General features: G+C 61.8%; 48 protein-coding genes and 6 pseudogenes. 25 read left to right on the top strand and 29 right to left on the bottom strand.

Going from position 1 to position 53371, the window contains the following annotated elements:
* Positions 1-242: 242 nt before the first annotated feature.
* Positions 243-365 (bottom strand): annotated as a pseudogene (locus EV686_RS19150) (transposase); the annotation flags it as partial.
* A 179-nt stretch (positions 366-544) separates the two neighbouring features.
* Between EV686_RS19150 and EV686_RS14900 the strand changes: the two are divergent.
* Entirely contained in the window at positions 545-1300 is a 756-nt protein-coding gene (locus EV686_RS14900; protein ID WP_132477737.1) for a type IV toxin-antitoxin system AbiEi family antitoxin domain-containing protein, read from the top strand.
* Positions 1293-1592: pseudogene (locus EV686_RS14895) on the top strand (nucleotidyl transferase AbiEii/AbiGii toxin family protein); the annotation flags it as partial. The gene EV686_RS14900 and the pseudogene EV686_RS14895, both read left to right, overlap by 8 nt.
* Positions 1593-1594: 2 nt before the next feature.
* On the opposite strand, the gene EV686_RS18645 reads toward EV686_RS14895, so the two are convergent.
* Positions 1595-2137, bottom strand: coding sequence for a hypothetical protein (locus EV686_RS18645; RefSeq protein WP_165972626.1), 543 nt, complete (start codon positions 2135-2137; stop codon positions 1595-1597).
* Positions 2138-2576: 439 nt separating this feature from the next.
* Between EV686_RS18645 and EV686_RS14890 the strand changes: the two genes are divergently transcribed.
* From EV686_RS14890 to EV686_RS18730, 10 genes are all read left to right on the top strand, one after another.
* The gene (locus tag EV686_RS14890; RefSeq protein ID WP_207901802.1) at positions 2577-4133 is read left to right on the top strand and encodes a VWA domain-containing protein; all 1557 of its coding nucleotides are present in this window, start codon (positions 2577-2579) and stop codon (positions 4131-4133) included.
* Between the two features lie 23 nt (positions 4134-4156).
* Positions 4157-4708: a putative pterin-binding protein gene (locus EV686_RS14885; RefSeq protein ID WP_207901800.1), complete on the top strand. Its 552-nt coding sequence runs from the start codon at positions 4157-4159 to the stop codon at positions 4706-4708.
* A gap of 69 nt (positions 4709-4777) precedes the next feature.
* A complete protein-coding gene (locus EV686_RS14880; RefSeq protein ID WP_165972632.1) occupies positions 4778-6136 on the top strand; it encodes a sensor histidine kinase in 1359 nt (452 codons plus the stop codon).
* Positions 6133-7206, top strand: coding sequence for a response regulator (locus tag EV686_RS14875; RefSeq protein WP_132477735.1), 1074 nt, complete (start codon positions 6133-6135; stop codon positions 7204-7206). Before EV686_RS14880 ends, EV686_RS14875 begins: the two co-directional genes overlap by 4 nt.
* 141 nt (positions 7207-7347) lie before the next feature.
* Entirely contained in the window at positions 7348-8319 is a 972-nt protein-coding gene (locus EV686_RS14870; protein ID WP_207901798.1) for a hypothetical protein, read from the top strand.
* Entirely contained in the window at positions 8316-9266 is a 951-nt protein-coding gene (locus tag EV686_RS14865; protein WP_132477733.1) for a hypothetical protein, read from the top strand. Before EV686_RS14870 ends, EV686_RS14865 begins: the two co-directional genes overlap by 4 nt.
* A gap of 49 nt (positions 9267-9315) precedes the next feature.
* On the top strand, positions 9316-9909 hold the full coding sequence (locus EV686_RS14860) for a hypothetical protein (RefSeq protein ID WP_132477732.1): 594 nt from the start codon (positions 9316-9318) through the stop codon (positions 9907-9909).
* Complete coding sequence (locus EV686_RS14855; RefSeq protein ID WP_132477731.1) at positions 9872-10492, top strand: DUF2799 domain-containing protein; 621 nt, start codon at positions 9872-9874, stop codon at positions 10490-10492. The genes EV686_RS14860 and EV686_RS14855 overlap by 38 nt, the downstream gene beginning before the upstream one ends.
* A gap of 15 nt (positions 10493-10507) precedes the next feature.
* Positions 10508-12844 carry a hypothetical protein gene (locus tag EV686_RS14850; RefSeq protein ID WP_132477730.1) on the top strand — a complete coding sequence of 779 codons (2337 nt, stop codon included), beginning with the start codon at positions 10508-10510 and terminating at the stop codon, positions 12842-12844.
* A gap of 93 nt (positions 12845-12937) precedes the next feature.
* On the top strand, positions 12938-13216 hold the full coding sequence (locus tag EV686_RS18730) for a hypothetical protein (protein ID WP_207901811.1): 279 nt from the start codon (positions 12938-12940) through the stop codon (positions 13214-13216).
* Here the strand turns inward: EV686_RS18730 and EV686_RS18905 are convergent.
* Positions 13209-13775, bottom strand: a complete 567-nt coding sequence (locus EV686_RS18905; RefSeq protein ID WP_341539339.1) for an NAD(P)/FAD-dependent oxidoreductase — start codon at positions 13773-13775, stop codon at positions 13209-13211. The two genes, EV686_RS18730 and EV686_RS18905, sit on opposite strands and share 8 nt — an antisense overlap.
* Positions 13772-13957 (bottom strand): hypothetical protein, encoded by a 186-nt coding sequence (locus EV686_RS18900; RefSeq protein WP_243650908.1) that lies wholly within the window; start codon positions 13955-13957, stop codon positions 13772-13774. Before EV686_RS18900 ends, EV686_RS18905 begins: the two co-directional genes overlap by 4 nt.
* Before the next feature lie 212 nt (positions 13958-14169).
* Between EV686_RS18900 and EV686_RS14835 the strand changes: the two genes are divergently transcribed.
* From EV686_RS14835 to EV686_RS19140, 5 genes and pseudogenes are all read left to right on the top strand, one after another.
* On the top strand, positions 14170-14535 hold the full coding sequence (locus EV686_RS14835; RefSeq protein ID WP_243650905.1) for an Arm DNA-binding domain-containing protein: 366 nt from the start codon (positions 14170-14172) through the stop codon (positions 14533-14535).
* Positions 14496-14954 carry a YaiI/YqxD family protein gene (locus EV686_RS14830; RefSeq protein WP_132477727.1) on the top strand — a complete coding sequence of 153 codons (459 nt, stop codon included), beginning with the start codon at positions 14496-14498 and terminating at the stop codon, positions 14952-14954. The genes EV686_RS14835 and EV686_RS14830 overlap by 40 nt, the downstream gene beginning before the upstream one ends.
* Before the next feature lie 122 nt (positions 14955-15076).
* The gene (locus EV686_RS14825) at positions 15077-15361 is read left to right on the top strand and encodes a hypothetical protein (protein ID WP_132477726.1); all 285 of its coding nucleotides are present in this window, start codon (positions 15077-15079) and stop codon (positions 15359-15361) included.
* Between the two features lie 286 nt (positions 15362-15647).
* Positions 15648-15938 (top strand): annotated as a pseudogene (locus tag EV686_RS19145) (GTP-binding protein); the annotation flags it as partial.
* 70 nt (positions 15939-16008) lie between these two features.
* Positions 16009-16161, top strand: coding sequence for a hypothetical protein (locus tag EV686_RS19140; protein WP_243650907.1), 153 nt, complete (start codon positions 16009-16011; stop codon positions 16159-16161).
* On the opposite strand, the gene EV686_RS14810 is transcribed toward EV686_RS19140, so the two are convergent.
* The 6 genes and pseudogenes from EV686_RS14810 to EV686_RS18895 form a co-directional block, all read right to left on the bottom strand.
* Positions 16153-17385, bottom strand: a complete 1233-nt coding sequence (locus tag EV686_RS14810; RefSeq protein WP_132477724.1) for a glycosyltransferase — start codon at positions 17383-17385, stop codon at positions 16153-16155. The two genes, EV686_RS19140 and EV686_RS14810, sit on opposite strands and share 9 nt — an antisense overlap.
* A 647-nt stretch (positions 17386-18032) precedes the next feature.
* Positions 18033-18251 (bottom strand): dodecin, encoded by a 219-nt coding sequence (locus EV686_RS14805; RefSeq protein ID WP_132477723.1) that lies wholly within the window; start codon positions 18249-18251, stop codon positions 18033-18035.
* Between the two features lie 251 nt (positions 18252-18502).
* Positions 18503-19414: a spermidine synthase gene (locus EV686_RS14800; protein ID WP_132477722.1), complete on the bottom strand. Its 912-nt coding sequence runs from the start codon at positions 19412-19414 to the stop codon at positions 18503-18505.
* 74 nt (positions 19415-19488) lie between these two features.
* On the bottom strand, positions 19489-20829 hold the full coding sequence (locus tag EV686_RS14795; RefSeq protein WP_132477721.1) for a Glu/Leu/Phe/Val family dehydrogenase: 1341 nt from the start codon (positions 20827-20829) through the stop codon (positions 19489-19491).
* Positions 20830-20974: 145 nt separating this feature from the next.
* Positions 20975-21415 (bottom strand): MarR family winged helix-turn-helix transcriptional regulator, encoded by a 441-nt coding sequence (locus tag EV686_RS14790; protein ID WP_132477720.1) that lies wholly within the window; start codon positions 21413-21415, stop codon positions 20975-20977.
* A gap of 161 nt (positions 21416-21576) precedes the next feature.
* A pseudogene (locus EV686_RS18895) lies at positions 21577-21708 on the bottom strand (MarR family transcriptional regulator); the annotation flags it as partial.
* A 118-nt stretch (positions 21709-21826) separates the two neighbouring features.
* Between EV686_RS18895 and EV686_RS14780 the strand changes: the two are divergent.
* From EV686_RS14780 to chrA, 3 genes are read left to right on the top strand one after another with little or no spacing between them, the layout of a single operon-like run.
* Positions 21827-22180: a DUF1428 domain-containing protein gene (locus EV686_RS14780; RefSeq protein ID WP_132477750.1), complete on the top strand. Its 354-nt coding sequence runs from the start codon at positions 21827-21829 to the stop codon at positions 22178-22180.
* Positions 22181-22190: 10 nt separating this feature from the next.
* Positions 22191-22460, top strand: a complete 270-nt coding sequence (locus tag EV686_RS19015) for a hypothetical protein (protein WP_207901796.1) — start codon at positions 22191-22193, stop codon at positions 22458-22460.
* A gap of 41 nt (positions 22461-22501) precedes the next feature.
* Complete coding sequence (gene chrA, locus EV686_RS14770; RefSeq protein ID WP_132477719.1) at positions 22502-23731, top strand: chromate efflux transporter; 1230 nt, start codon at positions 22502-22504, stop codon at positions 23729-23731.
* Between the two features lie 73 nt (positions 23732-23804).
* Here chrA and EV686_RS14765 read toward each other — a convergent pair whose 3' ends face one another.
* The 5 genes from EV686_RS14765 to EV686_RS14745 form a co-directional block, all read right to left on the bottom strand.
* Positions 23805-24227, bottom strand: coding sequence for an Hsp20/alpha crystallin family protein (locus EV686_RS14765; RefSeq protein WP_207901794.1), 423 nt, complete (start codon positions 24225-24227; stop codon positions 23805-23807).
* 240 nt (positions 24228-24467) lie between these two features.
* The gene (locus EV686_RS14760) at positions 24468-25229 is read right to left on the bottom strand and encodes an enoyl-CoA hydratase (RefSeq protein ID WP_132477718.1); all 762 of its coding nucleotides are present in this window, start codon (positions 25227-25229) and stop codon (positions 24468-24470) included.
* Positions 25222-26397, bottom strand: a complete 1176-nt coding sequence (locus EV686_RS14755) for a CaiB/BaiF CoA transferase family protein (RefSeq protein WP_132477717.1) — start codon at positions 26395-26397, stop codon at positions 25222-25224. Before EV686_RS14755 ends, EV686_RS14760 begins: the two co-directional genes overlap by 8 nt.
* 4 nt (positions 26398-26401) lie before the next feature.
* Positions 26402-27385 (bottom strand): Bug family tripartite tricarboxylate transporter substrate binding protein, encoded by a 984-nt coding sequence (locus EV686_RS14750; RefSeq protein ID WP_132477748.1) that lies wholly within the window; start codon positions 27383-27385, stop codon positions 26402-26404.
* 151 nt (positions 27386-27536) lie between these two features.
* On the bottom strand, positions 27537-28421 hold the full coding sequence (locus EV686_RS14745) for a LysR family transcriptional regulator (RefSeq protein WP_132477716.1): 885 nt from the start codon (positions 28419-28421) through the stop codon (positions 27537-27539).
* Positions 28422-28566: 145 nt separating this feature from the next.
* On the opposite strand from EV686_RS14745, the gene EV686_RS19135 reads away from it, so the two are divergent.
* Positions 28567-28911: a helix-turn-helix domain-containing protein gene (locus EV686_RS19135; protein WP_377747901.1), complete on the top strand. Its 345-nt coding sequence runs from the start codon at positions 28567-28569 to the stop codon at positions 28909-28911.
* Complete coding sequence (locus tag EV686_RS14740) at positions 28817-29665, top strand: RNA-guided endonuclease InsQ/TnpB family protein (RefSeq protein WP_377747900.1); 849 nt, start codon at positions 28817-28819, stop codon at positions 29663-29665. The genes EV686_RS19135 and EV686_RS14740 overlap by 95 nt, the downstream gene beginning before the upstream one ends.
* A gap of 150 nt (positions 29666-29815) precedes the next feature.
* On the opposite strand, the gene EV686_RS14735 is transcribed toward EV686_RS14740, so the two are convergent.
* The 10 genes from EV686_RS14735 to apbC form a co-directional block, all read right to left on the bottom strand.
* A complete protein-coding gene (locus tag EV686_RS14735; protein ID WP_165972631.1) occupies positions 29816-30796 on the bottom strand; it encodes a Bug family tripartite tricarboxylate transporter substrate binding protein in 981 nt (326 codons plus the stop codon).
* Positions 30797-31020: 224 nt separating this feature from the next.
* Positions 31021-31485, bottom strand: a complete 465-nt coding sequence (gene queF, locus EV686_RS14730; protein ID WP_132477714.1) for a preQ(1) synthase — start codon at positions 31483-31485, stop codon at positions 31021-31023.
* A gap of 32 nt (positions 31486-31517) precedes the next feature.
* Complete coding sequence (locus tag EV686_RS14725) at positions 31518-32087, bottom strand: VUT family protein (protein ID WP_132477713.1); 570 nt, start codon at positions 32085-32087, stop codon at positions 31518-31520.
* Positions 32088-32315: 228 nt separating this feature from the next.
* A complete protein-coding gene (gene dosP / locus EV686_RS14720) occupies positions 32316-34865 on the bottom strand; it encodes an oxygen-sensing cyclic-di-GMP phosphodiesterase DosP (RefSeq protein WP_132477712.1) in 2550 nt (849 codons plus the stop codon).
* Between the two features lie 296 nt (positions 34866-35161).
* Positions 35162-36325 (bottom strand): BaiN/RdsA family NAD(P)/FAD-dependent oxidoreductase, encoded by a 1164-nt coding sequence (locus EV686_RS14715; protein WP_132477747.1) that lies wholly within the window; start codon positions 36323-36325, stop codon positions 35162-35164.
* A gap of 53 nt (positions 36326-36378) precedes the next feature.
* Positions 36379-38640 carry an arginine/lysine/ornithine decarboxylase gene (locus EV686_RS14710; protein WP_132477711.1) on the bottom strand — a complete coding sequence of 754 codons (2262 nt, stop codon included), beginning with the start codon at positions 38638-38640 and terminating at the stop codon, positions 36379-36381.
* A 150-nt stretch (positions 38641-38790) separates the two neighbouring features.
* Complete coding sequence (gene dcd, locus EV686_RS14705; protein ID WP_132477710.1) at positions 38791-39354, bottom strand: dCTP deaminase; 564 nt, start codon at positions 39352-39354, stop codon at positions 38791-38793.
* A gap of 79 nt (positions 39355-39433) precedes the next feature.
* The gene (locus tag EV686_RS14700) at positions 39434-43177 is read right to left on the bottom strand and encodes a translocation/assembly module TamB domain-containing protein (protein ID WP_132477709.1); all 3744 of its coding nucleotides are present in this window, start codon (positions 43175-43177) and stop codon (positions 39434-39436) included.
* On the bottom strand, positions 43174-44952 hold the full coding sequence (locus tag EV686_RS14695) for an autotransporter assembly complex protein TamA (protein WP_132477746.1): 1779 nt from the start codon (positions 44950-44952) through the stop codon (positions 43174-43176). Before EV686_RS14695 ends, EV686_RS14700 begins: the two co-directional genes overlap by 4 nt.
* Positions 44953-44954: 2 nt before the next feature.
* Complete coding sequence (gene apbC, locus EV686_RS14690) at positions 44955-46040, bottom strand: iron-sulfur cluster carrier protein ApbC (RefSeq protein ID WP_132477708.1); 1086 nt, start codon at positions 46038-46040, stop codon at positions 44955-44957.
* Positions 46041-46173: 133 nt separating this feature from the next.
* On the opposite strand from apbC, the gene EV686_RS14685 reads away from it, so the two are divergent.
* From EV686_RS14685 to metG, 3 genes are all read left to right on the top strand, one after another.
* A complete protein-coding gene (locus EV686_RS14685) occupies positions 46174-46425 on the top strand; it encodes a hypothetical protein (protein ID WP_243650902.1) in 252 nt (83 codons plus the stop codon).
* A 105-nt stretch (positions 46426-46530) separates the two neighbouring features.
* On the top strand, positions 46531-46662 hold the full coding sequence (locus EV686_RS19010; RefSeq protein WP_279389480.1) for a hypothetical protein: 132 nt from the start codon (positions 46531-46533) through the stop codon (positions 46660-46662).
* A gap of 12 nt (positions 46663-46674) precedes the next feature.
* Complete coding sequence (gene metG, locus EV686_RS14680) at positions 46675-48744, top strand: methionine--tRNA ligase (protein WP_132477707.1); 2070 nt, start codon at positions 46675-46677, stop codon at positions 48742-48744.
* Positions 48745-48851: 107 nt separating this feature from the next.
* Here the strand turns inward: metG and EV686_RS14675 are convergent, their stop codons facing one another.
* The 4 genes and pseudogenes from EV686_RS14675 to EV686_RS18880 form a co-directional block, all read right to left on the bottom strand.
* The gene (locus EV686_RS14675; protein ID WP_132477706.1) at positions 48852-50033 is read right to left on the bottom strand and encodes a M20 aminoacylase family protein; all 1182 of its coding nucleotides are present in this window, start codon (positions 50031-50033) and stop codon (positions 48852-48854) included.
* A gap of 11 nt (positions 50034-50044) precedes the next feature.
* Positions 50045-51544 (bottom strand): aldehyde dehydrogenase family protein, encoded by a 1500-nt coding sequence (locus tag EV686_RS14670; protein WP_132477705.1) that lies wholly within the window; start codon positions 51542-51544, stop codon positions 50045-50047.
* A 112-nt stretch (positions 51545-51656) separates the two neighbouring features.
* Positions 51657-52022: pseudogene (locus EV686_RS19005) on the bottom strand (NAD-binding protein); the annotation flags it as partial.
* A 30-nt stretch (positions 52023-52052) separates the two neighbouring features.
* A pseudogene (locus tag EV686_RS18880) lies at positions 52053-53297 on the bottom strand (DUF3100 domain-containing protein); the annotation flags it as partial.
* Positions 53298-53371: the final 74 nt, after the last annotated feature.

The raw sequence follows: 53371 nt of genomic DNA, 5'->3' as shown, positions 1-53371 counted from the left end.
AGGCGGAGGAACTCTATCACCGTACTCACCCCGCCGCCGTGCCGATGAACGCTGTACTTTAACCAAACAGCCTCCGCGATTCCCGGGGCGATTCATTCCGTGTTCCGCCACCAGAATTCCAAAGCCCTTGATTTCATAAGAGATCGAGGGCTTTTTTGCATTCCGCTCTACTCCATTGATGAACTCCACTCCCAAAGTTGGGGCTCTAGACTCTACCCCATTAAAGGGGGACGGGGCATCCATCAAACTAGGTTAGTTACACCATCCCAACCGCACTGCGCCAAGACACGCAGTCGGTAATTCCCAAAATTTCTAAATCCATACGCCCGTCGCGAGATCATTTCCAACTTGGTGTAGAAGCCTTGTTCATGCCGTTGAAGGTGCCTTTGAGGATTCCGATTAGATTTTGACATCAAATTAACGCATAAAGTTAATCAAGATTCAAAATCTAATCATCCTTTTGGAAGAACGGGAAGCGAGCTAGAAACTTACCTGTTTTTCACGCAGTGGCCTCTATGATTGAATTTCGTGCTATTTTTAACCTATGAGCGGAAATTCAAAGCACAATCTAATCAAACGTGTGCAGTCCGATATCCCGAGGGGTGCACCGTTTGACCTTCACACCTTGGGGGAGCTTGGCGTGTCCCCCAAGATGGCGGCTGACTATGTCAAGAATGGATGGCTCGTGCGCCTGGCTCAAGGCGTCTATGCCTTTCCCAATGACGACTTCAGCGTCTATGGCGCATTGCTGTTTCTTCAGCGACACGTTTCAGGTCTGCACGTCGCAGGTAAAAGCGCCCTCGCTCTGCAAGGCATCAGACACAACCTGGGTCGCGACACGCTAGTGCTATGGGGCGACACCCGCTATATTTTGCCCGAATGGTTCACCTCACGATTCCCGGCCCGATACGTCTACGCCCGGCTCTTCAACTGGCCAGACAGCGACCTGCCAGGCAAGACTCTGACAACCCCACCCGGCCTGCCAGATGATCTCTGTGTAGCGGTTGCTGAACGTGCCGTGCTGGAAATGCTGTACGACGCAGGGACCCGACAAAGCCTGGAGGAAGCCAGGCATCTCTTCGACGGCCTGCGCTCATCACGCAAGGACCTGCTCGGCCAGCTGCTGACGTGCTGTACCAGCATCAAAGCCGTTCGCCTTTTTCTTACCTGGGCCCGGGAAACAGGGGTGGTCGATGCCGATGACTTGTTGGCGCGCTATCCAATACAGACGGGTAGCGACAAACGGTGGATGAGCCGGCTTCCAGACGGTACTTTACTGAGCCTGAATCCTCATGGATAAAACCTACGCGGATACGGTCCGTTTGCTGCTGGCCGTTACCCCGGCTGTTTTCAATAACGACATCTTTGCCATGAAGGGAGGTACGGCAATCAATCTGTTCGTGCAGGACATGCCCCGCCTGTCCGTTGATATCGACGTAGCCTACCGCCCCTGGCAAAAAAAACGCGACCAAGCGCTGCAGGCCATCACCGACGAACTAGCCACTATCTCTCAACGCCTTGAACCGCTTGGTGTCCAAACTCGCCTGACCCGCAGTAAAGATTTGGCCGATACCAAACTGATCGCCGAGAACGCCTACTCGAACAGCTTATCGAGTTCGGCCATGTGCGGCTTAAGCGCTGGAATATCTTTATCGACCGCCTGCCGAGCCTGCTGGTTGCCGCTGTGGGTCTTTTCCATACGGCTAAGAATCAATTGCTTTTGTTCGGCGCTTAGCTTGGCATCTTTAAGGATGTTGGCAATGCCTTGCTGATACATGGCGTCGACCTGGTCGGGCGGTACGGGGCTGGATGCAAATTGGTAAGCCTGCATGGTGCGGTCGCCGACATCGGCCCACTGCTCGGGGCTGCTGAAGCCGTGCCGGGCTGCCAGTTGAGCCAGGTCGGCGTACTCCTGGCCCTTGCCGCCCATTAGTTCAAGGCTGGAGCCCAATGGTCGCCTGGGGTCGATATTGCGCTGCGCAGAATCCTGATATTTTTCTCCAAGCGCCGTAAGCTCGGGCATGCTGGCGATGAAGCGACCAACCTGTTCCGATGTAAGGGGCTCGGCGTAAGCATGTGACAGCCCCAGGCAAAACAGCATGGTTAAGGCGGCGGCTAAACGTTGAAGTAGTGTCATGGGGGGTTCCGGCAAAAGAATTCAGATCAAGCGGCTTGCGTGCTGGCTGCCGCACAGCCCTGACATCGTAATAAGCCTCCACGCTCTGCGCACCGTCTGTTTAGACGGGAAAGTGCCTCGTCGGAGTAGCATTGCCCACAGAATGACGCCCGATGCCGACTTGGACCCCGTCTCGACCGAATTTTTCCATATAGGCCGGTGGCGCGGCCTTCGCGCGCCCGACTTTGGCGTGTCCGCGCCCGTCCAGCTTCTGGCGCGGCGCCGAGGCGACACGCATGTACGCCCAGGCGAACCCCATACAAACAGACGGCGACACAAGGCGGCCCCATGGCTAGCATCCACTTCATTGCAGCTTGCTGGCCGACAGCAGGCGGCGGTTCCCGGCCGGCTTTACTCGGGCATGGCCAAATCCAACCAAGCTTTTTCATGGAGCATGCCAGTGTTGAAGATCCTAGGTCCTGTCGCCCTGATCGCGATGCTTACGGCCGGCACAGGCGCGGCCAGTCCAGGCGCGCATGCCACTGAGCGCGCCATTATCGTGTTCGACGGTTCGGGCTCCATGTGGGGCCAGATCGACGGCAAACCCAAGCTCGAGATTGCGCGCCAGGCCTTGCGCGACATGCTTGAAACCGTACCCGACACCATGGAGCTGGGCCTGATGGCCTACGGCCACCGCGAAAAAGGCAACTGCAGCGACATCGAAACCCTGGTTGCACCGGCGGCAAATACCAAGGGGGCCATCGTGCAGGCAGTGCAAAGCATGCGCTTCCTGGGCAAGACCCCTTTGTCGGCAGCCGTGCAGCAAGCCGCCGCCGAACTACGCCACACCGAAGACAAGGCAACCGTCATCCTGATTACCGACGGCGAAGAAACCTGCAATGCCGACCCCTGTGCCCTGGGTACCGAGCTGAAGCAAAGCGGGGTGGACTTCACCGCGCACGTGGTGGGCCTTGGCCTGACCAAGCAACAAGGCGAACAGGTTGCCTGCCTGGCCCACAACACGGGCGGCCAGTACTTTGCCGCCGACGACGCTGCCCGGCTAAGCCATGCTCTGAACGCCGCGATGCAGGCCACTCGTGCGGCACCGCCCGAGCCTGAACCGGAACCCGCCCTGCCCGCAGCCACTCTCGATGCTCCAGAAGTTGCAGGCGCCGGCGTCTTTATTGAGATCGGCTGGACTGGCCCCGACGCGCCTGGCGACTACGTCACCATCATCGACCCCCAGGAAAGCGACATCCAGAGCGGCGCCTATGAGCGCACCGAACGAGGAAGCCCGATCAAGCTGCAGACACCCGGCACGCCGGGGAATTACGAGGTGCGCTACGTTATGGCCGGGCGCAGTGCCGTGCTGGCGCGGCAAGCCATAAAACTGGTGCCTGTGGAAGCCACGGTTTCAGGCCCCGAAAGCGTGGGCGCAGGCGGCTGGGTAACAGTGCAATGGACAGGCCCAGACAGCCCGGGCGACTACATTACCGTGGTCGAGGCGGGCGCGCCCGACGCAAAATACAACGACTACGCCCGCACCAGCAGCGGCAACCCGGTAAGGGTAGTGGCCCCGGATAGCGAGGGCCGGTACGAAATCCGCTACGTGCTGGATAAATCCACACGTGTGCTTGCCTCGCAGCCGCTAATCCTCGCCCCTGTATCGGCAAGCCTGGAGCTGGTTGGCAACGCCGTTCCCGGCGGCACGGCCACGGTGGCATGGACAGGCCCGAACAATCGCGGCGATTACATCACCATCGTACCCAAGGGCGCACCCGCCGAGAAGTACCTTGACTACGCACGCACGGAACCCGGCACGCCGGTAACCATCAGGATGCCGCAAGAACCCGGCGAGTACGAACTGCGCTACGTGATGGACAGTTCCAAACGCGTGCTGGCAAACCTGCCAATGGTGCTGCCCCACATCGCAGCCGAGGCCGACGCACAAGACGCCGAAGCAGCCGCTGCCGCCACTGGCGAACCCTTGACAAGCGGGTCGGTTGGGGTACCCTAACCCCGACACGAAAGGGGGGGCACATGCGACACACCATAACGCAACGATGGCGATGGTTGGCATCGAGCTTGCTTTGGGGCGTCGCCGCAGCCGGCGCGCCCCAGGCCTTTGCTTTTTCCGAGCCCGGCTCCGGTAACGGGCTGGCACAGCCCACCACTGAAGTTCTGCTTGTTATCGATGGCGCTATTCAGCACAACAACGCGCCAGGCGAAGCACGGCTTGACCTGAACATAATACGTAGTCTGCCCGCCCACAGCCTGCACACCACCACAGCTGTTACCGACGGCGTAAGACGCTTCGACGGCATTCTGGTGCGCGACCTGCTGCAACTGGTGGGCGCCCAGGGAACACTGATCGAAGCCCGGGCGCTCAATAACTACAACGTCGACATACCGGTTGCCGACTTCAACGATTACGACGTTCTGCTCGCAACCCACATGGACGGCGAAAGGCTGCTGCCGTCGGGCAAAGGCCCTTTCTGGATCGTCTATCCCCGCGACGACTGGCGTCAATTGCAAGATATCCGCTACGACTATCGATGGGTGTGGCAGCTGCATCGCATTACCGTCAAATAACACGATAACGGCATGAGTCTGACACGCTCCAACGTGCTGGGATACCTTCTACCCATATTGGCGATCATGGTGCTGGCCATCCTGCTTACCGTCTCTTTGTTCCGGCTTGCCGACATCCAGCGCGCCATGCGAAACAACGTCAATGCCAACATGGTGTGGGTCATCTACCAGACCCACGTCGAAAGCCTGATGCTGGCCAACGCGGTACAGCATCGATTGGTCGACCCCGGCTCTGACAGCGACCTGCTTCACCGCTACCAGATGCTGCTTAGCCGGATCAGCGTGCTTAACGACGGCCCGCAAAAGCGGGCCCTGCAGGCGATGGGCATCGCCGAAACACTTACCATCCAAGCCGACGCCGTGGTAAAGCTTGCCGAACTTTTCGAGAACGGCACTATCGACGCTGCAGGCTACGCACAGATTCGCCAGGCACTGAGCATCTTCAGCGCCACGCTGCAAAGCGCATCCGGCAAGGCCATGATGGCCCAATGGGAAGAAGCCGGAGAACGCATAGACACCTACCGCAACGCCGTGCTTACCGTTTTCTTCCTGATGATAGGAATCTGGATTTGCGGCGCAGTGCTGTCTGTGCAATTGCTGCTGGCCCTGAAAAAGACCCGCGACAACGAACGCATTCGCCAGCGCGGTATCGAGCTGCAGAAACAGTTGGAGAACGAGCGCAAGATCAGCGACCTGTACCGCAGCTTTGGTTCAATGGTGTCGCATCAGTTTCGTACTCCGCTGGCCATTATTGACGCCACCATGCAAAGACTGATACGCGCCGGCGACCGCATGGCCATGGAAGAGATCCGGCACCGGGCCACAAAAGCCCGACAAGCCACCCAGCGACTTAACCAGCTAATTGAAAACATACTTCAGGCAGACCGCTTCATGGAGCAGCTGGATGTCGCAATGCGGCCGTGTCGCCTTGCCGACATAGCGCGCCAGGCCGTGGCCGAGCAACAGGCGATTGCGCCACGGCGAGCCATCCACGTCGTCGACGAAACCGGAGGTGAATCCACCGTGCTTTGCGACTCCATGCTAACCAGCCAGATCATCGGCAACCTGCTTTCAAACGCCATCAAATACTCGGAAGAAGACACGGCGGTATCGATACGCACCTATCGCCAGAACGGCCAGATTTACTGCCAGGTAAGCGACCAGGGCCGAGGCATATCCGCGCACGACCTTACCCATGTTTTCAAGCGCTATTTTCGAGCCAAGGCCACCACCGACATTGTCGGGACAGGCATCGGGCTGCATATAGCCATGGAGCTGGCCGTCTTGCAAAACGGCACCATACTGGCGTGTTCGGAACCCGGCGTCGGCTCAAGCTTTACTTTGCAACTGCCCTGCCATCGGCATCTCAGAATTTGCCCTGACGACGCCACGCAAGCAGCGGCGCCCGTCAAGCTGGGGGCCGCATGACGAACATAAACGTTCCGTGCGCCCAGGCAAGCATATTGTGGGTCGAAGACGATGAAGACATGCGCGACATACTGGCCGACGAGCTTACTGACGCCGGCTATGCGGTGGTCAAGGCCGCACATGGCCGACAGGCGCTGGCACAGCTGCACTGCTTCCAGCCCGACCTGATCCTTTGCGACATTGCCATGCCCATAATGGACGGCTACGAGCTGCTGCGGTCGGTACGGGAAACCATGCCCCACCTGGCGGACGTTCCCTTCGTATTCCTTAGCGCCCAGGACGGCTCGGGCCAGATTACCCAGGGCAAGCACGCGGGCGCCGACGATTACCTGGTCAAGCCCGTCAATTTCGACTTAATGCTGGCGACCATTTCTGCCCGCCTGCGTCAGGTGCAGCGCATGAAGAACCGCACACCTTCCTCGAAAGCCGCCACCGAAACCGGCGCATCCATGCTTTCCGTGCCTGCTGACGGTGTCGCATTTGAGCGTCTTTCGCGCATGTTCAACCTGATCACGGCCGGCATCGTGCTGCTGGATAGCGAACGCCGCACACAGTTTGCCAATATCGCCGCCCAGCGCATGCTGCTGGATTGCGCCGACTCGCCGCCCCCCGGGGGCCCCGATACCGCAGGCTTGCCGGGTTCGTTGGCTTCGTCGGCCCAGGTACGAGCCGCCATCGACGCCGCCACCGAAGGCGACGAGTACACCGAATTTCTTTCACTGCCTCGTCGTAACGCCCAACGCGACCTGCTGGTAACCATTTGCTCGCTGGATTGCCGAGGCATGGACGAGGCTCCCGCCGTGGCGTTGTTCATTTCAGCTGGTGAGCGCGACAAGGCCGCCCCGCTCAAGGCTCTGGAATCGCTGTTCAAGCTCACGCCCACCGAAGGGCGCGTAGCCTGGGCCTTTGCCCAGGGCCTTCGACCCGAGCAAATAGCCGAAACCTTTGACATCTCCCTGACTACGGTGGCTTTTCACAAGCGCAACATCTTTCAAAAGACTCATACCAACCGGCAGGCCGACCTGATCGCACTGCTGCTGACCCTGCCGGCCAGCCTGGACACCGATTAAACGGATGCTCCCCGTTCGTTCGTACGGTTTCTTTTGGTAAAGGCTTGGATACGATGACCGACGAACCCCAATCAGCGCCAACCGGCGCACAAACACGAGGCCGCTATGTGGAGCTTCAATATCGGGCGATCAATATCGCTAATGATGCAAACCCTGCCGTTCATCGCCTTGCGCTGCGCCGTGTATTTCGGCATTGCGCTGGCTTATGTGCTGATGACAGGCATCGGCGCCGGCGTGGGCTGGGGCATCGGCGGCCTGGGAGACGAGTCGTTTCAGGCCGGCGCCGCCTTCTGGGGCGGGGCTGCAGGCTTTGGCCTGACTGCGGGCATTCTGTATTTTTTACGCGAATACATTCTGTACATGGTCAAGGCAGGCCATATCGCCGTCATGGTCAAGCTGCTGCAGGGCCAAACCATTCCCCAAGGCAGATCCCAGATCCAGCTCGCCACGGCCGAAGTTAAAAACCGCTTTGGCCAAGCCAATGTATTGTTCCTTATCGACCAGACCGTCAAGGGCGTCATCAACGCCGTCACCGGCCTTGTGCAGGGCCTGGCCGGCCTTCTTCCCATCGCCGGCGTGCAGCAATTCATGCGTCTTGTACGCGCATTTCTTCGTTTGGCCGTGGGCCTGGTAGATGAAGTCATTCTTGCCTACGCCATTCACACACAAAGCCTGAACCCCTGGGCTTCGGCCCGCACGGCATTGGTACTGTATGGCCAGAACGCAACGGGCATGCTGCGCAATGCGGCCTGGCTCGCGTTAATTACCTATGGCTTGTCGGTAGTCATTTTTATATTGCTAGTGGCGCCGGCCACCGCCCTGGCGTGGTTCATGCCGGGCGCCGGAACCGCAGCCGGCATCGTATTTGCGCTGATCCTGGCATGGGCGCTCAAGGCAGCCATACTCGAGCCCTTCGCCGTTGCGTGCCTGCTGCAAGCCTACTTCCAGGCCATCGACGGCCAAAGCCCCGACCCGGAATGGGAAGCCCGGCTTGAAACCGCCTCGGGCAAGTTCGCGCAGCTAAAAGAAAAAGCCGCAAGCTGGGTTCGACAGCCTTCGGCTGACGCGGGCCCGGCCAATGGCGCCGCACAAACGCAAGGCAACCAGTCATGAAGACATTACATTGGCTTGGCGCCTTCACCCTGCTATCGGCATGCTCACAGGTAGCCGGCAACCCCCTGCAGCAGGCCATGGCGCAGCTTGACGCCATGGGAAACGAATTCGTTCAAGCGGCCAACCACACCCAGCTCGACGCCGATAATCTGGCCGACAGCAGATACTACACGGCAGCCACTTTTCCCAATGCCACCGCGGCGCATTCGGCCATCGGCCTTCCAGACGCCGGGCTCGACGCACTTACCCGTGCTGTGCTGTTGGTGCACGCTTACGAAGCGCCTCTGCCCCATGTCCGGTATCGCATCGAGTACAGCATGAACGTGTCGCCCGACGTACCCGAGGCGCAGCAAGACCATGTCGAGGTTCGGCGCTACAACCTTGGCCCGGCCCGTCGTGCCGACCTGCAGGCATCGACACCGGCAAACCACTTGGCCGACCCGCAAGAGTTCGGAGTGGGGCCGCATGTCAGCTGGCGCTTTGTCATGGCTCCCGTCATGGGGTTTCAGGCTGCGCTGACGCACGCAGGCCGCGTCGAAATACCTGACGCCCAGGCACAGGCCGACGATTGCCTTGGCGTATCGTGCCTGGTCCTGGCCGACCCCACCGGTCCCGAAAGGGGCTGGCAAGCCGTTCCGCCACCCCAGCTTGGGCCCGCCCTGTACGCAGCACGCAGCAACTGGGGCGTGGCGCAACCGGCACGCGTCATGGAAGAGCTCTGGAGCAGCATCGCCGGCCAGGGCATGGACCCTTTGCCCTACCAACCGGGCCAGCCCGCCTTCCAGTTTGTAATTTCTTCCAACACCGATGGCCAACAAGCTGCTGTCATGGGCCTGGCCAGGCAATCGGTGGTTCTTGATTCAAGCGTGTCCGAAATCTGGACGCAACGCTTCGAGGCGGAACAAACACCGCCCAATTTTTCAACGCTGCTTGTGCCTCGGCGTTAACAACTTCGAGCCACCTTTTACCGGCACAAACCGCCTTTGCCTACACAACATGAATATTCCTGGTGAACTCATGAAAAAACTATTAGCCGCCTGTACCGCTGTCCTGCTGTCGGCCACAGGCGCAGCGGGGGCACAAGAGCTTCCTCAATACGAATCCACCGGCACCATAGAGCTTGCCATCGACGGCAAGCAAGCTAAGTATCATTCCACCTCCAACACCGTGCCCGGACAACCCGGCAGGCTGGTGCATACCGCCAACTGGCGCACCTTCCCTCCCATGATGCTGGGCGGCATCAACATGGCGCCCAAGGGCATTATGCTGTCAATCACTGCGCGGCCCACGGTCGAACCCGACCCGTCGGCACCGCAATTGAAGATAACCTTTTCGCTCGACGAAAAAGACTACAGCTTGCTGGATGCCACGCCCTTCGAGGTAATCTACACCATCAAAGAAGGCCGCCAGGCCGGCGACTACCAGCACGCTTCCGGCACGCTTGAAATTGAATCAGCCACGCTCGAAGGCGATGTGCTTCACGTTGTAGGCAAGGCCAAGGGCGCTCTTGCTCCCGCCAAAAACAAAAACGGCTCCGGCCCGACACTTAACTATGAAGCCAACTTCAACGTCCGTGCGCCCAAGCATTGATTCGGCCCGCGCTGCGGCAACCCGCCTGGTTTCCATCAGCGCTGGCTTGATCCGCCCGGCCTTAGTCGGTGCTGCAGCCCTGCTGCTTTCCGCCTGCGCCAGCATGTCCGAAAAAGAATGCCTAAGCGCCAACTGGCTTGACCAAGGCTACCGCGACGGACGCGCCGGCCACACGGCAAGCCTGCTTGAAGACCACCGCGAAGCCTGCGCCAAAGTGGGCGTAACCCCCAATGCCCAGCAATACCATGCAGGCAGAAACCAGGGGCTGCTTGAATACTGCACGCCGGCCAATGCCGTCTACGAAGGCCGCCAGGGAAGAAGTTATCGCAACGTCTGCCCCATGCACCTGGAACGCCAATTTCTGGCCAACCATCAGCGCGGCTACCGGGCCTACGAAGCGCAACAGAACGTCGACAGGCTTTATCGCGACCTACAGCGCGCCGAGCGCGACCTTAATAAAGAAAAAGACAAAAACAAACGCCACGAGCTGCGCCAGAAAATTCGACACCTGGATAACCGTCTGTCGCGTGCGCGGAACGATCTGCACTATCTTGAGCAGCAACTGTATCGTTATTCACCTTAGTATTGGGCAGCTTCCATGAACCCAACCCGACGCTTACTGATGGCCCACGCCTTGCTCATGGTGGGGTTGCTGCTTGCTACGGCAAAGCCTGTTCACGCCAAATGGCCCACTATCAATTGGGTCATCACCGAAAAGCCTGAAAAGGGGGGTACGGCTCCCACAGGCACGCGCGCGACCATTGCAGAAGAACACCGCCTCACGCTGCAAAGCGCCAGCTCCTGGTTCCAGTCCATGTCTTTCCCGGCACCGTATCAGATCAACGAGCGCGGGAAATTCTCATTCAAAGATAACGAGCGCTATCTGGCGTACCTGCGCCCCGACTCTTCCAACCCGGTATCCGCTCATTCCTCGGCCGGCAAGATGAGGCTTTCTAGTCACGAAAGTTTGCTCGATCCCCAGACACCCAACGAACACATTTATCAGGCGGCTGCCGTGCACGAGCTGTTTCACGGTGTTCAACGGGCCTATCCTTCCTATCGCTCATGGGCCGACGGGGCCAACATGAAAAAACTACACGACTGCGACCCTGGCGAACGAGCTAACAACTGGCTTACCGAAGGCACGGCCTCGGCAGTACAAATTCAATACCTGGAACGACAGAACCGGCAGCACCTTAACCATCCATTTCATGGCCCCTCGCATATCCGCTGGGCGCGCACATTCGACCAGCCACTGCATTGGCCGCGGCTGTCGGAGGAACAGAGCGTCGTCTTGCCTGCAGGCGTGGCGCCTTACGCCTGGCAATGCTCATATGGCACCTGGTACTTCTGGTATGCCGTAGGCAACATGCTCGGCAGCCCCAACCCTCTGGACACCCGCCGCACCAGCTATCTTCATCATGTTTTCTCGCAAGAAGGCTCCTGGACAGATTCCGGGCTGGCGATGGTGGATCTTGGCCTGAAGTACGCGGCGGCCAAGATGGACGCACTGCGCCCCTACCATGGCGGGCTGTATGCCTTGTATCCACAATTTGTGGCGCAATACCTGGATGACGACAAGTTCTTCGAGCACGTCGAAAACGTGGCCCTGGAGACGCCCGCCGTTTATGAATTCCACAGCGATGACCTGAGCCACATCGAACCTGTTGCAACGCGCGCGTGGCGCATACGCGTGCAGACCCCGCCGGTGATTGCTTCGGACGCACACTACACCGTGCGCTTCTCGCTGGATTCTTCCGACCCTGCCATGAAGGACGCCTTGCACCTGATCGTGGATCATAGGCTTGTGAGCCGTCCCGAAGACTCCGCCACGCCCTACAGCCAATTGCGCCGCATCCATCCCCACCTGCTTGATGCCGACGGGGGCATCGAGTACTTGGTGCGAGTCGCCAATGTGGCACGTAATGCGGTTGACACCGCGCCGGCGGAATTTAGCCTGAAGGTGGAAGTGGAAGGGTTTTACGGCGAAGACACCTCTTCAGGCTCACTGCCCGGAGCCATACCGCCCGGCTTTGCCATTACCGGCCCCGACCCGAAATGGAGCTGCTTCGGCGATGACGACGCCCGCGCCACGTACGCTTTCATGACACCCGAGGGCGTCGCCAGCCAACTGGAACGCATGCTGCCGCAAGGCCTTAAAAATATCGAAGACGACCTTGACCGAGCCGAAATGCAGGCCCAGAAGTACAGCCAGGCCGAGTTGGAACGCATACAAAGGCACCGCCGGCGTTTCGAAAACAGCTTCGACGCCAGCGTGGAGGCATCGGATGTTGAACGCAAGGTGGCGCGTGCCGCCGCTGAAGTGCGCCTGGAAACAGATTCCCAGATTATGGTGAAGCTTAACGGGCGCAATGCCGCCGGCACATGCGATGTGCTGCTTGTGCTTACCGTGCCGGGCGAGCCGGCTCCACAGCGGGTTCCGCCTGATAACTACTCCGTCAACATCACCCCCAAAAGCCAGGTAGACGCCATGACTACCGCCGCCGATTTCGCCAGCCGGCTTGATTTTTCCGCCATGCAAACCATGAGCGTGGACGAATTGCAACGCATATCTGAACAGTTCCAGAGCGCAATGCAAGATTACGACAACACCGAGCCCGATTGGCTGCGTTGCACGACCAATATGCAAGACTGCGAAGACGGCGAGTTTCACCTGGGCGAAGCATCGTACCAACATCTTTTTGGTACGTTTTCATTCCAGGTATACAAAGGCGACCTGGAGCTGGTTCCCGGCACCGCCGAGCATCCCCGCGAATATGCCGAGGTTTCCGGGCACATCAACATTACCTCTACCCAGGAAGACGTCGACAACCATCTGCTCGACTTCCTGAGCCGCCCTAGCGGCCTGGGCGATATGCTACAGATCCCAAGCCTGGAAGCCTTCATGCAGGGCGGATCAATGTTCGGCAAATAGATGGTGGCAGACGACGTGCAGGTCATCCCGATAGGCGTGCCCATTTGTAACGACCCAGTGAAAACCTGCTCTAGTGATAATTAAGGAAATCACATGAGTTTGAAGATGGACGAAGACATCAAACGCTGGACGGCCAAGCGGCGCAAGGTGTACTACAAGCTCACGAAGGCGGCTGGGTATGAAGAAGAACACGGTACAGCGCATCTTCCAGCTCAAGGGCCTGGCAGCGCTCTGGAACATGCCTTGATCGCCCGCTTCGGCACGCTTGGCCGCGTTTCCGAGCCATTCTTGCTGAGGTCGGACCATGGCCTCGTTTTTACGAGTCACAGTTACACAGCGCTGGTTCGTAGTTACGGTCTACGCCTTAAATAGAGGAGGCTTGCTGGCTTGCGACTTGGGCCTTCGCCGGGAGCGGTCGATTTTCGCCATGCCAGGGAGCCTCTGCACAGTCGCCGAATGCAAGAATATGCGGATCGCTTGACCGCAATTGTGCATCTACGACAATCTGGTGGCGTGCGTTCGTGCGCAGACCCAACTCTGAGAGGATCTCCGGTGCTTCGATGCCTGCGGCCCATACACAAAATTCGGCGGGATAAGGACGGCCTTCAGCATCGGTGAGGTAGTCTGCCCGGACATCCGCCACGCGCACTGAAGTCTTCACTGTGATGCCTCTCTCGTGTAGCAGTTTCTGCGCCTTGATCGACTGCTTTTCCGGCAGCGCAGAAAGAATGCGGTCGTCCCCTTCGATCAGGGTAATCTGCACATCGCGTCCTGGCTGCAGCTCGTCGATGCCGTAATAAACCAGGCTCGCGAGTGCTTCGACGAGTTCGGCCGCCAACTCAACGCCAGTCGCCCCACCCCCGACGATGGCAATATGAAGTACATCGTCGGCCTGCGACGGAATGTTTGCTTCTCCTACCCCCGCGGTCAGCTGATCTCTGCCATCCCGACCTCGCGTACCGGCGCCTGCTGCAACTCTTGTGGCGGCTCTTCTGCCGTTGAGCGTTGCCAGTTGGCGTAACAGCGACTTGAGAATTTCAAACCCGCATGAACAAAGGCGTAGTAGCTGCCAATGAGGTTCCGCCCAAGGCCACCATCTTGCTGTTCCAGCACGGTTCAAAACCTCCCAAATCTCAAAAAAATCAATGTCTTAGGCGCAAATCGCTGCCCAGGACGTCTCACTGCGCGTCGCTACATCCGGAGTTTGCCGGCCCCCCAGGTGGTACCCCACAATAGATTCGTGAAAAACGAACTCTGGGGGGCCAGTTGTGGGCTTACTCAATGAAACTCAGATCAGAGCGGCCAAGCCGGCCCTGAAGGAATACATGCTCAACGACGGGGACAATCTGTACCTGCGCGTTCGAGACACTGGCAAGGTTTGGATCTATCGCTACACCAAAGACGGCAAACGCATCAAACTTGGGCTGGGGCCATACCCAGAAGTCACACTCGCTCAGGCACGAGCCAAGGCATATGAGGCCAACAGTCAAAGGGCGAACGGCTCTGACCCCAAGGAAACCCGTGACAGGTCATCGCTATCATCGAGGCTGGAACAGAGAACAGACACGGCGGGTTTAGCCATCCCGCAGGTTAAACTGCCCATGGCAAGCCCGGAAAGCGAATCGGGAAACACCACTGAAGGACTGATGTCATGCATATATGGGTTGACGCCGACGCCTGCCCCGCCGTGATCAAGGACATCCTGTATCGGGCTGCGCAGCGATGGCAGCGGCCCTTGACACTGGTAGCCAATCAGATGCTGCGCACGCCGCCATCACCTCTGATCCGCGCAGTTCAGGTGCCGCGCGGTTTCGATGTGGCAGACGACCATATCGTCCAGCACGTGTCTGCCGGCGACCTGGTCATTACCGGAGACATTCCCCTGGCTGCCCAAGTGCTCGACAAGAGCGCACTGGTGCTCAGCCCCCGGGGCGAACGCTATACCGCCGATACGATACGCGAGCGCTTGTCGCTGCGGGACATGATGGAAGAACTGCGCAGCGCCGGCATCGATACGGGCGGCCCCTCCGCTTTCAGCCAGGCCGACCGGCGTGCGTTTGCCAATGCCCTGGATCGACTGATGCTTGGCGCAAGCAGGCCGCTGAATTGACCTCCTGTCCCGATCGCAAACAGCTCAGCGCGTTGCGACATATAATGAATACGGCTTGTTCCCCTTATGAGGGCTACTCTCACCGCAGTTCCAACAGCACGATGGACAACAGGGTAAATAGCATGACTCTATTGAATGGGCAGGTACACGATGTATTGAAACAGGTTCGCCTTCGCCAGGTGCCTTGGCACAAGAAGCAAAACATCTTTCGCAAACTGCATGCCAGGGGATTGGTGTTGTGCGTACCTCAAGTCACCATCTCGGCGCCCGATCGGACAGCCGTCGACATAGCGCTATTGACTGAATCAGGCCAGGCGGAACTGGAACGATTGGCACACTGCCAACGCGGCCAGGCGTGGCTGACCGACACGGAAGAACCTCCACCCGTTTCCCGCATGAGCGCCTGATGGGCACTGGCCGCCAACAACAGAAAGGCCCTTGCGCCACCAGCATGATTATCTGAAGGTAGCCGCGCCGGATCAGGTGCGCGCAATACGTTGAGACAGTGAAGGCAGAACCCTTTGAAACATCGGGTTCTGCTTTTTTTTCATCATGGCGTCAATCATGCAATGGCGGTCCTGCAGCGTACGCGATCTGCACTGATTTCTCTTCCACGTCTGAGCTTCTCAGCACTCTATATTTGTTATGTTATAACATACTATAATCAGCAAAAATCGATATCGGCCACAAGCAATGAACACAGACACTCATTCAACTGATCCGCGACTGCCCGTCACCGTTCTCTCCGGCTTTCTCGGCGCGGGCAAAACCACGCTGCTCAATCACATCCTCAACAATCGAGAAGGACAGCGCGTGGCGGTCATCGTCAACGACATGTCCGAAGTCAACATCGATGCCGCCCTGGTTCGCGAGGGAGGCGCCGAACTTTCCCGTACCGACGAAAAGCTGGTGGAAATGAGCAACGGCTGTATCTGCTGTACGCTGCGCGAAGACCTGCTGGTCGAAGTGAGCCGCCTGGCCCGAAGACCCGGAAGCCATTCGCCTGATTCGCTCCAGATGGGACGAGCATGTCGGCGACGCGCGCCAGGAACTCGTGCTGATCGGCATGGACATGGACGAGAACGCGCTGCATGCGCGCTTCAATGCCTGCCTGCTCACCGATGAAGAAATGGCTCTGGGTCCGGTCGCCTGGCAGCGGTGGCCGGCGCCTTTCGCGGAATGGCCCGAACGCCTACCCTCATCCTAGACCGCTTTCACAACTTTCCAGTATCGATGCAATCGCCGCCACTGCCGCCGCTGTCCCGTTTTCTTGCGACATCGCATGCCCCAGCTTCGATGCCCTGGATTTCGCCGCTGCGGACCTGGCGAACCGGACGGCCTGCCTGGCGACATCGGAGCTCAGCTGCTTTGTCGAGACCGGCGCGGCGGCCACGCCCAGACGCTCCAGTTGCCGCCCCCAGAAAAACTGATCGCCGGCAAACGGCAAGACGACGGAAGGAACCCCGGCACGGCACGCCGAATGCGCCGTTCCGCTTCCGCCATGATGGATGACCAGCGACATGCGCGGAAAGAGCCAATCATGCGGCGTGTTTCCGATCACGTGAAAATTATCCGGCAACGATGTTTCCGGCAAGCCCGACCATCCGGGATGAAAGACCACCCTCTCCCCCTCCAGGACATCGATCAGGACTCGCGCCAAGGCTTCCCGGTCGAACCCGACCATGCCGCCGAACCCCAGGTAGATCGGAGGTTCGCCAGCATCCAGAAAAGCCTGCAATTCAGGGGCCGGCTCCCATGAATCGGCGGGCCCCAGCCACTGCCCGCACAGCTTTGCATTCTCCGGCCAATCGCGAGGCTCCGGCAGCAATGCGGGAGAAACGCCGTACAGCATCGGATGCCCGGCCCACAGACTGTGTCGCGGTCCCTGGTCCAATACCCGTTTCCTGGCCTGGTTGGTCGCCTTCCGGAACGACAGCCACAACATCCAGTTGACCAGATGATGGCTCGCCTTGTTGAAAATTGAAGGACACGCTCCAGGAGGAATGAAAGGCGACGCGAACGCGCGCGTTGGAGAAATCGGAATCATGCCTGCGCCGACAATGGGGATCCCGCGATACTCGGCCACCGACAAACCGATAAACGCCGTCAGGCCGGCAACGATGATTCCATCGCAGCCGTCGGAGGCCTGCACGGCCTGCCTCATCCAGCTTTCCGCCTGGGCATTGGCAATGCGCGACAGGCCGGCTACGGTGGCGTTGACTCCCCTGCCTTCGGCAACCAGGGATCCCAGGTCTTCCTTGATATTCCCGCTCAATGCCGCATGCGGCACGCCAAGGCTGCGCGCGCTTCCAAGCGTGCCCTCATTCGCAAGCAGCGATACCTCATGCCCGGCGTCCATCAGCGCCCGGCATAGCGCCGCAATGGGACGCGTGTCGCCTTCGGTGCCATAGGTCAGCGCCACAAGCTTCATCGTGCATATTCCTTCTATCGAAATCTGGAAAGCGGCCGCGCAGGAAGCATATCTACCGCTGTCGAGAAGAAAAAATCCGGCGAGCGCCAAAATTGTACTGTGCGCGAAACCGTATTCGCCTTCCCGGAAAAGCCAGGTCACTTTTTTTACGTGCGGCATGATCGACGCATGGCATGATGACGCGGGCCTTACGGGAACAAGAAAAACATATGAAACGACTCATTCGATATGCCGCTGCCGTCGCCCTTTCCATCTTTTCGCTGCACGCTCTGGCTGCCGGCACCTTGCCGCCTCCCGTCAATGGCATCACCTTCGAGGAATGAGCCGCGGGCAATGCGCGCCTGGCCAACGAACAGCCGCTGGCAGGCATACTCAAAACGCTGGAAGTGAGCGAGGCCATACTGGAGGAGGCGGAACCCGGCCGGCAATACGACAGCCCGGTTCACGTGGACGACGCCATCCTTCAATCGGCCCAGTACATTGTCATGCACATGCCGGAATTACGCTCCCTGACTCCGGAAGAGATTCCGGGCCCTCCCCCGGCTTTCGCCTGCCTGCCGTGGAAAGCCATGCTGCCGTAAGGCCATGGCAGCAGGCTGAGCGTGACGGCGCCCGGCGGCCTGCAGCCAGCCTGCGGCTGCGCACCCTCAATCGTCGAGTTCGAGCCGCATGCCGATCCGCAGGACAACCTGCCAGTGCGCGACTTTGCCGTCTTTGATGTGGCCTCGCGTTTCAACCACCTCGAACCAGTCGATATTGCGCAGCGTCTGGGAAGCACGGACGATAGCCTGCTCGATGGCGTCGTCGGAAGACTTGGTGGACGAGCCCACCAGTTCGATCTTTTTGTAGACGTGATTGTCGGTCATCGCTGCTCTCCTTCCTGACAGAAAATGAGAAAGCGCTTGCCAATTCGGCGCTCCAGGCCGGAACGGCTGGCGCTGGGTGAGTCACTCCCTCCTGAGATCGGGAGCTTCCTCGCCACCATACGGAGGCGCCTGCGGCGCCGTATGTAACACTGCCTCGCTTGACCTCGTCGTGAACGACGAGGCTTGCGCTTGGGCGCGTGGTCATTGTGACATGAGCGCCGCGACTTGCCTATCCTGCGAGAGGATACGGCCTATTTCCCATAATCCGGCTCGTCGCGCAGTATTTCCGCGTCCTCATGTTCGCCCCGCACTACTGAAAACCGGGACACGGCGCCTTCCGCATCGATGCCGAAGGGCTTCAGGCGTTCGGCCAGCATCGCGGCATTGCGCTGCAGCAAGGTTTCGTCCGACAAGGCGCCCGCCGAAGCGACAATGACGCGATTGCCCCCCAATCCGGAGCGCAGATTGAAAAACTCGCCGAATACGGCGGCATAGGTGGCCGATTCACGTTCGTACATCCGGCTGCGCGTAAAGGAGTTGGCAACCACCAGGCCGCCAGGCGCCAGGATGCTGCGCACATGCCGCAAGAACTCCAGCGTGAGCAGATGGGCAGGGATATAGTCGACGCCGAAGGCATCCAGCATCACCATGTCGTACCGCCGGCCTTCCCGGCCCGCCCTCTCGACGAACGCGCGCCCGTCTTCCACGTGGACCCGCTGGCGCGGGCCGGTCTCGTAGCCGAAAAAGCGCTGCGCCACGCGCAGCACCGCCGGATCCAGCTCCACCGTGTCGATGACGGCCTCCGGCAGCAGCTTGTGCAGCGCGACCGGCAGCGTGCCGCCGCCCAGGCCGATGATCAGGACCGAGGCCGGATCGGGCTTCGCCAGCAAGGCGCTGGCCATCAGACGCGTGTAGGCGAACACCATCTTGTCCGGATCGTCCAGTTGGAAGCAGGTCTGCTGCCCGCTGCTTTCGATTTCGGTGAAGTTCATGCAGCGCTCGCCATACTGTTCGAACACCACCACGGGCGCGAACTCGGAAGGCTCGATATGCAGCAGGCGCGCCTCCGACGTATCGCTGCCGGCCCGCTGTCCGGTCAGAACCAGGACAAGCGCCGACACGGCCAAGAGGAGGAATGCGGCCCGGCTGCGCAGGAGCTTCATGGGCTAGTCCGCCGCTTCCTCTTTCCCGGACGCTGCCAGAACCGCTGCGCCCAGTACTTTTGCCGCAGCCGTCATCACGGATACAGGCCGCGCAGTTCGCGCGCCTGCAAGATGCGCGAGCACGCCACGATGAAGGTCGCCGTGCGCAGCGATACCTTGTGCTGCTGCGCCACCTGCCAGACGGCGTTGAACGCGTCCTTCATGATCTTGACCAGGCGCTGGTTGATCTCGTCCTCTGTCCAGAAAAAGCTGGAGAAGTCCTGCACCCACTCGAAGTAGCTGACCGTGACGCCGCCGGCATTGGCGATCACGTCAGGCAGCACCAGCACGCCCTTGTCGTTCAGGATATCGTCGGCCGTGGGCGTGGTCGGGCCGTTGGCGCCTTCGATCACCATCTTGGCCTTGATGCGTGGCGCGGTGTCCTTGTTGACCTGCCCTTCCAGGGCGGCGGGGATCAGGATATCGCAGTCGACGCCCCAGAACTCGTCGTCGGCCATGACATCGGCCTTGCCGAAGCCGCTGACGCCGCCAGTCTCGCGCACGTGCGCAAGCAGCGCCTCTACATCCAACCCGCCATCGCGGTACACGGTGCCCGTGTGATCCTGCACCGCCACGACCTTGGCGCCGGCCTCGGCAAACAGCTTGCCGGCCGTGCCTCCGACGTTACCGAAGCCCTGTATCGCCACGCGCACACCGTCGATGGGCAGCCCGATCAGCTTGGCGGCTTCCACGCCCACGGTGAACACGCCGCGCCCGGTCGCCTCACGCCGGCCCAGCGAGCCGCCCAGCTCGATGGGCTTGCCCGTGACCACGCCGGTAGCCGTGGCGCCGACGTTCTGTGAATAGGTATCCATCATCCAGGCCATGACTTTTTCATTGGTATTCACGTCCGGGGCCGGAATGTCCTTGGTCGGCCCGATGATCAGGCCTATCTCGCTGGTATAGCGGCGCGCCACCTTTTCCAGTTCGTTCTGCGAATACTTGCGCGGGTCGATGCGCACGCCTCCCTTGGCGCCGCCATAAGGCACGTTGACGGCGGCATTCTTGACAGACATCCAGGCCGACAGCGCCATCACTTCGGACAGGGTCACGTCCTGGTGGAAGCGCACCCCGCCCTTGCCCGGGCCGCGCGAAAGATTGTGCTGCACGCGATAGCCCTCGAAGTGAGCCACCGTGCCGTTGTCCAGTTCGATGGGAATATCGACGATCAGCGCGCGCTTGGGGCGCTTGAGCGTCTCTACCCACTTGGCCAGGTGTCCCAGATAAGGAGTGACACGGTCGACCTGCTGCAGATAGATGCCCCACGGGCCAAGATGCTCGGGATCCAGGTAGGATAACAGCGGGTGCGTGGAATGCTTGGGCGAAATGTGCTTGCCGGCATGAGGCGATTGATCGTTTGCGTCTGAATGAGTCATGGCTCGAATATCCAATACATACGTCGGGAGAAAAGCCTCAAGCAGGCCTTGCGGGCTCAAGGCAACGAAAGACAGCATCGTCAACGATACATTACACCGTCCGCAGCCATATTGATACCAATCACCCGTCCTGTAGAAGGCCTATTCACGCCAGCATCCGCAAACTCGCGCGCAGGTCCTCCATGACCTCGGCGCCCAGTTGCGCGTCGAACTCGGCATGTGCATTCGTCCAGATGGGCAAAGCCTCCGACAATACCCGATGCCCTTTCTCCGTCAACGCCAGCAGGCGGCTACGGCGGTCGTCGGGATCGCTATCGATCCTCACCAGGCCTTGCCGCTCCAGCGGCTTGATCGCGGCGGTCAAGGTGGTGCGATCCATGGCCAGCAACTGCGCCACGGGCTTGATGGCCGGCGGCTGGGGACGATTCAGCGCCATCAGCAGCGAAAACTGCCCGTTGGTCAACCCTACGGGCCGCAAGGCCTCGTCGAAATGGCGGGCCAATGCACGCGCGGCGCGCTGCACATGCAGGCACAGACAGGTGTCGCGCACATGCAGCGTCGTTTCAAATGGAATTTTCTTTGACATGGCTGCATTATTATGTTGATATCAACTTTAATCAAGTTCGAAGAATCCCGGGATGGCCGTCCGGGTGGTTGCACCTTGCAGTACTTCCCTATATCCAAAGGAGTATGACATGAGTGAGATGAAATACGTCGAGGGATTCGTATTGGCCGTGCCTCGGGCCAGTTGGTCAACCCTACGGGCCGCAAGGCCTCGTCGAAATGGCGGGCCAATGCACGCGCGGCGCGCTGCACATGCAGGCACAGACAGGTGTCGCGCACATGCAGCGTCGTTTCAAATGGAATTTTCTTTGACATGGCTGCATTATTATGTTGATATCAACTTTAATCAAGTTCGAAGAATCCCGGGATGGCCGTCCGGGTGGTTGCACCTTGCAGTACTTCCCTATATCCAAAGGAGTATGACATGAGTGAGATGAAATACGTCGAGGGATTCGTATTGGCCGTGCCTCGGGCCAACAAGCAGGCGTATCGGGACATGGCCGCAAAAGGCGTTCCCCTGTTCAAGGAATTCGGCGTAACCCGCGTGGTGGAATGCTGGGAAGACGACGTGCCCGACGGCAAGGTTACCGATTTCCGCAGGGCGGTCCAGGCGCAGGAGGACGAAGCCGTGGTATTCAGCTGGTTCGAGTACCCCTCCAAGGAAGTGCGCAACGCTGTCATGGAAAAAATGACGAACGATCCGCGCATGAAAGAGATGTGCGAACCGATGTGCTTCGACGGCAAACGCATGATCTTCGGCGGCTTCATGCCCATACTGGATAACTGAAGGGAGCGGCATGACAGACATGATCACCTGCCTGTGGTTCGATCACGGCAAGGCGCGCGATGGAGGCAATGATGACGATGAGGAAGATCGACATCGCCGGGATCGAAGCCGCGCGCAGGGGGGACAAGACTCCGTAAGCGGCGTCCGGCTTACGGAGCCGACCGGGCTGCCGTGCCGGGGCCTGCCGGACCGACCGACGGCATCCACCTCGGGAAAACTGCCTGAAAGTGTCGTAGACTATCGCTCTCCCATCCCGGCCTGCCGCTACAGTGAACAGTGAAGACGGGAACACTCCAGCCTGACACGAAACGCTACGCACAAATGACGGATCCGACAAATCCGAAGGATGGCAAAGCGCCACCCGCACCCGGCACGCCAGCCGAGGTCTTCGGCGCTTTTCTCAAGCTGGGCCTGACATCCTTCGGCGGCCCCATAGCGCACCTGGGCTACTTCCGCTCGGAATTCGTCGATCGCCGCCGCTGGCTGGACGACCGCAGCTATGCTGATCTGGTCGCCCTGTGCCAGTTCCTGCCGGGACCAGCCAGCAGCCAGGTCGGCATGGCCTTGGGATTGCAACGCGCCGGCTGGCTGGGTCTTCTGGCGGCCTGGACCGGATTCACCCTGCCTTCGGCCATCGCGCTGATCCTGTTCGCTCTCGGGCTCTCAGAATACGAGGACATGGCCCGATCCGGCTGGGTGCAGGGACTCAAGGTCGTAGCCGTAGCCATCGTGGCGCAGGCCGTATGGGGCATGGCCAGGTCGTTGTGTCCGGACAGACCGCGTGCCGCCATGGCCATCCTGGCGGCATTGCTGACCATGACCGTTCCCTCGGCGGCGGGCCAGGTCGCCGCCATTGCTGCAACGGGATTACTGGGATGGCTGAGCCCGAGCGTGCCGCAGACTGGCGGAGGACAGGCCCGACGCTATCCCGTTTCACGCAGGGCAGGCATCGCAGCATTGCTGCTGTTCGCAATCCCTCTCATTGGCCTGCCCTTATGGGCCGCGACCTCGGGCTCATCCACAATCGCCCTGCTGGAAGGAATCTACCGCTCCGGCGCGCTTGTCTTTGGCGGCGGCCATGTCGTGCTGCCGCTATTGCAGTCCACAGTCGTACCCGGCGGCATCGTCGACAATGCCGATTTCCTGGCAGGCTATGGCGCCGCCCAGGCCGTCCCCGGTCCCCTGTTCACCTTCTCCGCCTACCTCGGAGCAATCGCCAACGGACCGCTGCATGGCTGGACCGGCGGCCTCGTACTGCTGGTGGCCATATTCCTGCCGGCGCTTTTTATCCTTGTCGGCGTATTACCGTTCTGGGAAAGCCTGCGCCATCGCACCGGCATCCGGAAGGCCATGGCAGGCATCAATGCCGGCGTTGTCGGCATCCTGCTGTCTGCCCTCTATGACCCGGTCTGGAGCAGCGCCATACACGGCAAGGCCGATTTCGGGCTGGCGCTGGTCTCATTCGGGTTGCTGACGGTCGGACGCCTGCCTCCGGCATTCGTCGTGCTGCTGGCCGGTCTTGCGGGCTGGGCCATGGGAATGGGGGCTTGACGCCTGCCTCAATGTAAAAAACGGGCCCGGACGCCACATGGCAACCCGGGCCCGATGCATGGTCACATGCCTGTCACTGGTTCAGCGCAATCCGCTTGACGCGTGAGCCGGCCGATTGGTCCTTGGGCAGGTCGATCGTCAGGACGCCGTTCTTGAAACTGGCTTTGACGTTCTCTTCATCGATGTCGTAGCCCAGGCGCAGGCGACGCTCGAAACGGCCATAGAACCGTTCGGAAAACTGCTTTGCGTCGTCCTGTTTCTCGGCCTGCTTTTCTCCGCGGATGGTCAGCACGCCGTCTTCCAGCAGCAGTTCGACATCCTTTTCCTCCAGGCCGGGCAGTTCCGCCGTCACCTGCAGGGCCTTGTCCCCGTCCGTGACCTCCAGGCGCGGCCAGTTGCCGGTGAACGCCGGCGTGAATACATCGGAAGGCGCGGCAAGGTCGAACGACCTGAACATATCGTCAAACAGGCGATTCATGTCACGCTGAAACGACATGAACGGATGATCCGTACTTTGGGAAGACACTGCTGGAGCCTGGCTCCGCCGACCCCAGGAGACAAGATCACGAACACTCATCATTCACCTCCTGTAAAAGACAATCATGAACAACAACCTGTTCCCAGCCTTGCCGGCAAGACTGCCCTCCGGCGATGAATCCGCCGGGAACCTCTATCTGGAATATAAGGTCCGGAAGATGAATTTCAAGTGGTTTTCGCGGCTTCTCTTGCTCGCTTTCTAAGCCGGCCTGCGCCCCAGGAACCCTTCCACTCCCCGTCGAAACGACGCGCTGCCGTAAACATTCTCGATCAGGTCGTCGTCCTCCATGCTCTGCTCGATCAGCAAGCGCCGCAGGCTTTCCTTGACCGCCGACTGCGTCACCCGCGACAGTTCGCCGAGGCGCAGCGCCAGGGCATGCGCCTCGGCCTGCAGGGATTCGGCGGGATGAACGGCATGGACGAAACCGCACTGGCGCGCTTCCTGCGCATCCAGCGCCTCGGCCAGCATCAGCATGCGCTTGACGCTCGTCATGCCGAAAGCGGCGACCAGGCGCGCCAGATTGCGCGTCGACAGCGTATTGGACAGGGTGCGGGCAATAGGAACGCCAAAACGTGACTTTTCGCTGCATACGCGAAAATCGCATGCGGCCGCCAGCGCCAGCCCGCCGCCTACGGCCCAGCCGTCGATCACAGCGACAGTCGGCGCCGGCAGGCGCTCCACCGCATCCACCACGCTTTCCACCTGCTTTTCGTATTCGATGCCTGCGCTCCCATCGCGAAAATCCTGGAAGTAGGAGATGTCGGTGCCCGCGATGAACGACTGGCCGCCAGCGCCGCGCAGCAGCACGCAGCGCACGCGCTCGTCCTGGGCGCACGCACGCACATGCGCAACCAGCGCGGCATACATGTCCATCGTCATGGCGTTGCGCTGCGCCGGGCGGTCGACCAGGATTTCCGCAACACCGTCTTCGGACAGCGTTTTCCGTACCGGCTCACTCATGGTGCGCTTCCATTCCCAGTTCGGCGAGAATTTCCTGGTTGTGCTCGCCCAGCAGCGGAGGATGGCGGCGTACCTGCTGCGGCGTGCCGGAAAGCTTGACGGGAAAACCGATATTCTTGACCTTGCCTTCGATGGGATGGTCGATTTCCATGCACATGCCCCGATGCTGGCCATGCTCGCTGTCAAACGCCTCCGGATAAGAAAGGATGGGCCCGGCCGGGATGCCGGTTTCCAGCATCAGGTCCACCCATTCCTGGCTGTCGCGCCTGGCCAGTTCCTTTTCCAACTCATCGATCAACGCCTCGCGGTTCTTCAGGCGATCCGCGATCGTAGCGTAATCCGCATGCTCCAGCAGATCTGGCCGTTCGATCAGGCCGCACAGCCTGGCCCACAGCTTCTGGTTCGTCGCCCCCATGACGAAATATCCGTCGCGCGCCTTCACGGCCTGGTACGGCGCGCTCATTTTGTTGCTGGTACCCACGGGGCCGGGCGCCTCGCCCGTCCCCCAATAGGACGACATGTCCCAGATAGAGAACGCCATGGCGGCGTCGAACAACGCGGCGTCGATGTGCTGCCCCTCCGCACCGTTCTTCACGCCGATATAGGCCGAGAGAATGGCGTAGACCGCGAACATGGCGCAGCCTATGTCGGCGACCGGCACTCCCGCCTTGACCGGTGGACTGTCCGGGTAGCCCGTCACGCTCATGACGCCCGACATGGCCTGCGCCATCAGATCGAACCCCGGCCTGGTCGACCAGGGGCCGCTTTGCCCGAAACCGGAAATACTGGCATACACCAGGCGCGGGTTGCGCGCCTTGAGCGTGTCGTAGTCGATGCCCAGCCGCTGCACCACGCCGGGCCGGTAATTTTCCACCAGGATATCGGCCGTCTCGACCAGACGATAGAACACCTCGCGATCACGCTCATCCTTCAGATCCAGTGAAAGAGAGCGTTTGTTCCGGTTCATATTGAGAAACCCCATGCTGTCCGGACCGCGCATCTTGAATCCCATGGCGGCGCGCGTCTGGTCCCCCTGCGGCGGCTCGATCTTGATGACATCGGCCCCCATGTCGCCAAGCAGCATGCAGGCAAACGGCCCCGCCATGACCTGGCTCACATCCAGCACACGCACCCCTTTCAACGGCAGATTCACTGCGCTCTTCGACATTTTCTTACCCCTCTGCTGTGACACCCGCGACGCGAACGACCTCGCCCCACTTCGTATATTCGTCCTGCATGAAGCCGGCGAACTTCTCTGCCGAACCGCCGCCATCCTCCACGCCGTAGCCCTCGAACCGCTCCACGACGTCGGGCATGGCCAGCACGGCATTGATTTCCTCGTTCAGCATCTGCACGATTTCCGCGGGCATGCCGGACGGTCCGGACACCCCATACCAGCTCGATGCGTCATAGTTCTTGAATCCCAGCTCATCCATGGTGGGCAAATCGGGAAAGCTCTTCGTGCGCGTCATGCGGGTCTGGGCCAGCGCCTTGAAGCGTCCGCCCTGCACATGCGGCGCCGAGGCCGTCATGGTGTCGAAGCTGTACCCGATCTGGCGCCCCATCATGTCGGAATGCATGGGTCCCGATCCCTTGTACGGCACGTGCAGGCCCTGGACATCCGCCGCGGCATTGAACATGGCGATGGCCAGGTGCTGGACCGAGCCGACGCCCGAGGAACCGAATGTGACTTTCCCCGGCGCGGCGCGGCACGCCTCGACGATTTCCTGCACGGAGTCGACGGGATTGTCGACGCTGGTCACCAGCAGGTGCGGCGTCGCCCCGATCGAGACAATGGGTGTGAAATCTTTCAATGCATCGTAATTGATGCGCGACTGGAACAGGTGCGGAGCAATGGCATGCGTGTTGACATGAGTGATCAGCAGGTTGATGCCTTCCCTGCATTCCGTGTTGGCGAAGTAGCCGGCGGCCAGCATGCCGGTGGCGCCGGGCTTGTTCTCGACCACCACGGCCTTGCCCCAGCGCTCTCCCAGCTTCTGGCTGATGATGCGCGCAAACGTATCCGTGCCGCCGCCCGGAGCCCAGCCGACGAAAATACGGATTTGCCCCTCAGGCAAGGAAGAGGGTTGCGCCCAGGCGTGCCAGGGACTGGTCATCAGCGCGGCTGCGCCGGCCAGGAAATGACGCCGTTTCATCATTGAGTCTCCTACGGAATGTTGTTGTATGGCTATTGTTCATTCCGTGCACTTTCGCCGCAATATGATTCACATCATGTCTGGTTTCGAATTTCAGCAAACCAGAGGGACACATAAAGATTCGAGAGGCCAGGCGCGGCCTGGACGGCTATCAGGGATGCAGGAGTGTATCGACCACGCGCTCGAGCGCCAGGCGCTGGGCCCTGCCTTCGACGCTGGACAGCACATAGTGCCGCTGATGCCAGTTCCCGGCCAGTTCCAGTTGCCGCAGTTCTCCCGCCGGATCCAGGCGCCGTGCAACGCCGGGAGGAATGAGGCCGATTCCCAGCCCTTCCCTGACGAGAGCCAGCATGGTGTCGAACCCGCTGACCGTCAGGTCGTCCTGGAAATGCCGGCCATGCAATTGATAGGTGCGCTGCACGGCAGCCAGAATGGCCGAACCGCGGCCCAGGCAAACGATAGGCAGATCCATCAGTTGTTCGATGGAAACAGGCCCGCTTCCCAGATGAAAAAACCCGGGATGATGGATCAGCGCCAGATGATCGTTGCGGTAAGCATGGCGCGGCATATTCAGGAAACCGAGCGTCTGCTCGTAAATGCCGATATCGATGACTTTATCGCGCAACAATTGCTGGATGATCTTGCTGTTTTCCTCGACCACTTTCAGGGCGATGCCTGGATAGCGGCTTTGCACGTTTGCCAGATCCCGTCCCAGGAACTGCATTATTGCCGCCTTTGGAGCGCCAATAATGACTCTCCCTTCGCTGCCCCGTCCCAGGGCTCGGGCATCGTCGCGCAAGCGATGCACCAGGCTGTCGATCTGGTGGACATGCCGCAGCAGTTGCTCGCCGGCGACCGTGAGCTTTACGCCATGCGGCTTACGCTCGAACAGCGCAACGCCAAGCTGCGCCTCCAGTTCCGACAGACGACGCGAGGCCGCCGCCACTGCCAGCCTGCAGGTTTCCGCTGCTCGCGAAATACTGCCTTCTTCGGCGATGGCCAGCAGCAGGCGGACAGTGATCGAGTCCAGTTTCATGGCGGTTCGCAAAATCGCAGGGCCCGCCTGCGGGAAAGCCATATTACCCTCTTGCGCGGAAAGCCCAGCCATTCATGGCTGGGATGGATAGCGCGGATGGCGCAGCCATCCTATAATGCTGTATATATAAACAGTTCCATGAGTCATGCGACGCCTTCAAGCCTTCCGATACGCACTGATGCCCACTGGCGAACAGCAGCGCCACATGCGCCGCTTCGTATTCAATAAGGCGCTGGCCTTGCAGAAAGAACGCTTTGCGCAAGGCGAAAAGACGCTGAGCTACGCCGATCTGTGCAAGGCGCTGGTCCAGTGGAAGGCCCGGGCGCAAACCTGCTGGCTGTCCGACGCGCCCAGCCAGGCGCTGCAGCAGGCGTTGAAGGATCTGGAGCGAGCTTATGCCAACTTCTTTGCTGGGCTGGCTGCGCTACCGCAACAGCCACCGTGTCCTGGGTACGGTGAAGAATGTCACCGTCAGCCTGTCCGATGGTAAATGGTTCGTGTCCATCCAGACTGAGCGTGAAGTCGCGCAGCCCTTGCCGCAATCCACGACAGCGGTGGGCATCGACATGGGCATCGCCCGCTTCGCCACGCTCTCGGACGGCACGTTCCATGCGCCGCTCAACAGCTTCAAGCAGCATGAGATGGCGCTGCGCTGTGCACAGCAGGCCATGAGCCGTAAAATGAAGTTCAGCAGCAACTGGAAGCGCGCGAAAGCCCGCGTCCAGCGTATTCATGCCCGCATCGGCAATGCTCGCCGCGACTACCTGCACAAGGCCACGACAGCCATCAGCAAAAACCACGCGCTGGTTTGTATCGAGGACTTGCAGGTTCGGAACATGTCCAGGTCGGCGGCAGGTACCACCGAGCAGCCGGGCAAGCAGGTTCGGGCCAAGTCGGGCCTGAACAAAGCCATCCTCGACCAAGGCTGGTTCGAGTTCCGCCGCCAACTGGACTACAAGCTGGCGTGGAACGGCGGGTATCTGATCGCCGTGCCGCCGCGGAACACGAGCCGGACGTGTCCGTGCTGCGGTCATGTGTCGGCGGACAGTCGGCTCACGCAAGCGCGGTTCCGGTGCGTCGGGTGTGGCTTCGAGGAAAACGCCGATGTGGTCGGTGCGATCAATGTGTTAAGGGCGGGACACGCCCGGTTCGCCTGTGAAGTGAGCGATGCGGTCAGGTCGCCAGCAGCAGGAACCCACCGAAGCGGCTCAGGGGCGGCTCAATGCCGCGCCTGGGTGCCGTAGGAATCCCCTTCCTTTCCGCGCAAGCGGCAACCACAGGTTGAGGAACGGGAGGATGTCAATGCACGCGGACGACCGCCATCATGCCGCCGGCAGCCCCCTTGCCGGCCATGCGGGCCGGACGATCCCGCACAGCTGGCCGCGGAGGCATTGTTATTTGGCCTCGATGCCCGCCTGCTCGACGACACGCGCATATTTGCGCCTTTCCTCGCGCACCAGCCCGGCGAACTGCGCGCCTGTCGACTCGCCCGGATTCAGCCCCTGCTCCGCCAGCCATGCGCGTACTTCCGGCTTGGCCAGGACCTTGGCCAGCGCTTCCTGCAGGCGCACGGCGACCTCATCGGGAAGACCGGCCGGCGCCCACATGCCGTACCAGGATACGAAATCCATGTTCGGAACTCCAGCCTCTTTCAGCGTCGGCACATCGGGCAGCAGATCACTACGCCGCTCGCCCGTGACGGCGATGGCGCGCAGGCGTTCCGCCCGGACCAGCGGGAGCGTCGTCAGCACCGGATCCATGATGGCGCTGACCTGTCCGCCCGCGATGTCGGTCAATGCATGCGCCGACCCCTTGTAGATCACCATCGGGATGCGCGTGCCGGTTTCCACGTTGAAGGATTCCATGGCCAGGTGGCCGCCGGAGCCGAAACCGCCCACGCCGAAGTTCACCCGGTCGGGATGGGCCTTGGCATGGGCGATGAAATCCTGGACATTGTTCACGCCGCTGTCCGGCGCGACGACGAAGACCAGCGGCGTACTGGCGACCATGCCGATCGGCGTGAAATCATCGTCCAGATTGAAACGGGGCTGCTCTTTCATGACCAGCGGGTTGACAATGATGGTGCTGGCCGTCAACAGCACTGTATGCCCGTCCGCGGGTGAACGCGCGACGGATTCCGCGCCGATATTGCCCGACGCCCCCGAGCGATTTTCCACCACGATCTGCTGGCCGAGCTCCTGGGCGAGGTGAACGGAGAGCGCCCTGGAAACTGCATCCACCGTTCCTCCGGGGACAAAGGGGGCCACCAGCCGGATCGGCTTGCTCGGAAAGCTTTCCGCCGCGGCCAGTTGCAACGGCAGAGCCATCAGCGCCGCTGCCACCCAGCCCCGCCAGCCTCGTATTTCCTGCTTCATACACACTCCCCTGTCTTCGCGCCGGCCCATCATCGCCAGCCTATGATTTCTGCATTTTTCTGCATTGGGGATAGTTTATAGAGACAGGAACCCAACTCAAATAATCATTTTCTTGGTTCTTTATGCAATATAAATATAAACGCACATCATGCGCCGCGGCGGCACGGCTGCGAGTCACTCCCGCCTGAAGTCGGGAGCTTCCTCGCCACAGCTGGACCGGTGTCTCAGCCTCTTCCCCGGTAGGCGGGCACTCCCGTATCCGGCACCCACACGCCATCCGGCGCATTGCCGGTCTGCCAGAACACATCGATGGGAATGCCGCCACGCGGATACCAGTAGCCGGCAATGCGCAGCCAACGGGGCTCCAGCAGGGCAACCAGCCGCTTGCCGATGGATACGGTGCAATCCTCGTGGAACGCACCGTGGTTGCGGAACGATGTCAGGTAAAGCTTGAGGGACTTGGATTCCACCAGCCAATCCTGCGGCACATAGTCGATGACCAGGTGCGCGAAATCGGGCTGCCCGGTCACAGGGCAAAGCGAGGTGAACTCCGGCGCGGTGAAACGGGCGACATAGGCGGTATCCGGATGCGGGTTCGGCACGCGCTCCAGGACGGCGGACTGCGGGTCCGCCGGAGCCTCGACCATGCGGCCGAGCTGGCTCAGCGAAGAAACGTCACTACTGGACATTGAAATCTCCTTGAATACGGGGGTGGCAGTGGTCAGGCCGGCTGCATGCCCATGGCAAGTTCGCGCCGGCGCAGCAGACGGATCACGGGGATGGCCAGCAGCACCATCCAGCTCTTGCCCACGATCTGGCCCCATGTGTATTCCAGGCTGCCGAACGCCAGCCACAGGAAGATGAGCGTATCGATCACCAGGCCGACGATGCTGGAGGCCACCACGGCCAGCACCAGGCGGCGGCGCTGCAGTGGCGTATAGACGGCCAAGTCGGCCAGCTCGGAAAACAGAAAGGCCGCGACGGACGCGACAACCAGCGCGGGCGGCGCAACCCACCACGACAATACGCCGCCGACGGCGATCGCCACGACAGACCACGAAACGCCAAGGCGGCGCTGGACCAGATCGCGCAGCACCAGAGCCAGACCCGCCATCAATACCGCGCTGGGCGACATCAAACCGGGGGCGACTGGAATCAGGCAGGGACCGCCAGGATGGCAGACAGTACCGACATTCTGTACCATCCAGTTGGCAACGGGGACACAAAGCGCGAAGGCGAGCAGAAAGGCAAAGCCTTCGACGCGGCGACGCGAGTCGAGGGAAAACGACATGAACACTACTCCGGGCGAACAGGCAGCACAAGCCTGGGCGCAGACAAGCGAAAGAAAACCGGCTGTCCTTGCGAGAAAACATATGTCATTCGGCAAGGGCGGCCACCTTGACGGGGCGGCTGACAGGTGCGAAAACCTGGGCCGGGGCCAGCGTCAGTACGGAATTAGACTGTATCCCGCCCCGATTGGCAACGCCCGCGGCGAAAATCCGGAGGGGACGCCCTCCGGTTACCGCATCTCCCCGCGTTTTTCCGGGGAGTGATGCGAGAGCCACGCGGGAATATCCGCGGGTGGCAATGGCCTGGAAAACAGATAGCCCTGCATGACGGGGCAGCGGTGCAGCGCCAGCAGGGCCATCTGCTCTTCGGTCTCCACGCCTTCGGCCACGACGGCAAGCTGCAGGGCCTGGCCTATGCCGATGACGGACGCCACCAGCGAGCGCAGCTGTTTTTCCTTCAGGCATCGGTCGATGAAGCTGCGGTCGATCTTGACCTCGGTGACAGGCAATGTCACCAGATTGGACAGGCTGGAGAAGCCCGTGCCGAAATCGTCCACCGACAGCCCGACGCCCAATGCACGCAGCGCATGGACGACTTCCAGCTTTTCCGGCGTCAGCGACATGGCGGCGCTTTCCGTGATTTCGATGGTCAAATCAACGCCCGACAAGCCGTATTCCTTCAGCAGCCCCGCCACATAGTCCGGAAGCAAGCGATCGCGGAAGCTGAACGGCGACAGGTTCACCGATACCACGGGGATCCCTATGCCTGCGCCGCGCCATGCCTCCATCTGCCGGCAGGCCTCCCTGAGCGCCCAGCGGCCCAGATTTTCTATTTCTCCGATCTCCTCCGCAAGACCGATGAATTTTCCCGGAGGAATGCTGCCCAGCTCGGGATCGGACCAGCGGGCCAGCGCCTCGACGCCGTAGAGCGTGCCATCGCCCGCCCTGACCTGCGGCTGATAATGCAGATGCAGCCTGCTTTCCACTATGGCACGCCTGAGTTCCTGTCCCACGAACAGCCTGGTCTTGGCCTCGGAATGCGTTTCATAATCGAAGAAGCGGCAGGCGCCGCCACCCGATGCCTTGGCCTGATACATGGCTTTCTTGGCCTGCTCCAGCAGCGCATCGCAACAGCTTCCGCTTTCCGGGTACATGCTGATGCCGACACTTGCGCCAAGGCTGAGCCTGTCCTGATCGATGCTCATCGGAGCCGCAATCGCGGCACGCAGGCGTTCGGCCAGGCGCGACGCTTCCGTGGCATCGAAATGCGTGGCCACGATGACGAACAGATCGCCTTCCGTACGGCCGAGAAACACATTGAGATTCACGTGCTCCAGCAAGCGGCCGGCGATCTGCACCAGCGCCCTGTCGCCTGCGCTATGACCCAGGGCGTCATTGACGTCCTTGAAGCGGTCGAGACCGATACTGAAAACCGCCATCGCCTGTCGCGGATTCTGCTCGATCCACTCGCCGATGTAGCGCGCCAGATGATTGCGGTTTGGCAGTCCCGTCAATTGATCGAACTGTACCAGGCGACTGATCTGAAGCCGGCTTTCTTCGCGTTCGATCGCCAATGCGCACAGGTGCGTGCTGGCTTCGATGATGTACTCATGGAAGGCCGTCGGCCTGCCCGGCTGTTGTGAATAAAAGGCAAAGGTGCCCGCCACGCTGCCGTCGGGACGCTTGATCGGATAAGACCAGCAGGCCCTGAGCCCGTATGCCAGCACTGCTTCCCTGACACCCCGCCAGAGCTTGTCGCTGGCGATGTCCTCGGTCACGACCGGCTTGCCCCTGGCCACGGCGGTTCCGCAGCTTCCGGCCCCCTCGCCGGTCTGCACGCCATCGACCATGGCATTGTAGCCATCGGGCAGATAGGTGGCCGCCCACAGGCGTAGCCTGTCCTGCTCATCCACACGCAGCAGGGACGGCAGGATATCCGGCGCAATCTCCTTTACGCGCCGGGAGATATACCCACCCAGATCCTCGAACGAGGTGCTGCTCGTCAAGGCCCGGAGCACATCCCTCTCCAGGTCCCTGATCAGGCGGCGCTCAGTCACGTCTTCCAGCACCACGACCGCATTGGTGATCTCACCATTGTCTCCGGCGATTGGGTTCAGGCTGCAGTTGACCCACAGCTCGCGCCCGTACTTGTCCTGGGCCAGGATTTCTTCTTTATATCCTCCCTGCATCCAGGCAAGGGAGCGCAATCGCTCCAGCGCCGAGATATCCGTCCTGGGGCTGGAGAGCAGTTCTCCGGGGGCCTTCCCCATGGCTTCGTCAAGGGTGTAGCCGAACAGTTCGGTGAACGCCTTGTTGGCCTGCAGCAATCTGCGTTGCCGGTCGATGATGAACACGGCATGCGCCGCATGATTCATGATCAGGCGCAGCAGCCTGTTTTCTTCCCGCAATGCATTTTTTTCCGAAAAGGCGAAAGCCTGGATCAGATAATGGCCCTCGCCACCCAGCACTCCGCGCGAACAGAAAAAATCCACGCATTGCGTATCGCCGTCTTTGCGGCATATATGCATATTTTCGGACATGCGCGAGGACTCGTCCGCCGCGACCGCGGCAAGGGAGCTCGATTGCCGCTCCAGCGGCAACAGAATCCTGCAGCTCTTTCCCAGCAAGTCTTCCTTGCGATAGCCCCAGAGGTTTTCCGCGGCTGCATTCAGGAAGAGGACGTTTTCTTCATCGTCGGCCAGGACAAACGCGACCAGCGACTGCACCACTGCGGGCAGAAGTCTCTGGGCAACGCCAGTCTCTGGCCTGTCAAACGTCATTGCGATTTCCTACCATTGTGACCAGACCGGATGCATTCCAAAAGAAACATCTTTCTTATCGTCACGAGCCGGAGATTGTTTAGGACCTGCCGGCGCCGACCCGTCCCCGGCAAGCCGCATATCTCCAGAATCCGCATCGATACAGGCCTTGCACCATGATCGGCATGTCATATGGCAATCATGATATCCGAATCATGAACAATTTCACCTGTAAATAAATGAAATTTTCCGACATATCCGGAGCATACCCGGCGCACCGGCCGATGAAAAGCGCCGGCACAGGGGCGGCCGCAGCCTCAGGCAGCCGTCAGTGATCGCCCGCAGGCCGTTCCGGAAGCCCAGGCCCACTGAAAGTTGTAGCCTCCCAGCCAGCCAGTGATGTCCAGCGCCTCTCCGATGATGTACAGCCCCGGCACGTTGCGCGCCTGCATGGTTCTCTGGTCAATGGCCCGGGTGTCCACCCCTCCGCGCATGACTTCCGCCTTTTTATAGCCCGCAGTGCCCGTCGGGACGATGGTCCAGGCATGCAGGCTAGCGGCAAGCCGGCGGATGCGCGCGTCCGGCAGTTCCGCCAAACGGCTGCCGCCCAAGGCTTCCGCCCCCTGGCTGCGCAGCCAGCCGTCCACCAGCCGGCGCGGCCAGTGCGCGGCCAATATCGTGGACAGTTGCTGGCGGCCGGTGTGCTTGGCCTGCAGCAGTTCTTCTTCCAGATCCTTCCCGGGGGCAAGATCGATGCTCAAGGGCTCGCCCGGATTCCAGTAGCTGGATATCTGCAGGATGGCCGGCCCCGAAAGCCCTCGATGCGTCAGCAGCAGATCTTCCAGGAAGTAGCCCGCGGAACGTCCCTTCCCAGTGGAAACACCGGCTTCCAGTGCAACACCGCTCAGTTCCGCGAAGGGCTTCCATTGCTGTGCGTCGAACACCAGCGGCACCAGCGCCGGCCTGGGCTCGATGATCTTCAGTCCGAACTGCCTGGCGATCTTCAGGGAGAAATCCGTCGCTCCGAGCTGGGGAATGGCCATGCCTCCCGTCGCCAGCACCAGTTGCGCGGCATGGATGGCGCCCTGGCTGGTCTGCAGGACAAAGCCGTCGCCATTCCGGGATACGGACTGCACCGTGCAGGGCATGCGCCACGCTACGCGCGCATCCTCGCACTCCGAGCGCAGCATGCGGATGATGTCTTCGCTGGACTCGTCGCAGAACAATTGCCCGCGATGCTTTTCATGCCAGCGTATGCCATGGCGCTCCACCAGGTCCAGGAAGTCTCGCGGCGTATAGGCGGACAGCGCCGAACGGCAGAAATCCGGATTCTGCGACAGATACTGCGCATGCGTGACACCGGTATTGGTGAAGTTGCAGCGCCCTCCGCCGGAGATGCGGATCTTCTCGGCCAGGCGCTGCGCATGCTCGACCAGCAGCACGCGCAGCCCCCGCTGCCCGGCCATGGCGGCGGCCATCATGCCGGCCGCGCCCGCGCCGATGACGACGGCGTCGTAGCGGGATGAACTCACATTTACTCTTCGCGGATGCAGTCGACGTAGTAGCGCAGATTGCCGTTCTCGTCCCGCTCGGTGGCAAGGCCGTGCACGTCGGTTTCGAATCCGGGAAAGCGGTCGTTGAATTCGCGCGTGAAGCGCAGATAATCCACGATGCGGCGGTTGAATCGCTCTCCCGGGATCAGCAGGGGAATGCCCGGCGGATAAGGCGTCAGCAGCACGCCCGTCACGCGCCCTTCCAGATCGTCGATGGCCACGCGCTCGACCTCGCGGTGCGCCATCTTGGCGTAGGCGTCCGACGGCTTCATGGCCGGCACCATGTCGCTCAGGTACATTTCGGTGGTGACGCTGGCGACATTGTGGTCGCGATAGGCTTCGTGCACCGCCTGGCAGAGATCGCGCAGGCCCATGCGCTCGTAGCGCCGATGCGCCTTGTGGAAATCGGGCAACACGCGCCACAACGGCTGGTTGCGGTCGTAGTCGTCCTTGAACTGCTGCAGGGCGGTCAGCAGCGTGTTCCAGCGGCCCTTCGTGATGCCGATGGTGAACAGGATGAAGAAGGAATACAGGCCGGTCTTTTCCACGACCACGCCGTGCTCCACCAGGTACTTGGACACCAGCGAGGCCGGGATGCCGCTGTCGGCGAAGGTGCCGGAAATGTCCAGGCCGGGCGTGACGATGGTCGCCTTGATCGGATCCAGCATGTTGAAGCCCGGCGCCAGGTCGCCGAAGCCGTGCCAGGCGTCGCCCGACTCCAGCAGCCAGTCTTCCTGATCGCCGATATCGTCCGCCACCAGGCGGTTGGGACCCCACACCTTGAACCACCAGTCGTTCTTGCCGAACTCGGATTCCACCTTGCGCATGGCGCGGCGGAAATCCAGGGCTTCGGCGATGGATTCCTCGACCAGGGCCGTGCCGCCGGGAGGCTCCATCATGGCCGCCGCCACGTCGCAGGACGCGATGATGGCATACTGCGGCGACGTGGACGTATGCATGAGGTAGGCTTCGTTGAACACGTTGCGGTCCAGCTTGCGCGTTTCCGCGTCCTGCACGGTAATCTGCGACGCCTGCGAAAGCCCGGCCAGCAGCTTGTGCGTGGAGTGCGTGGCGAAGATCATGCTGTCCTTGCAGCGCGGGCGGCCCGCGCCGATGGCGTGCATGTTCTTGTAGAACTCGTGGAACGCGGCGTGCGGCAGCCAGGCTTCGTCGAAATGCAAGGTGTCGATTTCGCCCGAGAGCTGTTCCTTGATCATCTCGACGTTGTAGATGACGCCGTCATAAGTGCTTTGCGTCAGCGTCAGGATGCGCGGGCGCTTGTTCTTGGCCTGGCTGGCGAACGGGTTGGCCTCGATCTTGCGGCGAATGCTTTCCGGACTGAATTCCTCCAGCGGGATGGGGCCGATGATACCCAAGTGATTGCGCGTGGGACGCAGGAACACCGGAATCGCGCCCGTCATGGTGATGGCGTGCAGAATGGATTTGTGGCAATTGCGGTCCACCACGACGATATCGTTGTTGGCCACGTTGGCGTGCCAGACGATCTTGTTCGAGGTGGATGTGCCGTTGGTCACGAAGAAGCAGTGATCGGCGTTGAAGATGCGTGCGGCATTCAGCTCGGACTCCGCCACCGGGCCGGTATGGTCCAGCAGCTGGCCCAGCTCGTCGACCGCATTGCAGACGTCGGCGCGCAGCATATTCTCGCCGAAGAACTGGTGGAACATCTGGCCCACCGGGCTCTTCAGGAAGGCCACCCCTCCCGAGTGCCCCGGGCAGTGCCAGGAGTACGAGCCGTCGGACGCATACTTGACCAGCTCGCGGAAGAACGGCGGCGCCAGGCCGTCCAGGTACTGGCGCGCCTCGCGGATGATATGGCGCGCCACGAATTCGGGCGTGTCCTCGAACATATGGATGAAGCCATGCAGTTCGCGCAGGATATCGTTGGGGATATGCTGCGAAGTGCGGGTTTCGCCATACAGATAGATGGGGATTTCCTCATTGCGGAACCGCAGCTCGCCGATGAAGGCGCGCAGGTTCTTGATGGCGTGCGCCACGTCTTCCGGCGAGTCCACGTCGAACTCCTCATCGTCGATCGACAGGATGAACGCGCTGGCGCGGCTTTGCTGCTGCGCGAACGAGCTCAGATCGCCGTAGCTGGTGACGCCCAGCACTTCGACGCCCTCGGCCTCGAGAGCCGCCGCCAGGGCACGGATGCCCAGGCCCGAAGCGTTCTCCGAGCGATAGTCCTCATCGATGATGACGATGGGAAAGCGAAATTTCATGGCCAGACTCCCGCTGATGCGCTGATTAGGAGGGTTTCGCCGCGTGCGACGTGAAAGGGAAAAATGGAATGCTAACACCCGGAATCAGCGCGCAGCGCCGCAAGCGCGGCCTGGACGGATTCCGGGAGAATCGGGCAATGGGCTCCGGGCTCAGGTGCGCGGCAGGGTCACGCCCTGCTGCCCCTGGTACTTGCCGCCGCGATCGCGGTACGAGGTTTCGCACACCTCATCGCCCCCGAAGAACAGCATCTGCGCGCACCCTTCTCCGGCATAGATCTTGGCGGGCAGAGGCGTCGTATTGGAGAACTCCAGCGTAACGTGGCCCTCCCATTCCGGTTCCAGCGGCGTCACGTTGACGATGATGCCGCAGCGGGCATAGGTGCTCTTGCCCAGGCAGACTGTGAGCACGCTGCGCGGAATGCGGAAATATTCCACGGTGCGCGCCAGAGCGAAGGAATTCGGCGGAATGATGCATACATCCCCCTTGAAATCCACGAACGACTTCTCGTCGAACGCCTTGGGATCGACGATGGTGGAATTGATATTGGTGAATATCTTGAATTCGTCCGCGCAGCGCACATCGTAGCCGTAGCTGCTCGTGCCGTAGCTGACGATGCGCTGCCCGTTGATCTCGCGGACCTGGCCCGGCTCGAACGGCTCGATCATGCCCTGCTCCGAGGCCCTGCGTATCCAGCGGTCACTTTTTATGCTCATAACACCTTGCCCCTGTGTAATAGCGGCGTATTTTATCGCTTGTCGATTACAAAATGCATGCGCTGCCGCAAATATCGCCTCAATCCCTAGAAAAATAGCGATAGACCAGCGCCAGCCCGCTCACTGTGCCCGCGCTGGCCTGCGCCGTCAGCCCGCGCGCCAGCCGATAGCTGACCCGGCCTACCGTGCCGGTATCGGACAGGGCCTGCTCCAGGCTGACCGTGAATCCGCTGCTGAGCGTCTTGCTCACCACCATGAACTTGCGCTCGATCTCGCTGGTGCCGGAATCCAGCGAACGCACCACGCTTTCCGCAGGAAGAATGCTGCCCACGGCCCCCAGCTCACCCGAGCGCATGCTGACCTCGTCTATCCCGAAACGCCGGTAGAAAGGCTCTCCGCCGCTGAGGAAGGAGGTTCCCACCGAGAATAGCAGCGCCGCGTCGCCGCCGGACTCGTCCGGACCGCGTCCCAGCAGCAGCCACGACAGTTTCTCGACTTCCGCCACTTCCGGATAGGACACCAGGTCGATGCGAGGCCGCCTTGCCGTACCCGCCACGCGGACGCCGGCCTGCACCGCCGCCCCGGTCCGCAACGCCTCGATGTCGAGTACCGGACTGGTGATGTCGCCCTGGAACGTGATGGTGCCGCGCCTGAGCTGCAGGCGCTGCCCGTAGGTTTCTATGGCGCCCCCGCGCGTGTTCAGCGCGCCATGCGCCGTCAGCTTGCCCGCCTTCATGACCAAGCGCATCTGCCCGATCAGGCCGGAGTTGACACCGTAGCCCGTCAGGTAGAAGCGCGGTCCCAGATCCACGGTCAGATCCAGGGACACATCCATCGGCGCCGAAACCTCCTTGGGAGCTTCCCCTCCCCTGACCACCACCACATCGCCATCGACCGACGGCACGCCGCCGACGATATCCAGGTCGATCCAACCCGCATCGGCGGTCACGCTACCCGTGACGGCCAACGCCGGCAATTGCGCATCGACCTTGATGTCTCCCGAAATCATGGCATAGCGGTCCGAGCGCTGCAGTATGGGGTAACGGCGCAGCGCGACGTCCACGACTCCCCGCGACTGCGCGAGGTTCCATTCGCCGCTGAGCGTCAGGCTGCCGTCCTTGGCATCCGGATTGTTGTAGACCCACTCCCTGGTGCGCCATTCCTTCGGCTCCACGCGCAGCTGCGCCGGGAAGCGCAAGCTGTCCAGCACGACGCGATCATTGTCGAAATGCGCCCGCAGCGTGCCGTCGAGCAGGCGCACGCCCTGATCCAGGCTGACGATGCGCAAGCCTTCTCCGGATACATTGCCACCGGTCCCCCAACTGCCATCCTTGCGGCTTTGCGCCTTGACGTCCGCGCTGATCTTGCCGCCCAGCTCGACGGCGTCGCCGGTGAAGATGCTGATCCACCCCAGGTCGGCCACCACGGCGCGCGCCTGCACCACATTGCCATCGGCTGGATCTATGCGCCAGCCGCCCGCAGAGCGCAGCAGGAACGACCCATCCACCTCCAGGCTGCCCTTGTCCGCCGTCTGCACCTGCCCCTCGGCCAGCAGCCGGCTGACGCCGGCAGATACACGATTCGCCTTGATGTTCATGCCCAGCGTCCGCAGGCCCATCGGCACGGGCGTATCCGCCGGAATCACCAGATCGCCCGCCGTGCGGCGGACGCTTGCGACGCCTTCGAGCGCATCGGAAAACTTCAGGTTCCAGTCGATGTCGAGCGTGATGTCGTTTTCCTGCTTGCGCGCCGCCGACCGCACGGTCACGCCGCCGCGGTCCGCCTTGGCCTTTTCCGGCTGCATGACCGCCAACGTCTCGCGCAGGCGTTCGATACGGGCATCGGTGATGCGCAATTGCGCGACTTCCCCGCTGGTTTCCCAGTGCCCATGGCCTCCCTGCGCCTGCCGGCTGCGCAGCGTGAGCAGATGATCCTCTCGCTGCCATACCTGAAGCCGGGCCTCGCCGATCCGCCACTCCACGTCCTGTGCGCCAGGCACATAGGACACCGGCGTCTCGCCTTCGGACGCCACGCGAAAGCCCGCATGGTCCGCCCTCAGCCGCGTGATCCGCCCGCGCCAGCCTTCCGCCTCGCCGCCCGGGCCGCGCCCCCAGCCGCCATCGAGCGCCAGAACGGCCTGCACCGGGGCCGATCCCGGAACATCCGGCTTGCCGTCGGGCATGGTGTATTCCACCTGCAGGTCCGCCGCATGCTGGGCGACGCTCCCGCCAAGCTCACCGCTGGCCTTGAAGCCGCCGGGCAGCCCGGGCCACAATGCGTCGAGCGAAGGTGCCGCCGCATCCAGCTTGATCCTGTCCTTCGCATCGCCCAGCGCGCCGTCCAGCACGAAGCGGCTGCGCCCGATGCGAAGATCGGCGGAAACGACCGGCAGCCGCCATTCGGACAGCATCGCAGGCACGATGGGCGCGGAGGCATCGGAAGCCGCCTTGTCGGCGGCAGCTTCCCCCGAGGCCACGCCACCGGAAACCGCCGTCTCGGCAGCGGGCTTCCCGGCTGCCCCGGCATCCACGGGAGCCGCATCCCGTCCCGCGTCTGCCTGCGCCGCGGCGGCCGCATTGCCGGCGCCCACCACCTGTTCCAGAGCCAGCTTCAGCTTGCCGGACAGCGCCTGTCCGTTCCAGCGCGAATCCTCGGCGAATGCCAGCGACACTTCGGCATTTTCCAGCCGCTGCATGTCGTGGACTCCGATGTCGAAAGCGCCGTCCAGCGTCAGCAAGGCGTCCGGTATGGCGCCGGCCGCCATATGGCCGACGTTCAGCTTCCGGGTGGACAAGGTGCCCGTCACGCGATCCGCGGCGCCGGGCGACTGCGCCTCATTCCAGGTCAGCTCGCCCTGGACGCCCGAACCATCTCCCAGTTCCAGGTCGACATCGGCCTTTCTCAGCGGAAACGCAGCCTGGGGCAGCAGGCTGGCATTGGCCAGCAGCTTCAAGCCCTGGCCGCTGCCCGTCAGCGTCACTGCCATGGAATCCAGGCTGCCGTCCGCTTTCAACTGCAAATTGGCCGCGCACGGCGGCATTCCTGCAGCGTCGGACGAAGCATCCCCGTCCTTGCCTTCCTCGCCATTGGCCTTTTCACTGCCATTATTGCCGCTTGCCGCATTTGCCGGCGCACTGCCCGGCACGAAGGCGGGCAGGCACAGCGGCGAGTCCGGCCCCTTGCCCTGGATGGCCGCATCGAGATAGGCCCTGGCGGGCCAGGGCTTGCGCAATTCCGCCAGACGCAAGTCGCCCGACAGGCTGACATCCGCCAGATCATGCGCCACGTCCAGGCTGCGCAGCACCAGTTGCCCCGTTTCTCCGGTAACAGCCAGCGACGTCTCCAGGCGGGATACGCCGACGGGCAGCGCTTCCCCGTCGATCGTGACTTCGAGCCGGCCAAGCGCCAGGCGATCCAGCAGGATCTGCACGGGGATCGCCGGAATTTCCGCAGGCTCTTCGGATGCGGGCTCGTCCGAGGACTTCAGGCCGACGGCGATCCTTCCGGCGGAAAGATCCTTGACATGCAGGCGCCGCTCCAGCAACTGGCGCCAGTCCGCCTGCAAGTGGAAGTCTTCGATTTCCACCGAGAGTTCCGGCAGGCGAATGGCGAAGTCCTCGACATGCACGCCGCCCAGGATCGAGCCCCGCACTCCTTCCGCCTGCCCGTCCATGTAGTGCGCCGCCGTCCCCAGCGTCCAGCGCGTACCTTGCTGCGTTCCCAGCGCCCACGCCAGGAAGCCGCCCACGATCACGATCGACAGGACCAGCAAAGGCCCCGCCCAGATCAGAATGCGCGACAACCAACGTGCGAAGGTCTTCAAAATGCGATACCCAGAGAAAAGTGCAGGCGCAGCTTGCGGTCCCGCTGTCCGTACGCGACGTCCACATGGAATGGACCGGCGGGCGTGCGCACCCTGGCGCCCACCCCGTAGCCCAGGGCCCAGCTCATGTCTCCGAAGGATTCGGCGGCATCGCCCGCGTCGACGAACACGGCCATGCCCAGCATATCGGTGAAATAGTGCATGTATTCAGCGCTGACCAGGGCCATGGCCGGGGCGCCGATGGTGGCGTCGCCCTTGCTCAATCCGATGGACTGGTATTTATAGCCCCGGATGGTGCGGGCCCCGCCCGTGCGATAGCCGAAATCCTGCGGCACGCGATCGGTGCCGGCCCATACCTTGGCCACTTCGCCGCGCAGCGTGAGCACGTGCCTGCGGCCGATGGGCCACCATTGCTGCAGGCGCAGGTTGGTGCGCTGGAAGGTTTCACCCTTGTCCATGGTCACGCCCAGGCCGATGCCGAAGTCGATCAGGTTGCCTTCCCTCGGATCGTACTTGGCGTCCACATCGCGCCGCAGCCACTGCCAGGTGCCGATCAGCGTGGGCACATTGTAGTTGTCGGCGCCCTGGATGCGGATGCGGTCGTATGCCGCCGTCAGGCCCCACTGCGTTTCATATTCGACGCGGCTGTCGCCCGCGCCCTTGCGCTCCTGCCGGCGCTTCCAGCCCAGCGCATAGCGCGTGGAATCCAGCCCTTCGACGTCGGAACGATTGAACAGGACGCCGACGCTGTCCTTGGAGCCGTTGCTGGTCGGCGGCAGGTGCACATCAAAAAAAGCCCTTTGCCTGTCCTTGTCGACCCCCACGCCGGTCTCGGTCCAGATCGGCTGGCCGAACACGATATTCTGCCGGTACAGCCCCTCCACGCGCACGCCGTTGTCGCTGTCGACGCCCAGCGATGTGGTGAACCGCCTGGCCGGCGCTTCGGACACACTGACGTTCAGCGGGAGCTCGACATCGCCATCGGGGAGTTCCGTCCTTTTCTCGGGATCGGAGTCCAGCGTGACGAATGCGCCGCGGAAGAACGTCGTCGATTGCAGCGACTGCTGCCAATCGTCCAGCTTGTCCTGGTCGTAAGGGTCGCCCGGCTGGTAGCGTATATAGCGCTCGATCAAGGTGCGCGGCACCCGCTTGAGCCCTTCCGTGTGCATAGGCCCCATCCGCACTCGCGGCCCGCTATCGACGGCAAGATCCAGATCCGCCTTCGCCTCGTCGGCATCGACCGTCGCCTGGGTGCGCGTGTATCTTGCAAAGTAGAAGTCCTTGCGGCTGACGTCGTCCAGCAGCGCCGTCTTGGCCGACCCCCAGTCGGAATTGATGAAGAGATCACCGGGCTTGAGCGGCCAGCGCTCCTTGATGGCCGCGGCCCGGTCGGCGAACTCCTCACTGGATATGCGCCCGTTCAACGCGATATCCACGGAGGATACGGTCGCCCGTTCGCCCGGCGTAATGAAGATGTCCCAGGCCTCGCCCAGTTCGTCTTCCGTGGCTTCGAGCTCGACCTTCGCGGAAAAATAGCCCTGCGTCTCCAGCGCGGACAAGGTGGCCTCGTGCGCCCGGCGACGCAGGCGCGAGACTTCCCCGCCGTCCTGGTCTTCGGCCAGCCGTGTGATGGCATCCACCGCGCCGATGATGGCCTGCAGGGCTTCGGGCGGCACGCCGCCCGGATCGATGACGACCTCGGGCTTCGCGGCCAGCGTTCCATGGCTCCAGCCAAGCAGACAGCATGCGAAAGACAGGGAACGCCAGATTTTCATCATCAGGTTTTACGGGCAACCACTTTGGGCATCAACGCCGACATATCACGGGGCAAGTTTGCCACAATCGCCGACACTTCGCGTGCCACATCGCGATACAGGCCTGCCGCCGCGCCATCGGGCTCGGCCACGACGGTTGGATTGCCGGAATCGGTCTGCGTGCGGATGGACATCTGCAGCGGCAGGGCTCCCAGCCAGGGCAGCCCATATTCCTGCGCGATGGAGCGGGCGCCGTCCTGGCCGAAAATGTGCTCGGCATGGCCGCAATTGGAACAGATATGCACGGACATGTTCTCGATAATGCCCAGCACCGGCACATCCACTTTCTGGAACATGCGCAGCCCCTTGCGCGCGTCGATCAGCGCCATATCCTGCGGCGTGGTGACGATGATGGCGCCCGTCAGCGGCACTTTCTGCGCCATGGTCAGGGCGATGTCTCCGGTTCCCGGGGGCATGTCGACGATGAGGTAGTCCAGGTCGTTCCAGTTGGTCTGCGTCATCAATTGCGTCAGCGCCTGCGTCGCCATGGGGCCGCGCCAGATGGCGGGAGAATCTTCGTCCAGCAGAAAACCGATGGAGTTGGCCTGCAGCCCGTGCGCCACCAGCGGCTCCATGCTCTTGCCGTCCAGGCTCTTCGGACGATCCTTCAGACCCAGCATCAGCGGCACGCTGGGACCATAGATATCCGCATCCAGCAGCCCCACGTTCGCTCCCGAGGCCGACAGCGCCAGCGCCAGATTGACCGCGGTCGTGCTCTTGCCCACGCCACCCTTGCCGGAAGCCACGGCAATGATGTTGCGCACGTTGGGCATGGGGCTCAGGCCGCGCTGCACGGCATGCGCAATAATGCGCTGCTCGAAATTCAGCCCCCGCAGTGTGACGCCCAGCGGGGACAAAATCGTTTCAATACGTTTCCTGAGAGGGTCGACCCCATTGTTTATTGGGTATCCCAACGCTACATTAAGAGTAAGATCGACGCCGTCGAGCGTCATTTGCACGGTTTTCGGCGTTGCCGCCAGTTTTTTGCGCGTTACAGGGTCATCCACTTGCGCCAGTGCTGCCAATATTTGTTCGGTCGTCACGCTCATATCAATTGACCTTCTTTCCTCGAAATCGGTTGCTGTTTCAAACTTGGGTAAAACCTCAAGGATAGCGGATTGAGGGAATTTATTCGCAAAAACCCTGTCTACGTAATTCCCTTTCAGGAGACCAGATAACACAATGATCGACACTCTCAAGCAACTGTTGCGCGGCGCCCTATTCTTCGTGCTGGCCATCATCGGCATGACGATGGCCTTCATTTTCATGATTTCCAGCGCCTTTGCAATCGGCATTCTCTATGTCGTTGCCCGCGTCAAGGGCCGTCCGTTCGGTGTCAAGGCTTACTGGGCTCAACGCCGCAAGGCGCCCATGCAGAAAAATCCATTTAAAAACAACGATGTCATGGACATCGAGATGCGCGAGCTGCGTTAAACCCACCGCCTCCCGCATGCGGCGCCGCCCGCCTGCGCGCCACACAAAACCTAACCAATCTTTACAAACGCCCCTCCCCGGCTTGCGGTATTTCCGCAGGCCGGCATGAGCGCTTCCGATCGCCGTGTTCGCGGCGGCGACGCCATGCCGGATCGGGCAACGCCGGTTTCCCTGCGCATTCTCGTCGAAAGCCCTAAAATCGAACATTCGCCGGCCCAGCGCCGCCCGTTTTCCTAACGTATGTCACCCATGTCGCGCACACTTTTCGTCACCACAGCACTGCCTTACGCCAACGGTTCCTTCCACATCGGCCACATCATGGAATACATCCAGGCCGACATCTGGGTGCGCTCCATGCGAATGGCCGGGCACACCGTGCATTTCGTGGGCGCGGACGACGTCCATGGCGCTCCCATCATGCTGAAGGCGGAAAGCGAGGGCATCACGCCGCAGGCGCTGGTCCAGCGTTATGCCAGCGAACGCCCGCTCTACCTGAACGGCTTTCATATCAAGTTCGACCACTGGCACAGCACCGACTCCAGCGAAAACGTCGAGCTGTCGCAGGAGATCTACCGCCGCCTGAAGAGCGCCGGCTTCATCGACACGCGCACCATCGAGCAGTTCTACGACCCCGTCAAGGGAATGTTCCTGCCCGACCGCTACATCAAGGGCGAATGCCCGCGCTGCCACGCAAAAGACCAGTACGGGGATTCCTGCGAGGTCTGCAGCGCGGTCTACAGCCCCACCGAGCTGATCGAGCCCTACTCCACGCTGAGCAAGGCCAAGCCGGTGCTGAAGACTTCGGAACATTTCTTCTTCCGCCTGTCCGATCCGCGCTGTGTCGCCTTCCTGCAGGAATGGACAACCGGCGCCAATCGCACCGGCGCCAAGCGCCTGCAGGCCGAAGTCCTGGCAAAGACGCGCGAATGGCTGGGCAGCGGCGCCGAAGACTGTGAGGCCAATCTGGCCGACTGGGATATTTCGCGCGACGAGCCCTATTTCGGCATTCCCATCCCGGATGCGCCGGGCAAGTATTTCTACGTATGGCTGGACGCGCCGGTCGGCTACCTGGCTTCGCTGAAGGCCTACTGCCGGAAGCAGGGACTGGACTTCGAAGCCCTCATCGATCCGTCCAGCGACACCGAGCAGGTGCATTTCATCGGCAAGGACATCATGTACTTCCATGCCCTGTTCTGGCCCGCCATGCTGAAATTCTCCGGCCTGAAGACTCCGGACGCGCTGAACGTGCACGGCTTCATCACGGTCAGCGGAGAGAAAATGTCCAAGAGCCGCGGCACGGGCATTTCGCCGCTGCGCTATCTGGAGTTGGGCATGAACGCCGAATGGATGCGCTACTACCTGGCCGCCAAGCTGAATTCGCGCGTGGAAGACCTGGACTTCAACCCCGAGGACTTCATCGCGCGCGTCAATAGCGACCTGATCGGCAAGTACGTGAACATCGCCAGCCGCGCCGCCAATTTCATCAGCCGCCACTTCGACGGCAAGCTGGCCTACAGCGGCGATACCTCAGCCTTCGCGCAGGAACTCTCCAATCTGGCCGAACAGGTGCGCTCCGATATCGAAGCCCGTGAATTCGGCAAGGCCATCCGCCAGATCATGGCCCAGGCCGACAAGATCAACCAGGCGTTCGACGCCGCGCAGCCCTGGGTGCTGGCCAAGGGAATTTCGACCGCGGACGAGGCCCAGCGCCTGGCGCTGCAGGACATCTGCTCGCGCGCGCTGGCGGGATTCAAGGCGCTGACCGTCATGCTGACCCCTATCCTGCCCGCCCTGTCGGAGCGCGTCAGCGCCGAACTGTTCGGAGACGCCGCCTACCGCTGGCAGGATGCCGCCTCGCTTCCGGCCAGCATCGCGCCCTTCAAACACCTGATGCAGCGCGTGGAGCCCAGGATGCTGGACGAACTGTTCGAATCGCCCGCCGCTCCCGAAGTGATCCCCGGCGGCGAGCCCATCGCCGAACCCATCGACATCAAGGATTTCGCCAAGATCGACCTGCGCATCGCCCGCATCGAAGATTGCCAGGCTGTCGAGGGCTCGGACAAGCTGCTGCGCCTGTCGCTCGACGTCGGTGAAGGCCGCCTGCGCCAGGTGTTTTCCGGCATCAAGTCGGCCTACCAGCCGCAGGACCTGATCGGCAAACTGACCGTGCTGGTGGCGAATCTCGCGCCGCGCAAGATGCGCTTCGGCGTATCCGAAGGCATGGTGCTGTCCGCCAGCCATGCCGACAAATCGCAGGACGACGGCCTCTATGTCCTGGAACCCTGGCCCGGCGCGCAACCAGGCATGCGCATCCACTGATCGAGCGACCGGCATAGACAAAAAAATGGCGTCTCCTTCCAGAGCCGCCATTTTCATTCCAAGGCAGGAGCAGCCCCCGAAAGTCCGCGTGGTGAAACTCCTATCGTCTAAGACTTCGCCGCCGGCAGCTTCCCGTCGCGAAGCAGGCCCAGCGTCAATTCCACCCAATAGCGTACGCCCAGCGGCAGCACCCTGTCGTTGAAGTCGTACTTGGGATTGTGCAGCGACACGCTGTCCTCGCCGTTGCCCATCCAGATGTAGACGCCCGGACAAGCCTGCGACATGAAGGAGAAATCTTCCGACGCCATGCTGGGCGGCAGTTCGCGCCTGACACTCGCCGCTCCCAACAGGCCCGTCAGGATTTCAGCGCAGACTTCCGCGTGTTCCGGCGAATTGATAGTGGCGGGATAGCTGACGCGATAGTCCAGCTCGGCTTCCAGTCCATGCAGTTTCGCGGTCGCTTCAATCACATCGCGGAAGCGCTGTTCAATGCGGCTGCGCTGCTCCATGTCGAAACAGCGCACAGTGCCGCGCAGCTTTACTTGCTCGGGCATTACGTTGTACGTATCGCCCGCATTGAAGCTGGTCACGCTCAGGATGGCCGGCTTGTGCGCCTCTTGCTCGCGACTGATCAGCGCCGGCAGTTGGGTCACCAGTTGGCAGGCCGCCAGCAAGGTGTCCTTGCCCAGATGCGGCATGGCGGCATGGCAGCCCTTGCCTGTCAGCGTCAGGTTGAATATGTCGAACGCAGCCATGACAGGGCCTGAATGCACCGCGGCCGCGCCGACGGGCAGGCCCGGCCAGTTGTGCATGCTGTACACCGCCTGCATGGGAAATCGCTCGAACAGGCCGTCTTCGATCATGGCGCGCGCGCCGCCCTCGTTTTCTTCCGCGGGCTGGAAGATGAAATGCACCGTTCCGGCAAAGTCGGGATTGGATGCCAGCACCCTGGCCCCGCCCAGCAGCATGGTGGTGTGGCCGTCATGCCCGCAGGCATGCATGCGCCCCGTATTGACCGAGGCGTGCGGCACGTCGTTCAGCTCGGTCACATGCAGGGCATCCATGTCGGCGCGCAGGCCGATGGACGGGCCATCGCCCCGGGCGCCGCGCAGCACGCCGACCACGCCGGTTCCAGCCAAACCCGTGTGCACTTCCAGCCCCCAGCCCTCCAGCAGCTCGGCCACGATGCCGCTGGTGCGATGCTCTTCGAAGGCGGTTTCGGGATGGCGGTGGAAGTCGTGCCTCCAGGCCTGCAAGTCCGTCAGTGTCGGCCACACAGTCTCGCTCATTCCAATATTCCTCAAAGATAACCAAAAGGCGCGGCCGGCTCCGCCGCGGTTTCGACCCAGACGCTCTTGACCTGAGTGTACTCGCGCAAGGCGTCCAGGCCGCTGGAACGGCCATAGCCGCTCTGGCGATAGCCGCCGAACGGCGAAGCCACGTTGATGGTCTTGTAGCCATTGATCCAGAACGTACCCGCCCGCACCTGCGCGGCCACGCGGTGCGCCCTGCCGACATCGCGGGTCCAGACCGCACCGGCCAGGCCGAAACGGCTGTCGTTGGCGATTTCGACGGCTTCCTGCTCGGTATCGAACGGAATCACCGCCACGACCGGCCCGAAGATTTCATTTTGCGCTACATCCATGCGGTTGGAAACGCCCGTCAGCACGGTCGGCGGCACGAAGTAGCCCGTATCGCCGGGTTCGGCGCTGCCCAGGGCCAGAGTCGCGCCCTCTTTCAGTGCCGCGGCTATGCAGTTGCTCACGTGATTGAACTGGCGCTCGTTGCAGATCGGACCGACTTCGGTCGCCACATCCTGCGGATCGCCCACACGCAGCCGGCGCGCACCGTTGACCAGCTTGTCCACCAGTTGATCGTGCACACTGCGCTGCACCAGCAGGCGCGAACCGGACACGCAGCTCTGCCCCGCGCCGGAGAAGATGGCCGCCTGCGCGCCAAGGCAGGCGCGATCCAGGTCGGCATCGTCGAAGACGATATTGGCCGACTTGCCGCCCAGCTCCAGCACGCATGGCACCAGATGCTCCGCCGACAGCGCCGCAACGCGGGCGCCGGTCGGCACCGAACCGACGAACACCACCTTGCCGACCTGCGCTGTTTCCAGCGCTGCCGGAGCGGCGGTCTGGCCGAGCCCGGCCAGGACATTGACCAGGCCTGCAGGCACGCCCGCCTGTTCCGCGATAGCGGCCAGGGCCAATGAGCTGAACGGCGTCAACTCGGACGGCTTGAGCACCACGCCATTGCCCGTGGCGATGGCAGGGGCGATCTGCCAGCCTGCCGTGAACACCGGCGCGTTCCACGGCGTGATCTGCAGCACCACGCCGATCGGCTCGCGCCTCGTGTAGTTGAGATGGCCGCTGGGTACGGGAATCACATCGCCGTACAGCTTGTCGGTCCAGCCCGCGTAGTATTCGAACATTTCCGCCACGCGCAGCGCCTCGCCCCGGCAATCGCGGATCGGCTTGCCGCTGGTCAGCGATTCGAGCTGCGCCAGCGGTTCCGCCTGGGCGCGGATCGCCTGGCCCACGGCATACATTACGCGGCCGCGCTCGGCATGCGACAACGCCCACCAGGCCTGCTGTCCTTGGCGCGCCGCCTCGACCGCGGCCTTGGCGACTGCCGCGCCGGCATCGGCATAACGCAGGGTTTCCTGGCCGGTCGCGGCATTGCGCAGCAGGATATCCTCTCCCTGGCCGGACAGCAGTTTCCCGCCCACATAGGAACCGATGGCCTGGGCGTCAGGGAAAAACGCGCGAAAAGCCTGCCAGATACGATCTTTCATGTCTTGCTCCTTCTATTGTCCTGTCCGTTCCCGCTGCGCGCTTTCCACCCGGCGCGCAGAGCAGGAGTGAGTCACTCCCGCCTAAAATCGGGAGCTTCCTCGCCGAAGCGGCTCATGAACGCGCGTCGTAATCCACGATGCGGTTGAAGTCCTCTCCATCCTCGATCGCATCCGCCGAATCCGCCCACAGGCGCAGGGCCTCTTGCGACAGCGGCGCATTCGCGCCGCTCTGCGCGATCATGGCGGCCGCCAGACGCAGATCCTTGCGCATCAGCTTCATGGTGAAGCCGGAGTTGAACGCACCGTTCAGTATCCAGGTCGGGCAATTGACTTCGGTCACGCCGCTGCGGCCGGACCCTGCATTCACGCCGCTGAGTATCTGCTCGATATCCAGCCCGGCCGCCTTCGCCACGCGAATGGCTTCGCCTGCGGCGATCAGATTGATGCCGCACAGCAGGTTGTTGAACAGCTTGGCCGAATGCCCTGCGCCGACCGGGCCGACATGCACCCGCTTGCCGGTCAGCGCATCCAGCACCGGCGCCAGCTCATCGATATCCGCAGCCTCTCCGCCCAGCAGCATGGTCATCGAGCCGCTGTTCGCCGCCTTGGGGCCGCCGCTGACCGGGCCGTCGACGAACCGCAGCGAGCTGCCTTTCAGCGCCTGCGCAATGCGCGCGGTGCTGGCCGGATCCGCCGTCGAGGTATCCAGAACGATCTGGCCGGCGCGCGCATGCTGCAGCAGCCCGTCCTTGCCCAGCACCACCTGCTCGACGATATCGGAAACAGGCAGCGACACCACGACGATGCGCCAGCCCAGGCGGCGGAATGCCGGGATGTCCTTGGCCAGCGACAGGCCGGCGAAGGACAGCAGCGGCGTGATCAGCGCCAGGAAGCTGACTTTGCCCGTCAATTCCGCCACTTCTGCGGCATACGGCACCGATGGAAACGTCATGGCCATGGCGACGAACGAGATCCAGCAGACGGCGGGCAGCTTGCGCCTGGTTCCCATATAGATCAGGTCACCCACCAGCACGGCGAGGATGATCAAAGCCACACCGGGCAACGCTTCGAGCATCGAGGTGCCGAAACCGATCCGGTTGCCGATCAGCACCATCAGCCCCACGAACAGCCACGATAAGATACGCATGCCAAAGTTCAGTTCAACGGCATGCCCCGCTTCTTCCCGCGATCCGGACGAAGCCTCCTCCACGACGGACTCCCCCTTGCGATTGCGTCCCAGGATAGGCTCCAAGAACCGATAGGCGCGCACCGCCAGCGGCAGGGAAATGAACAGCGTCAGATAAGTGCCGATCGTGGTGGCGATCAGATTGGCCGCCGCGGCGAAAGCGGCGACATCCTTGGCGACTTCGGGCGTTTGCTGGGCTGCGATGGCACCCACCGCGGCGGCTGTCATGCTGCCGGAACCCATGCCCGCGCCCATAGCCAGCGCCAAGGGGTGGAAGATGTTCAGGCTGGTGACGAAACCCGCCAGAATCGAAATGAAGATGGCGCCAAACAGGGTGCCGGTAATGTATTCGGCCAGAACACCGCGGCCTTCCGGCGAGTCCATGCCGAAGCGCTCGCCGACGATGGCAAGCCCCGGCTCGCGTCCGATGGAAAACGTCGCGCCGATGGCTTCGCGCTTGATGCCCAGCAACAGCGCCACAGGCATGCCCAGCAGGATGCATCCGATCAGGTTGCCGAATTCCTGCAGCGCCAGGCCCCAGCCCGCTTCGGCCAGCTTGGGCAGCGCGCGTATTCATCGACTCTCCCCTTTGGTATGCAGCCGCCCGCATGGGGGCGGCATCTTATGGACAATGAATGAAA

The sequence above is a fragment of the Paracandidimonas soli genome (assembly GCF_004342005.1).
Lineage (GTDB): Bacteria > Pseudomonadota > Gammaproteobacteria > Burkholderiales > Burkholderiaceae_B > Paracandidimonas > Paracandidimonas soli.
Note: the sequence above shows the minus strand (reverse complement) of the source record. Positions and strands in the feature narration are given on the sequence as shown.

Bases quoted from the DNA above. Each gene is read 5' to 3' on its own strand.
- EV686_RS14900 (WP_132477737.1), top strand. From the start codon at position 545: ATGAGCGGAAATTCAAAGCACAATCTAATCAAACGTGTGCAGTCCGAT.
- EV686_RS18645 (WP_165972626.1), bottom strand. From the start codon at position 2,137: ATGACACTACTTCAACGTTTAGCCGCCGCCTTAACCATGCTGTTTTGC.
- EV686_RS14885 (WP_207901800.1), top strand. From the start codon at position 4,157: ATGCGACACACCATAACGCAACGATGGCGATGGTTGGCATCGAGCTTG.
- EV686_RS14875 (WP_132477735.1), top strand. From the start codon at position 6,133: ATGACGAACATAAACGTTCCGTGCGCCCAGGCAAGCATATTGTGGGTC.
- EV686_RS14870 (WP_207901798.1), top strand. From the start codon at position 7,348: ATGATGCAAACCCTGCCGTTCATCGCCTTGCGCTGCGCCGTGTATTTC.
- EV686_RS14865 (WP_132477733.1), top strand. From the start codon at position 8,316: ATGAAGACATTACATTGGCTTGGCGCCTTCACCCTGCTATCGGCATGC.
- EV686_RS14860 (WP_132477732.1), top strand. From the start codon at position 9,316: ATGAATATTCCTGGTGAACTCATGAAAAAACTATTAGCCGCCTGTACC.
- EV686_RS14855 (WP_132477731.1), top strand. From the start codon at position 9,872: ATGAAGCCAACTTCAACGTCCGTGCGCCCAAGCATTGATTCGGCCCGC.
- EV686_RS14850 (WP_132477730.1), top strand. From the start codon at position 10,508: ATGAACCCAACCCGACGCTTACTGATGGCCCACGCCTTGCTCATGGTG.
- EV686_RS18730 (WP_207901811.1), top strand. From the start codon at position 12,938: ATGAGTTTGAAGATGGACGAAGACATCAAACGCTGGACGGCCAAGCGG.
- EV686_RS14835 (WP_243650905.1), top strand. From the start codon at position 14,170: ATGCTCAACGACGGGGACAATCTGTACCTGCGCGTTCGAGACACTGGC.
- EV686_RS14830 (WP_132477727.1), top strand. From the start codon at position 14,496: ATGCATATATGGGTTGACGCCGACGCCTGCCCCGCCGTGATCAAGGAC.
- EV686_RS14825 (WP_132477726.1), top strand. From the start codon at position 15,077: ATGACTCTATTGAATGGGCAGGTACACGATGTATTGAAACAGGTTCGC.
- EV686_RS14810 (WP_132477724.1), bottom strand. From the start codon at position 17,385: ATGAAGCTTGTGGCGCTGACCTATGGCACCGAAGGCGACACGCGTCCC.
- EV686_RS14805 (WP_132477723.1), bottom strand. From the start codon at position 18,251: ATGACCGACAATCACGTCTACAAAAAGATCGAACTGGTGGGCTCGTCC.
- EV686_RS14800 (WP_132477722.1), bottom strand. From the start codon at position 19,414: ATGAAGCTCCTGCGCAGCCGGGCCGCATTCCTCCTCTTGGCCGTGTCG.
- EV686_RS14795 (WP_132477721.1), bottom strand. From the start codon at position 20,829: ATGACTCATTCAGACGCAAACGATCAATCGCCTCATGCCGGCAAGCAC.
- EV686_RS14790 (WP_132477720.1), bottom strand. From the start codon at position 21,415: ATGTCAAAGAAAATTCCATTTGAAACGACGCTGCATGTGCGCGACACC.
- EV686_RS14780 (WP_132477750.1), top strand. From the start codon at position 21,827: ATGAAATACGTCGAGGGATTCGTATTGGCCGTGCCTCGGGCCAACAAG.
- EV686_RS19015 (WP_207901796.1), top strand. From the start codon at position 22,191: ATGACAGACATGATCACCTGCCTGTGGTTCGATCACGGCAAGGCGCGC.
- chrA (WP_132477719.1), top strand. From the start codon at position 22,502: ATGACGGATCCGACAAATCCGAAGGATGGCAAAGCGCCACCCGCACCC.
- EV686_RS14765 (WP_207901794.1), bottom strand. From the start codon at position 24,227: ATGTCGTTTCAGCGTGACATGAATCGCCTGTTTGACGATATGTTCAGG.
- EV686_RS14760 (WP_132477718.1), bottom strand. From the start codon at position 25,229: ATGAGTGAGCCGGTACGGAAAACGCTGTCCGAAGACGGTGTTGCGGAA.
- EV686_RS14755 (WP_132477717.1), bottom strand. From the start codon at position 26,397: ATGTCGAAGAGCGCAGTGAATCTGCCGTTGAAAGGGGTGCGTGTGCTG.
- EV686_RS14750 (WP_132477748.1), bottom strand. From the start codon at position 27,385: ATGAAACGGCGTCATTTCCTGGCCGGCGCAGCCGCGCTGATGACCAGT.
- EV686_RS14745 (WP_132477716.1), bottom strand. From the start codon at position 28,421: ATGAAACTGGACTCGATCACTGTCCGCCTGCTGCTGGCCATCGCCGAA.
- EV686_RS19135 (WP_377747901.1), top strand. From the start codon at position 28,567: ATGCGACGCCTTCAAGCCTTCCGATACGCACTGATGCCCACTGGCGAA.
- EV686_RS14740 (WP_377747900.1), top strand. From the start codon at position 28,817: ATGCCAACTTCTTTGCTGGGCTGGCTGCGCTACCGCAACAGCCACCGT.
- EV686_RS14735 (WP_165972631.1), bottom strand. From the start codon at position 30,796: ATGAAGCAGGAAATACGAGGCTGGCGGGGCTGGGTGGCAGCGGCGCTG.
- queF (WP_132477714.1), bottom strand. From the start codon at position 31,485: ATGTCCAGTAGTGACGTTTCTTCGCTGAGCCAGCTCGGCCGCATGGTC.
- EV686_RS14725 (WP_132477713.1), bottom strand. From the start codon at position 32,087: ATGTCGTTTTCCCTCGACTCGCGTCGCCGCGTCGAAGGCTTTGCCTTT.
- dosP (WP_132477712.1), bottom strand. From the start codon at position 34,865: ATGACGTTTGACAGGCCAGAGACTGGCGTTGCCCAGAGACTTCTGCCC.
- EV686_RS14715 (WP_132477747.1), bottom strand. From the start codon at position 36,325: ATGATGGCCGCCGCCATGGCCGGGCAGCGGGGGCTGCGCGTGCTGCTG.
- EV686_RS14710 (WP_132477711.1), bottom strand. From the start codon at position 38,640: ATGAAATTTCGCTTTCCCATCGTCATCATCGATGAGGACTATCGCTCG.
- dcd (WP_132477710.1), bottom strand. From the start codon at position 39,354: ATGAGCATAAAAAGTGACCGCTGGATACGCAGGGCCTCGGAGCAGGGC.
- EV686_RS14695 (WP_132477746.1), bottom strand. From the start codon at position 44,952: ATGAAAATCTGGCGTTCCCTGTCTTTCGCATGCTGTCTGCTTGGCTGG.
- apbC (WP_132477708.1), bottom strand. From the start codon at position 46,040: ATGAGCGTGACGACCGAACAAATATTGGCAGCACTGGCGCAAGTGGAT.
- EV686_RS14685 (WP_243650902.1), top strand. From the start codon at position 46,174: ATGATCGACACTCTCAAGCAACTGTTGCGCGGCGCCCTATTCTTCGTG.
- EV686_RS19010 (WP_279389480.1), top strand. From the start codon at position 46,531: ATGAGCGCTTCCGATCGCCGTGTTCGCGGCGGCGACGCCATGCCGGAT.
- metG (WP_132477707.1), top strand. From the start codon at position 46,675: ATGTCGCGCACACTTTTCGTCACCACAGCACTGCCTTACGCCAACGGT.
- EV686_RS14675 (WP_132477706.1), bottom strand. From the start codon at position 50,033: ATGAGCGAGACTGTGTGGCCGACACTGACGGACTTGCAGGCCTGGAGG.
- EV686_RS14670 (WP_132477705.1), bottom strand. From the start codon at position 51,544: ATGAAAGATCGTATCTGGCAGGCTTTTCGCGCGTTTTTCCCTGACGCC.